Origin of the sequence: Proteiniphilum sp., from assembly GCF_034331125.1 — a bacterium.
Classification (GTDB): domain Bacteria; phylum Bacteroidota; class Bacteroidia; order Bacteroidales; family Dysgonomonadaceae; genus Proteiniphilum; species Proteiniphilum saccharofermentans.
Map to the genome: position 1 here is coordinate 1 of NZ_JAXQGC010000034.1, position 43683 is coordinate 43683.

29 protein-coding genes and 1 CRISPR repeat array are annotated in these 43683 nt (G+C 42.3%); of the genes, 9 read left to right on the plus strand and 20 right to left on the minus strand.

Features of this window, described 5'->3' with window-relative positions:
• Positions 1-114: 114 nt before the first annotated feature.
• The 6 genes from U2P89_RS07165 to U2P89_RS07190 all read right to left on the minus strand — a co-directional run bounded on the left by U2P89_RS07165 (position 115) and on the right by U2P89_RS07190 (position 10657).
• Complete coding sequence (locus U2P89_RS07165; RefSeq protein WP_322191055.1) at positions 115-1230, minus strand: DUF4998 domain-containing protein; 1116 nt, start codon at positions 1228-1230, stop codon at positions 115-117.
• A gap of 28 nt (positions 1231-1258) precedes the next feature.
• Positions 1259-2437: a DUF5000 domain-containing lipoprotein gene (locus U2P89_RS07170; protein ID WP_092119090.1), complete on the minus strand. Its 1179-nt coding sequence runs from the start codon at positions 2435-2437 to the stop codon at positions 1259-1261.
• 20 nt (positions 2438-2457) lie between these two features.
• Complete coding sequence (locus U2P89_RS07175; protein WP_092119214.1) at positions 2458-4377, minus strand: RagB/SusD family nutrient uptake outer membrane protein; 1920 nt, start codon at positions 4375-4377, stop codon at positions 2458-2460.
• Between the two features lie 12 nt (positions 4378-4389).
• Entirely contained in the window at positions 4390-7593 is a 3204-nt protein-coding gene (locus U2P89_RS07180; protein ID WP_416188624.1) for a SusC/RagA family TonB-linked outer membrane protein, read from the minus strand.
• 61 nt (positions 7594-7654) lie between these two features.
• On the minus strand, positions 7655-8875 hold the full coding sequence (locus U2P89_RS07185) for an MFS transporter (protein WP_322191057.1): 1221 nt from the start codon (positions 8873-8875) through the stop codon (positions 7655-7657).
• Between the two features lie 549 nt (positions 8876-9424).
• The gene (locus U2P89_RS07190; RefSeq protein ID WP_019539865.1) at positions 9425-10657 is read right to left on the minus strand and encodes an FAD-dependent oxidoreductase; all 1233 of its coding nucleotides are present in this window, start codon (positions 10655-10657) and stop codon (positions 9425-9427) included.
• A 171-nt stretch (positions 10658-10828) separates the two neighbouring features.
• On the opposite strand from U2P89_RS07190, the gene U2P89_RS07195 reads away from it, so the two are divergent.
• From U2P89_RS07195 to hemN, 3 genes are all read left to right on the plus strand, one after another.
• Positions 10829-12913 carry a TonB-dependent receptor gene (locus U2P89_RS07195; RefSeq protein WP_322191058.1) on the plus strand — a complete coding sequence of 695 codons (2085 nt, stop codon included), beginning with the start codon at positions 10829-10831 and terminating at the stop codon, positions 12911-12913.
• Positions 12914-12922: 9 nt separating this feature from the next.
• Entirely contained in the window at positions 12923-14131 is a 1209-nt protein-coding gene (locus U2P89_RS07200) for an MFS transporter (RefSeq protein WP_019539867.1), read from the plus strand.
• 74 nt (positions 14132-14205) lie between these two features.
• Positions 14206-15573 (plus strand): oxygen-independent coproporphyrinogen III oxidase, encoded by a 1368-nt coding sequence (hemN, locus tag U2P89_RS07205; protein ID WP_322191059.1) that lies wholly within the window; start codon positions 14206-14208, stop codon positions 15571-15573.
• An 88-nt stretch (positions 15574-15661) separates the two neighbouring features.
• On the opposite strand, the gene U2P89_RS07210 is transcribed toward hemN, so the two are convergent.
• The 8 genes from U2P89_RS07210 to U2P89_RS07245 form a co-directional block, all read right to left on the minus strand.
• Complete coding sequence (locus tag U2P89_RS07210) at positions 15662-15901, minus strand: hypothetical protein (RefSeq protein WP_322191060.1); 240 nt, start codon at positions 15899-15901, stop codon at positions 15662-15664.
• A 99-nt stretch (positions 15902-16000) separates the two neighbouring features.
• Positions 16001-16477 carry a hypothetical protein gene (locus U2P89_RS07215; protein ID WP_322191061.1) on the minus strand — a complete coding sequence of 159 codons (477 nt, stop codon included), beginning with the start codon at positions 16475-16477 and terminating at the stop codon, positions 16001-16003.
• A complete protein-coding gene (locus U2P89_RS07220; protein WP_076929746.1) occupies positions 16464-18353 on the minus strand; it encodes an FAD-dependent oxidoreductase in 1890 nt (629 codons plus the stop codon). Before U2P89_RS07220 ends, U2P89_RS07215 begins: the two co-directional genes overlap by 14 nt.
• 13 nt (positions 18354-18366) lie before the next feature.
• Entirely contained in the window at positions 18367-20838 is a 2472-nt protein-coding gene (locus tag U2P89_RS07225; RefSeq protein ID WP_322191062.1) for a hypothetical protein, read from the minus strand.
• Between the two features lie 124 nt (positions 20839-20962).
• A complete protein-coding gene (locus tag U2P89_RS07230; RefSeq protein WP_322191063.1) occupies positions 20963-22756 on the minus strand; it encodes a RagB/SusD family nutrient uptake outer membrane protein in 1794 nt (597 codons plus the stop codon).
• Positions 22757-22768: 12 nt separating this feature from the next.
• Complete coding sequence (locus U2P89_RS07235) at positions 22769-26059, minus strand: TonB-dependent receptor (protein ID WP_322191064.1); 3291 nt, start codon at positions 26057-26059, stop codon at positions 22769-22771.
• A gap of 246 nt (positions 26060-26305) precedes the next feature.
• On the minus strand, positions 26306-27289 hold the full coding sequence (locus U2P89_RS07240; RefSeq protein ID WP_322191065.1) for a FecR family protein: 984 nt from the start codon (positions 27287-27289) through the stop codon (positions 26306-26308).
• A 162-nt stretch (positions 27290-27451) separates the two neighbouring features.
• Positions 27452-28054, minus strand: a complete 603-nt coding sequence (locus U2P89_RS07245; protein ID WP_322191066.1) for an RNA polymerase sigma-70 factor — start codon at positions 28052-28054, stop codon at positions 27452-27454.
• 347 nt (positions 28055-28401) lie between these two features.
• Here U2P89_RS07245 and U2P89_RS07250 point away from each other — a divergent pair, with 347 nt between their 5' ends.
• Entirely contained in the window at positions 28402-28737 is a 336-nt protein-coding gene (locus U2P89_RS07250; RefSeq protein WP_083710953.1) for a hypothetical protein, read from the plus strand.
• Positions 28738-28858: 121 nt separating this feature from the next.
• Here U2P89_RS07250 and U2P89_RS07255 read toward each other — a convergent pair whose 3' ends face one another.
• The 5 genes from U2P89_RS07255 to U2P89_RS07275 all read right to left on the minus strand — a co-directional run bounded on the left by U2P89_RS07255 (position 28859) and on the right by U2P89_RS07275 (position 38148).
• Entirely contained in the window at positions 28859-29824 is a 966-nt protein-coding gene (locus tag U2P89_RS07255; RefSeq protein ID WP_322191067.1) for a nucleoside hydrolase, read from the minus strand.
• A 405-nt stretch (positions 29825-30229) separates the two neighbouring features.
• Positions 30230-31342 (minus strand): glycoside hydrolase family 88/105 protein, encoded by a 1113-nt coding sequence (locus tag U2P89_RS07260; RefSeq protein WP_322191068.1) that lies wholly within the window; start codon positions 31340-31342, stop codon positions 30230-30232.
• Between the two features lie 99 nt (positions 31343-31441).
• Positions 31442-33454, minus strand: coding sequence for a RagB/SusD family nutrient uptake outer membrane protein (locus U2P89_RS07265; protein WP_322191069.1), 2013 nt, complete (start codon positions 33452-33454; stop codon positions 31442-31444).
• Positions 33455-33472: 18 nt separating this feature from the next.
• The gene (locus U2P89_RS07270; RefSeq protein WP_092119220.1) at positions 33473-36721 is read right to left on the minus strand and encodes a SusC/RagA family TonB-linked outer membrane protein; all 3249 of its coding nucleotides are present in this window, start codon (positions 36719-36721) and stop codon (positions 33473-33475) included.
• Positions 36722-37152: 431 nt separating this feature from the next.
• A complete protein-coding gene (locus U2P89_RS07275; RefSeq protein ID WP_092119132.1) occupies positions 37153-38148 on the minus strand; it encodes a FecR family protein in 996 nt (331 codons plus the stop codon).
• Positions 38149-38369: 221 nt separating this feature from the next.
• Between U2P89_RS07275 and U2P89_RS07280 the strand changes: the two genes are divergently transcribed.
• Complete coding sequence (locus U2P89_RS07280; RefSeq protein WP_322191070.1) at positions 38370-39164, plus strand: SDR family oxidoreductase; 795 nt, start codon at positions 38370-38372, stop codon at positions 39162-39164.
• 2 nt (positions 39165-39166) lie between these two features.
• On the opposite strand, the gene U2P89_RS07285 is transcribed toward U2P89_RS07280, so the two are convergent.
• Positions 39167-39721, minus strand: coding sequence for an RNA polymerase sigma-70 factor (locus tag U2P89_RS07285; RefSeq protein WP_322191071.1), 555 nt, complete (start codon positions 39719-39721; stop codon positions 39167-39169).
• A gap of 435 nt (positions 39722-40156) precedes the next feature.
• On the opposite strand from U2P89_RS07285, the gene U2P89_RS07290 reads away from it, so the two are divergent.
• The 4 genes from U2P89_RS07290 to U2P89_RS07305 all read left to right on the plus strand — a co-directional run bounded on the left by U2P89_RS07290 (position 40157) and on the right by U2P89_RS07305 (position 41625).
• Complete coding sequence (locus U2P89_RS07290; protein WP_322191072.1) at positions 40157-40462, plus strand: type II toxin-antitoxin system HigB family toxin; 306 nt, start codon at positions 40157-40159, stop codon at positions 40460-40462.
• 3 nt (positions 40463-40465) lie between these two features.
• On the plus strand, positions 40466-40861 hold the full coding sequence (locus tag U2P89_RS07295) for a helix-turn-helix domain-containing protein (protein ID WP_322191073.1): 396 nt from the start codon (positions 40466-40468) through the stop codon (positions 40859-40861).
• Between the two features lie 134 nt (positions 40862-40995).
• Complete coding sequence (locus tag U2P89_RS07300) at positions 40996-41190, plus strand: type II toxin-antitoxin system HicA family toxin (protein ID WP_322191074.1); 195 nt, start codon at positions 40996-40998, stop codon at positions 41188-41190.
• Between the two features lie 24 nt (positions 41191-41214).
• Positions 41215-41625 carry a hypothetical protein gene (locus U2P89_RS07305; RefSeq protein WP_076929704.1) on the plus strand — a complete coding sequence of 137 codons (411 nt, stop codon included), beginning with the start codon at positions 41215-41217 and terminating at the stop codon, positions 41623-41625.
• 13 nt (positions 41626-41638) lie between these two features.
• Positions 41639-43683: a CRISPR direct-repeat array (repeat unit 47 nt; unit sequence GTTGTGATTGGCTCTCAAAAGTTTGTACCTTTGGTATCTGGAACAAC).

Genomic DNA, 43683 nt, shown 5'->3' on the forward strand with positions numbered 1-43683 from the left:
CGGCACATACAGGAACTTACATCCTGCAAGCTTAATACCATGCCCGACATACAAAGATAGGCAGCTAAAAACCGCTGCCTATATGCTTGTATTTACTTAGTTATACTCATTTTCCTAATTACCATAAACATATACTTCTGCAATGCTGGTAAATGGGTCTCTATTACTATCCGGAAGATAAATTTTCAAATAGCGCCCTTCAAATTCAGATGTTGCATCGATCGTAACCTTATCTCCGCTTGTAAAGACATCTTCACCTATTTTTATCCAGCTGTCTGCGTCCGGGTCACTCTCATTGCTCACAAACAATTGGACTGTTTTGGTATCTGTATTACCGCTACGTCTGTATATATCGAAAAAAGCAATTTTTTTTGGCGATTCCATATCTATTATTGCCCAATGCGGCAAGGGGGTTGTAGGATCCCATTTCGAATGCCAATACGTGCCTAAATCATTATCGATTAATGTCTTCATTCCTCCTCCATCACTTGCCGTTTCATCCGACACCTGTAATACCTCCCAGTTACTCCTGTCATACAAATAAGTTGCCGGAAAAGGTTCCGGATATTCTATCCATTCCGTATAGAAAGTATCCACAGCTTCAGCTTCGGGAATAAAAAGAGATCTGTATTCAAACAGCGTACCGGCTTTCACATCAATATCTATACTATAATCCGTAGCCGGCATTGAAGCAATCGCTGTAGTTCCATCCGTTTTCACATATCGGACTTCATTGGCAACCAATCCATCCGGTGCGGAAAACCATTCTATGGTTCCGAACTTATCTGTTAGATTTATTTCATTAATCCGTCTATCGATCAATGTAGAGGAATATATTTCACCGTAAGACGAACCGAAATCGGTGACGACCAATGAACGGTGTCCAAAATTATCAACGGAATAAATATTGAATGTATACGACCTTTCGGGTATATCGGTCAACATTACCTCGATGCTGTCCATTTCGGTTTTAAACGAGACCGGGATACTTATAGAATCAATCCCATCATTCCATAAAACATTGATTGTTTTAACATTTATACCATTGTACATCCATCCGCGGAAAAGAATCCGCTCCTTACCGGCCACAAAAGCTACCGAATCGGGTTTGGGAGCATAAATAATTTCCCCGTCTTTGATGTATTCCTTATGGATATCCATGAAGTCTTCACAGGAATAGACCATCAATGCCGATATGAAAATCAAAAAGAACTTATATATATTTTTCATTTTATTTTATCTTATTAAAGTATAATCTTTATTCTGTCACTTCTCCATAGATGTCTACATCGGCCGGATGTGTAAAGGTTGTACCACCAAATGTGCTGGAAACAACAATACGAATATATCGCAGAGGTTCCTGGTCAAGTTCAAACGTAAATTCGTGTCCGGCTTCCGCCGCAGCCATATCCTCATCCGTTACTGTTCCGGATGGAGATCCCGACGGTTTGATAATCTCACAATCCATAATCTTGGTCCATTCGCTCCAATCCCCGCTTTGTGAGGGCCTGTCAACTTTTCCGTAAATTGTGAATTTCTGGGGATTTCCCCAATTATAATAGGTCTCACTAAACCGTCTCTGATGCATAACTACACGACTGATCTTTGCTGTACTGCCCAGATCTATTGTAAACGGGGCAGGAATAGAAGAATTAGGCGAGTGTCCAAAAGTATCGTGATCATCATCGATCAGATAACTATCCATTCCTTCCCAATTGGTAAAATTCTGATCATTTCCCAATTTCATAATAGTCATTTTCGTTTTATCGAGTTTTTCTTCATACATAGGAAGGATGGTACCTCCTTCGGGATAAATAGTATCCGAAGCATTTCCATAATTGTCGCGGATAATGGTGGCGAAAACCCAAGGTTCAGGATCATACCCCCTTAAACTCTGACGTGCAGTATCGGCAGCAGATGTAATTATCCTCATTGTCTGCAATTGTCCCAATGAATCCTGTGCCAGGAATTCAAAATTCATCGGCGCCTTGTATTCATTGGTCCAATTGAATTGCGCTCCACCAAAATCGCTGATAATTCGAACGGTAGGTATTACCTTGCTTAATGGTGATTCCAGCGGATTAAATGAAACAATTACAGGATCCGACAGTTCTTGGGCACGATTATATGTGAATAATTGTACTTCGTGAACAAGCGTGTCATTATATCCCAGTATTTCCAGCTTATTCTCGTAAAACGATGATGAAGCCTCATACGTTTTTCCGGTAGTAAGTGCATAAACCCCTTTCACGCCCAATATATCTTCTACATTTGGTATCCGGTAATATATGATGGCTCCACCGGCGACGGGTTCAACCGTTACATCCGTTACTTTCTGCGGTTTTCCCAAACTGGTCGTTATCGGTTCCAATTTTTTTTCTTCACAGGAAAACACGATACTCAGCAAAACAATGAATAATATATATTTATTTCCCATAATATTCGCTTATTAAATGATCACCACCCTGGATTTTGTACCAGTTGCGGGTTTCTTGTTAAATCACTTTCCGGTATGGGAGCAAAATAGTCCCTATATGTAAATTTTTGTGTATAATAAGTTGTCACAGTATAATAATCTTGTAATTCCGAAGCATTGACATTCCACCCTTGAATCGGACGGTTTTGCTCTCTTAAAGCTGTCTTCCATCTGTGACTATCCCAATAATATACCCCTTCGCATGCAAATTCGATCTTTCTTTCCTGCTGGATAATCTCACGCATTCCTGTTTTTGTAGCAGGCTTGTTCGGCTGGTTCGAATAGTTGGCCCAACTCTCCACGACACCCTGTAAACCGGCACGTTCTCTGACCATATCAATATATTGATATACTTCGGCATCAGGAGCATCTTTCGATTCATTTAATGCCTCTGCACACCAAAGTAAAAGGTCTGCAAAACGCATGTCAGGAAAAGGATACGTTTCCGTTGTCACACTATTGGCATCCCTGAACATAGTATTTATCGAAACCAACTTTTTAGGCCAATATCCGGTAGCATTGTAATCACCCGGATTAAATACGGATGAGAACTCTCCGAACCTATTTCTGGGATAGAGCGCTTCCGAATCATCGTCGGGATAATTCTTATACGAATTGCCATACCATTTTCCTCTGTCGAAACCTAACGTGGCATAATATCTCGGTTCACGGTCAAAATTGAGTATGGCGGTTTGTTCTCCCTGCTGGATATAATATTTATGACTTTCATCACCTGTACGCAGAGAATATCTCTCTGAATAGGGATATGTTCTGTCTTCATGAATGGGAACACCGTTATTCGAATAAAATACCTCAACAGTAGAAAAAGGAACGCTCATTGTCCCGGATGCAGAAGAAGAAGTTCCCTGTTCCAAACGAGGCAGACAAGGACTCTGTAAGCCCCAGTTCACGGGATAAGAAGAATTCCCCCAAACTATTTCTCTGTTCCATCGTTCACTTACGGCGCTTCTTAACGTGTTTACCAGTAACGTCGTATCAGACATCCTCTTGGTAGCGACAAAATCGGTAGTTTGATAGAGACGGATACCTGCTTCCGTACAAACATCAATAGCTGTTTTACATGCCTCTGCAGCATTACTCCATCTACCACCATCATATACCTGATTAAAAAACGGTTCCCCATTATGATCCAAAAAGCTATTATAATCCGTATTTCCGTTAAAGAGAGGACTTGCCCAATATATCAATACTTTCGCTTTCAACATATGCGCCGCTGATTCCGTAAATCTTCCCAGTTCCGTCGTCCTGTTCTCAATTACCATAGGAAGGGCATCACTCTCTATTACTTCATCAAGTAACTCCAGCACATAGGCAAAACAATCATCAATTTTTTCCCTATAAACGCGTACCCCTTCCGTTGATTCGTTAATAGGGGTATTTTCCTTCAAAGGACAAATCGGCCCGTAATACGAAATCAAATAAAAATGAAGATAAGCTTTAATAAGCTTTACTTCCGCTTTCATTCTTTCTTTTTCATAGCGATTCAAATCTTCAACACGATCTACATTTTCAAGAAAAGTATTACACTCGCGGACACCTGCATACAGGGATCTGATCATGGTTCCCGTTCCTCCCCAATAATTTATCAATGCGGAAGTAGGACTGTCTTCACCTAATCCGAATCTCATTCCGCCACTGGTTCTGTGTTCTTTATTGAAGATCATCTCCATTGCACCGAAAATAGCCGGATTTTCATTCCACCCGGCAGATTTCGGCATCCCCCAATAACAGGTAGCCAGATATTGCTCCGTAGTATAACGATCGGAAAAGGCATGATCCAATGTGGCGACGTTGTCCGGAACAACGTCCAGAAAATCACAAGAGTAAAATATCGCCATTACGAAGACAGATACTATAATTTTTTTATAATTCGTTTTCATACGTTCTTTCATTTAAAATCCAATATTCAATCCGACATTAATAACCCGCTGTATAGGGTATCCTAACCCATTGCCTGCCATTTCCGGATCCCATAATCTAAAACGGCTCCATGAGAATAGGTTCGTTCCGCTTACATATACCCTTAAATTCGCCATCTTCATCTTTTTTCGTGTATTTTCGGGAACCGTATATCCCAATTCCACAGATTTCAAGCGCAAAAAGGAAGCATCCTGCATAAACCATGTGCTGGTTTGATTGTTATTTTCAACCTGATAATTTGCCAAACGGGGCCATAAAGCATAAGGATCACGGTTATTTTCAGACCAATAACTATCTGCAAACGCTTTTAAAATGGCATTTTGCCCAACACGTCCATCGTCCGCATCGGAATCCAGGAAAGGTGTTGTATTATACAAATCAATCCAAAATGATTGTCGTGCCGATCCCTGAAAAAAGAAAGAGGCGTCTATTCCTTTGTATCCGACTGTCAGACCAAACCCGTAATTAATTTCTGGAGTAGAGGGAAAGCCGATCGGAACTTTATCCAATTCGGATATTTTTCCATCATTATTTACATCACGATACTTTATATCTCCCGCTCCATAATTTCCAAATTGAACAGGTGAATTCTTCACTTCCTCTTCATCTATGAATAATCGCTCGGCAATATACCCCCAGTTTTGAGATAGCGAATGACCGACCCGTGATAACCATGGCGTCGCACTATAATCCGGTTCTTCCCATTTAAGAGCCTTACTTGTGGCATACGTAAACGTACCCCGACCGGTAAACCAAAGATTTTTATTTACTATTTTCTCATAATTCACCTCAACATCGACCCCTTGCCCCATAGCTTCCCCCAAATTTGCTTTTACAGCCGGGATAACTCCCATCGTATTGGGGATTACGCGCTCCAGTAAGATATTTTTACGCGTTTCTTTGAACAAATCAATATTCGCCGATAAACCCAATGCTGTAGAAACTTCCGCACCTATATTGGTTTTATAAGCCGTCTCCCACCCGATACGATCATTGGCATAGCGTTGTATATTGACCCCTCCGGGATTATAATTTAATTGCGTTCCCCAGTTTACATTTCTATTGGCATACAAATCAACCTGTGACAAATAGTAAAACCGGTCATAGTCGCTCCCGATGGCATCATTTCCTACTAAACCATAAGTAGCTTTTAACTTAAACTGGGGAAAAACATTCGTCAGCGGTTCAAAAAATGCCTCATTTGAAATCATCCATGCAGCTCCAACTGAAGGGAAAAATCCCCAACGGTTATTTTTGGAAAATCGTTCCGAACCATTATATCCAAAGTTAAATTCAGCAAAATAACGGGTATCGTAATTATAGGCCAAACGTCCTGCTAATCCGATATTTCTGCTTGGTAGTGAAAGTTGTAAATTTTCCGCAATCCCCGATTTTTCATCACGCATAGTATATACCAACAAAGCATTCAAACTGTGAAGATCTATAAATACATTATTATATTCAGTAACTGCCTCCAGATACATGGATGTATTGATATAGCGTTGTCCCGGCTGATAGTTTATCCATTCTGTACCTCCGGCCGGATTTAACCGCTGTAAGTCATACGTGTTTTTCAACAAATCGTAAGCAGCAATGCTGTAATAAAACGGATAGTATTGGCGCGTGACATTATACTCCGAAAAGCGATTCATATTGAACATTACCCGGGAAGTCAATCCCTGAAGAATAGATGCCAGATCCTGTTTCACTTCAAAAGAAACGATCATTGAATTTTTACTTTGATCCCGGTAGCCTTTGAGGGATTCGGCATATGGATTAATATATCCTGCATGTCCATAATTCCCGAACAATATATGTTTCGCGTAAGCAAACTTTTCATCCGGTTCATAATAAGGTTTAAACATAACAGGGTTAGCCTGCATAACTTTTTTATACATTCCACTCCCTCCGTCAATAGGACCGGTGTATTCATCGAAATTTGCGCTTAATCGAGCTATTAACTCGGTGGTTTCAGTCAGGTTGATATTTACATTGGAACGGAAATTATATTTCATCAATAAAATGTTGGAATTAAAATTATTCCGTTTGTCTATTTTTAAATTTCCGTTGTCACGCGTAATATTGGCAGCCACATAGTATCGGGCTACTTTACCTCCTCCGCTTACACTTAAATTTGCTCTCTGATTGCTGATGACATCATTAAACATCATATCATACCAATCAGTAGCAGGGAAAATATCGGGATAGAGCCCCCGCTCGGTCATCAGTATCTTTTCTTCCGAATACAAAGCCAATCCCAACGGATCCCGAGTTTTAATGGCTTCATTCTGCATACGCATGTAGGTAACCGGATCCGCTATTTCCACTTTTCGTGTAGCCGATGAAAATGAATTTTCTATACGGGCATCAAATTTCACTTTCCCCTCTTTCCCCTCTTTGGTTGTTACCAAGATCACTCCGTTGGCACCCCGGGCACCATAAAGAGCCGTCGCCGTCGCATCTTTCATAATAGAGAAACTGGCAATATCATCCGTATTCAATCGGGCTAAGTCATCAGGGCCCAATTCAATTCCATCAATCAATATAAGCGGGTCTTTTTTTGCATCGGCACCAAAAGTCGTAATACCCCGGATAAAGAAATTGGCATTATCCTGTCCGGGTTCACCTGTTGTCTGAAAAGAGATCAAACCGGCAACGCGTCCGGCAAACGCCGTGGTCAGGTTACTGCTTGGCACCTTCAGTTCACCCGGTTTAACGGTAGTTATGGAAGCCAGCACACTTTCTTTTTTCTGTCTGGCAAAGGCAACGACAGAGACCTCATCTAATTCATCCGCCTGAAATTCCATTACAACATCAAGCGTGGTTTCTCCTCTAAACAGTACTTCCGTTGTTTTCATTCCAACAAAGGAGACGGCCAACGTACTACCGACAGGACAATCGGGGAATACATAGATTCCGTCAACATCCGCAATGACCCCCCGGGTACTTCCCTTTATCTGAATAGTTGCACCAGGTAAAGGATCTCCCGCAGGATCCGTTATTTTTCCTCTCACCGTAACAGTTCTTTCTTGTTGTATTTTATGAATATCCGGTTCATTTGCCCGGAGATAATCATTCGATACAAACAAAAACGTCAGAAAAGCCATACACAGAAGGTTTCCTTTGTTTGTACGGACTCTTCTTTTAATAACACACTTTTTTAATAAATTAATCATAACATGGTAATTAAAGAATCAAATATTAAAACCTCAAATAAAATATATAGTATACAGGATATTATTCCTGTATAATCCTCATACTTTCTGAATTTTTCTTATTTTCTCTGAACAGCGCAACAAATCCGATCAGGATGACAACAGCCATAACAAAAGGCACAATCCAGACAGCAACCCAGTTGTATGCACCCTGGGCTGTAGTGTATTGATGTACTACGTTCCCGGCAACCAGTGTTCCCAGGTATTTCCCTACTCCATAAGTGGCAAAGGCAATCAGTCCCTGTGCCGAATTCCGTAGTGACGAAGGCGCTTTTTCATCCACAAACAATTGCCCCGAAACAAAGAAGAACGTGAAACAGAACCCGTGAAGTGGCAGTACGGCATAGATGAATCCGGTCTGTCCCGTATGAGCTCCCAGCGCAAAGAACCCGTACATCAGCACCCAGGCGACAATAGCGGACACTATACTTCCCTTGTAACGCAACTTAAGGAATAGAAGAGGAAACGCAAAAAGGAAGATCACTTCGGCAACCTGACCCATGCTCATGGCTGCGGCAGCGTTATTGATCCCTACATTGACTATGAAAAGGTTGGTAAAAGAATCGTAGAAAGCAAGTGGAATACAGGTCAGAGCCGAGAACACCAGCAATACCAGGAACGATTTATCTTTGGTAAGTTTAAAGGCATCGAACCCGAGTATTTGCCCGACAGTCACCTTTTCCGCACGCTTTTCAGGCGCCTTGTAGGGCAGAAGGAAAGCATACAAGCCGGCCAGGAAAGATATGCCGGCAGCGATAAGGAAAGGCGTTGACAATGGTTCCAGATTCATGGAACTGATAAGTATCCCGGAAATAATCCACCCGAAAGACCCGAACAGCCGGATGCGGGAGAATTCCTTCGACGGCTCCAGCAGGTTGTCAAAAGAGATGGAGTTGCACAGCGACATGGTCGGCATAAAGCAAATTGTATATAACAACAACACAGGAAAGAATAACGAAAAATTATTAATTTGTGTCAACCAGACTAATAATACTGCCCCCGTTATGTTTAAAAACGCCAGTACCCTGTTGGCGGAAAAGAACCGGTCGGCTATCATACCTACGATGACAGGAGATATAATGGCTGCGATGGCTGCCGTACTATACGCCAATCCGATCTGTACTCCCGTGAAATGAAGGGTTTGTCCCAGGTAAGTGCCCATGGTTACATACCATGATCCCTGAATAAAAAACTGAAAGAACATCATCAGGGAGAGTTGTGTTTTCTTATTATTGTTTCCCATTATCAAATCTTTTATCATAGAACTTTAAAAAACCTCTTAAACAAATTACATACAAAAAACAAGCATTATCCAAACAGCAATTTGGATAGCTTTAGGTACTAGTGAAATATTTTTTGTATAGAGTAGAAAAAGTTCGACAAATATTAAGAAAAGATTTGTCTCCAAAAGGAAAAGAAAAAAATAAGGAATAGACGTTTTGTCTTCCAGGTAAATATCTGGTTAAAAGTATATTAAGAGCTAAATAAGGATCAAATAAGGAGAATGCCCCCCCCCCCCCGTTAACATAAGTTAACAAACCAGGGGTGGTAAACTGGTTATCTATTATACTTGTTCTCATCGAATAAGATTTCATTATTACGGTATTATAAACTTTTATTTCATGTATGAGTGGAAAATTCTCACCTCACAAAGAAAATAAAAAAAAATTAAACAATAAAAATATATAGAAATAAGTTATGAAACTATTTCAACTATAAATAACACAAATAAAATATTATTAGCATCCATAAAAACACTCCGAAATATATTTAACTTTCTTTATCTGAAGAATTATAAGTAAACAGGCACCTGACCTGATAAACGGATATACTCGTCAAATGAACGATGAACACAGTCTTCCAAGGATAGGCCGTAAAAATAATTTCCCAGCATAAAAACCGAATCATTCGAGCGCACATTTTCAATCTGTCGCGCCATATTCCTATGCTGCATTCTCAGTGAAGGTAGTATATGTGAAGTGAACTTTGTTTCCACGATATCCTCCCGACTAATCCCGAGCACTTTGCATGCAAGATCGGACATACGCTCAGGATCCTGTTGATGTTGCCCGTAATGAAAAGAGAAACCACGCAGGGCGGGGTGATCGACACCATCCCGGGATACGGCCGAAAAGAAATCATCCGTAACAGGGATAATGCCGGCGACTCTTTGCACCGGTAAATGATCTTTCCTAACGACTACATTCAATGTTCCGGATTCAACCATGGGAATAGTATATAGTAGCTTCGCCATCTCCGGTTCTATTTCCCGTAACAAGCGCGAGACGACGTGTGGGGAGGTAGCAAATGCGATGCGTTTACCCAGGAAGCGATTCCCTTTACGGGTGGTAACGGAATAAGTCCTATTATCGTATCGCACTTCGGAGACTTCTTCATCCTTTAAATGATTGAAACCACTCGTCTGGACAATGTGTGCCAATAAAGACGAAAGTCCCCGCTCAAAGGTGAATTTCCGTGGGAATTGTTTCAATCGCTCTTTCCGCCCCTTCAGGAAAAGTTCGGCCGGATAATCATCCGCTTTCTGGCAGATAACTGCCCTGAACATGTTTGAAAATAAACGATCATAATTTTTCGAGCCGACTATCGGCCTGAAATATTCCCGTACTGTTTTTCCACTTTTAGATGTAAAAAAGAGACGTGGACCATGCATAACTAAGGAAGGTACCGATACCTTGCTCATCACATTATTTATTTTCCCGTCGGCATAAAGCATATACTTATATCCTTCCAAAGGCCGGATATATTGTTCAATATGCAGATCCATGACCATCGATAACAGACGGGTATAGGAATTATAGCAGGTATGCGCTCCCAACTCCGACCAGAAATACGGATCATGGGAAGATATATGGGTCTGTATCTGCCCTCCGAGACGCTGTTCTTTCTCGAGAAGGAGTATATCATCACCGCGTTCCTGCAGCTTATGGGCGAAAGAGATACCGCTTATGCCCCCGCCGATAACGATACAGTCATATAAATGAGTGGGATTTCCGTTTGTTTCCATGCGACAAAATAACATGAAAAATCTCGTATTTCCAAGCGTGTAAAATGAAAATCTTTTTTACAGAGGACCGATACGGTTTTTTCAAACAGGTCAATATCACTAGATATAGTGATTGTAGAATAAGATTTTCCGTCCTATCTTTGCCTGCGAAAATCATATAAAATATTCTTCGTGAACAGATCCGTTTTTTTTATTGTTTCGTTATGTCTGGTTTCATCTATGATCAGGGCTTCTGAGCCATTCATCGATAAAGATTCAATCCCTACCTATTCTATCGGGGAAATAGAAATTGTTGCATTCAAAGCCAATAAAGATCTGGCCATACAACCTGTTTCCGCAACTACCCTGACGAAAGAGGTGCTGAAAAATCACAACTTCATGACTATAAAAGAGATCTCGGCTTTTGTCCCGAATTTTTTCATGCCCGACTATGGATCCAGATTGACTTCTCCCATCTATATACGGGGGATCGGTTCACGGATCAATGCCCCATCCGTCGGGCTGTATGTGGATGGGATACCTTATTTCGACCGCTCCTCCTATGACTTTAATATCACTGACATTGAGAAAATCGAAGTGCTGAGAGGATCTCAAGGGACGATTTACGGCCGGAATACGATGGGAGGGATAATCAATGTATATACGAAATCTCCTTTTCAGCATAGGGAAACAACCGTGGGTGCAACAGCCGGGAATTACAATCATTACAAGGCGGAAGGATCCCAAGTGGGACAAATAAATCATGCGCTGGGTTATATCGTCTCAGCCAATTACACGCATCGGGGAGGGTATTTCAATAACCTTTATACCGGAAATAAAGCAGATGGATCGGATGCACTGGCAGGAAGGGTCCGTCTGGGATGGCAGATCAACCAACGATTGGTAGCCTATCTGACAACTGCGTATGAGTATTCCGACCAGGATGGATACCCGTACGGACTGTATGACACGGAAAGCAATAAAGCGGAAGCAGTCAATTATAACGAACGATCCTATTACCGGCGCCAAATGTCGAACAACGGATTACACCTTAAATATACAACAGCGGATTATCAGTTGGACTCCCAATCATCCTTCCAATACTTTGACGGCAAGCAGGGAATTGACCAGGATTTTACGCCGGCCGACCACTATTATGTCACTTTCTCGCATCAGCAGCAAATGGTTTCGCAGGAGATCAATGCCAGGTCATTGAAAGAAACGCCTTACCAATGGCAGACAGGCCTGTTTGGTTTTTATCAGCATTACGGCCAGAATAATAATATCGAATACCGCCAGTCGGGAAACGGTATGGTCACAGATACCAAAAACCCATCCTCGGGAATTGCCGTGTACCATCAATCCACTTTCAACGACCTACTGACAGACGGGCTGTCCGTCACACTCGGTTTACGGTATGACTGGGAAAAAATAAAAATGGAAAACCGGACAAAAACTGTCGGTTCTGCCGGCCAGATCCTCGATCCCATATATAAGAAGGATACCTATTCGAGGCTGACCCCGAAATTCTCAATACAATACCTGACGGACAAGAACCATTTGACTTATTTTTCCGTGAGTCAGGGTTATAAAGCCGGAGGATTTAACACCACGGTCGACCGCGAAGAAGACTGGACATTTAAGCCCGAATACAGCTGGACATACGAGATCGGATGGAAGGGAAGCGCTTTTGAAAACCGGTTACACACAGAGATAGGTTTATTCTATATTGACTGGCGTGATCAGCAGGTGACCCAAAAGAAAGCGACTGAACAAGGCTTCAAGCTAAGGAATGCCGGAAAATCCGTCAGCAAAGGGATCGAGATCACATCACACATCCGTCCGGTTGACCATTTACGCTTCCTGCTAAGTTACGGCTACACCCACGCCAGGTTCCGGGAATATCTGTATGACGAAAGCAAAGACATTGATTACGGGGGAAACTTCCTGCCGCTGGTTCCCCGTAATACCTTTAGCGCAGCGGGAGATTACACGTTAAATATAAAGGGAAGGCATCTCGAAAGCATTGGGTTTAATATGGAATATACCGGTATCGGTAAACTTTTCTGGAGTGAAAATAATGTCGCGGAACAACCCTATTACCATACGTTGAACGGGAAAATATCCTTCCGGCACAAGAGGATGACGCTGTCCCTCTGGGCAAAGAATATAACAAACGATTCATATATCGCGTACTACTTTGAGTCGATGGGGAATGAATTTGCCCAACAGGGTAAACCTTTCACAATAGGAACGGATATACAATTGACCTTTTAACCGTATCATATGAATTCTCAAAAAGGAGGCAAGCTGTTTACTTTTTTCTGTCTGTATATCGCACAGTCGATACCGATGAGTTTTTTCTCGACGGTATTGCCTGTGATTATGCGCCAGCAACATTTTTCCCTGGAGTTAATTGGCATGTTGCAATTACTGAAACTCCCATGGATCCTTAAGTTTTTATGGTCGCCGGCCATCGATCGTTCGAGCAGCCGGTTAAGCCATTACAAGCGTTGGATTTTTTCTTCGGAAATGATCTATGCCGCCATTATTCTCGTTATCTCTTTCCTTGATTTTCAAACCACACCGCTTTTAATTATCGGACTGATCTTGTGTTCGTTCATTGCTTCCGCCACACAGGATATTGCCACCGATGCTCTGGCAGTTATTTCATTCAGCAGGAAAAACAAAAGCCTGGTCAACAGCATGCAATCGATGGGCAGTTTCGCTGGCGCCATGGTCGGCGGAGGCTTGTTACTCCTAATATATAACCGGTTAGGATGGGAAACGCTTCTCCCCTTCCTGGCTCTTTTTACTGTGATATCAATTTTCCCATTGATTTTCTTTAAGGAGAGACATATGGAAGCACCTATTCCTGAAAAGAAAATGGAAAAAATCCACCCGAATGATTTGCTGGGATTTTTTAAACAAAAGGGTATCCGGAGGCAAATTCCTTTCCTGTTCCTGTATTATATGGGCCTGATAGGCATTTTGACAATGCTTAAACCGATGCTGGTAGATTACGGATATAGTATGAGAGAAATCGGTATCATGTCCGGGATAATCGGTACATCCATGGGATGTGCGGCTTCATTTGCCGCAGGATTTATAGTACGCCGGATCGGCCGTAACACCTCCCGTATTTTATTTGCCTGCCTGACACTGGTTACTGCGGTCTATTTTTATTGCCTGGTAACTTTCCTTCCCGTCAATATAGCTACGTTACACCTGGGAATTACACTGTTGTGGGCAAGTTACGGGATGTCCACTATCATTGTTTATACCACCTCGATGGATTGTGTGCGCACAGGGTATGAAGGAACCGACTTCACGATCCAGACGGTTATCACTCACCTGAGCAGTATGCTCATCGCGGTGCTTTCAGGAAAATTAGCCGGGAGTCTCGGATATGCCAATCTTTTTCTGATCGAGATTGGGATTGCGGTTCTCTCACTGATCTATATTATTATTGCTTTCCATATGAAACGAACATGAACTACGAAGTAATCGACACGATTACAATGTCTTGGTTCTTGGTTCTTGGCTCTTGTGTCTAAATTTTTAATCAAATGAAGCAAAGCATCTTAGATAAATACAGCGTGCCGGTCCCCAGGTATACGAGTTATCCCCCGGCCAATTTCTTTTCGCCGTCCTATACTGCGGAACAACACCGGCGCGCGGTCATTGAATCAAACAGCAGGGAACCGTCTCATATTTCGGTGTATATTCATCTGCCTTTTTGTTTCCAGATGTGTTATTATTGCGGTTGTAATGCTTTCCTGCTGACAGATAAATCAACAGCCGCCAAATACGTGGAGGCGGTGAAAAAAGAAATGCAATTGATCTTTCCGATGCTTTCCAAAAACCGGAAAGTATCGCAAATCCATTATGGGGGAGGTACTCCGACAACGTATTCCGTCACCGTGCTGAAAGAGATCAATGATCTGGTTTTTAGTGAATTTGACTGCATAAAAGATCCCGAAATCGCCATCGAATGCCATCCCGGATATATGTCGGAAGAATATTGGGCGACGTTACCGGAGATCGGATTCAACCGGATAAGTATCGGCGTCCAGGATTTCAACCGGGAGGTATTGAAAGCTTCCCACCGCAAACCGTCCCGGCTGGAAATAGGTGAAATAATTGCCGGGCTTCACAAGCAGAAAGTGTCGGTAAACCTGGATTTTATCTACGGTTTGCCGTTACAGACGGAAGCGTCGTTTGCCGAAACCATGCGGGAAGCCATCCATTTACAACCCGAGCGGATCGTTACTTTCTCCTATGCACATGTACCCTGGGTGAATCCGTTGCAACAGAAACTTGAAAAAACCGGATTGCCGACCGTTACGGAAAAAGAAAAGCTTTTCAATTCGGCTTCCGGTCTGCTGCATGAAGCGGGGTACCGGTCGATCGGGTTAGATCACTTCGTATTGCCGGAAGATGAACTTTATAAAGCGTTCCGGGAGAAAACGCTTCACCGCAATTTCCAAGGATATTGCACCCGAAGGACTACCGGACAGGTGTATGCGTTCGGGGTGACAGGGATCAGCCAACTGGCCGCTTCATACAGCCAGAACACAAAAGACATTCAAACGTATATCTCACAGATTGAAAAAAAGGAGTTGGCCGTTCTGAAAGGATATGCATTGAACCCGGAAGAGCAAATCACCCGGGCGGTTATTTCTTCGCTCATGTGTAATAACTACGTCAGTTGGCAAGAGATCGCAGCATCTTTTCAGACTACTCCGGAAAAAGTGAAAGCCACCCTGCATTATGATGAGAAAAAAATACACGAACTGGAGGAAGACGGACTGATCGACCGGGATGAGGAAGAGATCCGGGTACGTCCCGAAGCCACTCCTTTTGTCCGCAATGTAGCTGCATCGCTGGACAAACTGATGCTGCATACTGACAAGCAATTCTCAAAACCTATGTAGGTTGAGTAAGCGATTATTAATTAAATTTTACCTCGTATCTCTGGAAAGTGTATGCAACTAAAGTGAAAAGCTTGTAAAGGTATAGCTACTAACGTAACCAGCTTGTGTTTTCTATAAAATTTTTGGTAAGCCTCGACGTGTACGGATCAGGATGCGAAACAAGTTTTTCCAGTCGTTCCTCTATTGGCTTATTTTCTTTTATCGATTTATCGGTAGCCATCTGCTTTTCAACGATCCTAAAAATATGATTAAGGGCTCCCTGACTGATGTCACCGGTATAAAACAAGTCGAGCAAAAGAACGATGGCATCCGGAGATACATCGTCCACTGATTGTGCATCTTGTATATAATTTCATATTTTATTGCAGGGCGTGCATTTTTGATCAATCCTACAAAACCGGGTTGTTTTTTCGGGTCGCTTAAATATTCAGAAGTAATTAATGAAAGGGACTTTCTGTTCCACCGTCAGGTCTTCATAGCGGAGATCCTTTAAAATGGAGGCTGTATCGGCCATAATTTCGTCCAGCCTGGTATAATCCTGAAGGCCAAAAGGAGTATGGTCTGATTTGGTCAGAGGGTCATTTTCATCCAATTGTATTCCTAAATAATGGCCGGTTCCATCCCAGAAAATCCACAACCGTACCATCCTGCAGATACCTGTAGTGCATATATCTTTAAAAAAATAACGTCCGAACCAGACAGTTAATCCATTCTGATCCTGTAATTCTATGACTTTATTATCCGATAAACTATCTTTTGAATTTTCGAGAAGGTGAGTAACAGTAACACCTTCCATTTTAAAAAAATCTTTTTCGGGAACCTGTAATACCGGACTACCGGGCGGATACTTTGACCCGCCCAATAGTACAAGACAAAAAAGAATGAATAATTTAATCCTTATCATAAGGAGGAATATCTATAGTAGTTATTTTTGGCCCCAATGATCCGCCTAGATTATAATTTTGCATATCCTCCACATCATATTTTCCCACACCTTTTTCCATCAGCTTTTTCAACTCATTGAGATGGTTATTATACACACCGCGTGGATTTGTATTGTTCTTTGCAGCTACCGACGCTGCCATGCCTACCACTTCTCCCATTATACCAGTAGTACGCATTACCCTTATAGTTCCTAATGCAACATGCGTCACACTGATATTCCTTCCTGCCATGAAAAGGTTGTCGATATTCCGGGAATAAAGGCAGCGATAAGGTATCGGATAAGGATGAATGGGTTTATGCACAGCAATAGACAAGAACTCATTTTCCGGGAAATGCTCCGTGTTTTTGGGATCCGGATAGTGCAGGTCAATTGTCCATGTAGTGGGTGCAGATGCATCGGGATAAATCACAAAATCGGTCAGATCCTGTTCTCTCAGGATATGATCTCCAAGTAACCGGCGAGATTCTCTTTTACCTGCGACATAGGCGACCCAGTCTAATTTTCGATTGTTATATTTCTCTTTCTCAGCACTGAAATTCTTCAACCACGACCAGTTGGAATAGACCACCAAAAGACCATAATCTCGGATCCGTTCAAATTCATTGATCTGGTCATAATTCATGCCGGTTTCCCATGTCCATTCACCCATAGTCACTTGTTTTACATTTTCGTCGTTAAATTCCACACCGTATTGGAATACCGGAAAATCGACAGGTTGCTTTTCTTCTGCCGAATACCATTGCACAGATGATCCCATGGTCATCTTATCCGGTGTTTCAGGAGCAGTCGGTTCCCCAAACTCATCTCTGGACTCTCGCCCCATCGCGTAATCGGCTCCGGCAAGAAACCCGATTGTCCCGTCGCCGGTACAATCTGCAAACAGGGGAGCGGTAAAGGACAGTTCTTCAGAGGTTTCAATATGCCGTGCGTACACTTCGGTAATAGAAGATCCTTCTGTTTTGACGGCAAATGCCCGATAATTGGTAAAGAGCGAAATATTCTCTTCTGCCAGCACCATCTGCATTTTTTTCTCATCCTCGTAATAATCTGCCGGCTGGGCATTCCCCCCACGTGAAGGGCCGATTTCCTTGACCACATCACCCAATGCCGGATAAGGTTCTACTTTAATTCTTCCCCCAAGATGCACACGCACCTCCGAACTGTTGTTTCCTCCAAGTACGGGCCGATCCTGGATTAACGCGACTTTTAATCCTAATCTTGCAGCAGATATGGCTGCTGTGGTTCCGGCCACTCCGCCACCTACTACCACCAGATCAAATTCACCCGCTTGTTGCGGTTCTTCGGGTATATCCAGCATCTGTTTTCTGAAATGACCCAAAGTTGTCAGTTCGTTTGGAGGAGATATGTTATCCTGCGTAAAATAAATTGCATCCACCCGACCGTTAAATCCGGTCAAATCCTGCAGGGTAATCACATTTTCCTTTTTCCTAATATCTACTTTTCCTGCTTTTTGCCAATACCATTCATTCCCAGTACAACCCAGTACCGATCCTACTTTCTCCCCATTTAACCTGAGTTGGAATTTTCCCGGCCCCTCACCCTCATACCATGGTGAAGTCCAGTTAAATGTACGGACATATACATCATATTTCCCGGTTGAGGGAAATTCGACAGATATTTCCGCATCGGCTACCGGCATGCCCATTCCATGCGCCATCAGGTAAGGTGATCCCATCAGATCCATAAACTGTTGATCGACCACCCAACCGCCTTTCTTACTGAAATTCTCAGCTTCCACCAAAAGAGAAGGTGATTGTGCGATTATCACATTCGCCACCATCGCGAACAATAAAATTACACCGTATTTTCTCATAATAAATGCTATTTTATTTATATTCCAACCATGTGGTTACGTTTGTATCGGTATCGGAAATAAACCGTATCCAGCGTGCCTGAAAGGAAGGGGAGAACTGATGACGTTGTTGTTGTCCCGGTTCTACGGTATAAACCGCATATTCCATCCAGTCACCATTTCCCGTCGGATCTACCTCGACTGAGATCTTTACCGCCTTTTCCGACGAATGAGACAAGGTTAATTCCCGTTGATCATAAAAACCGATCAGGTAAGGATCAGAAGCAACCTGTGCTTTTACATCTGAGTCTACCCACGGGCCTCCTTTTCCTCTTGGTCTTCCTAATTTCCAAAGGTCATCGATGACGCCTGCCCATACGGCTGCTTTGCCGTCTTGCGAAACAATAATATGCGGGTTCCCCTTTCCTTCCTCCGGAGTAATACCGGTCAGGATAAGCATTCCCCGGTAGGAAGCATAGTCATTGATACGGTAATGATGGGTAGCTACCGGTCGGATCTTGGCATATCCGTCCGCATTTTCCGCCGGCAACTCATAAAAGGTTCCGTGACAACTGAACAAATCCCGCTCAGTGGCTACTTCACGACATATACGTAACAGTCCCCGATCGGTCAAAGAGCTGTAAGCATCCTCTCCCAAGGGTAATCTCCACCGCCGGTTTTTGTCATCGACAATTAAAACAGAACCTTTTTCTATTTCTACTACCTGTTGGGGTATAGCAAACTGATCACGGATGAAACCGGCTGTTTCAACATCGTCTTTTCGTTCCAGTTTCAGTTCTTCACCCATTTCATAATATCCGGTTTCCGATATTTTCCCTTCGGTTGTTGTATTTGCAAGTAAACCGAGCGCACGGCGGTTTTCACCTAAGCCATATAACAATCCACCCAGATTTGATTCCGACCGTACATCTGCCAACCCTTTGAAAATTGCGTCCGGAGTAGTACTCCTTGTATCATTGCCTCTATAGGTGAAGGTCAAGGTAAGGGTAGCCGGTTTATCCGGCCTGGCGCGTACCCATTCCCCAGCTTCCGATGAAGAAAAGTCAATATTGACCGATTCTCCGGCAGCCAGTTCTATACTTTTGAGTGTACTCCACTCATTATTTCCCTTTTTATCCACTTCATAGGTGACGGTTACCGGAGTAATCCCTTCATTGCTTACCCAACTGCTGCGATGCGGCCAACCGGTAAACAGGAACGGCTCCGAGCATTCATCCGCGTTTACCTTTTCCCCGGCCCACACGGCTCCCCCAGCCGTAGTGGGGCCCAACTCGTCCGGTGTGGAGACGGAGGTAAACCAGAGGTTTGAATTGGATTGCCCGGGCCCTTCAATATTTCCTTTTGCTTTACGCTTGTTCAGGAATTCTCTTTGGGCAGAATCATCACAACCGAACACCAATTGGTTTTCCCATCTTGTAAAATCACCGATCACTTTCAGGTAAGCGGAGCGGGGACGAATGCCAGCACTGTTTGTAACCGTAAACGTACCGGGAAAATACCAAAACATACCGTGCATCGTCATCAGGTAATCCGGCTGCTCTACTGTGCCTATATCGCGAATACGGGGCCATTCGGTATTCCATCCATGTGCGCCGTCATAACTATGACTCGCTTTGGGCAAACGGTAAAAACGCCATCCTTGCGTCGCATCCCGTACACCGAGCAGAAGGGACTTATGGTCCCACCCCGTCGCCCAGATCGGGTCAGTTTCAGGATCCGAATTACCATATATTCCTCCGGGGCCGGTTACTTCAACAAACTGGTTCCGGCGTACTAATTTCCATTCTTTACCATCCCATTCTGAAAGGGAGCCGGCCTCCACATCAAATTTATGCAATGCTTCCTGTGTGGCTTCCCCATTATTGGAATAGACCATAACTCCCTGACCCGAATACAGGCCCTTACCATGTGCACCGGGCAACAACGCCGCTTCCTGCGCCATTTCTCCGGGCTTGCGATCCACATTCCCGTCACGGAACAACTCTTTTACTTGCAGCGTATTCACATCCACCTCGTAAAATCCTTCTTCCATGGTGCCATAGTAGATCTTATTGTCGGGATCCGTCAAATGACGCGCATTACCCGTATGCCTTCCGGGCATAACGGTATACGGGATCGTGCGTACATTCCCTTCCGTATCAATGGCATAGGGGCCGATAAAAAGCTGATCACTTTCTTTGTGGATCATCCGGTTGGCGGGAGTCCCGCCGATACTCTCATCGCGGACTATTTGCTGCAAACCGGACGTGATCTGGTATAATTTGTCGGATGAACCGTAAGGCAAATGAGGGCCATAGGTAATCACCCACAGGCTCCCCGCCCAGGGGACCACTGCCCCTGTACCACATTCGCCTTCGTCATTATAATAAGCTAATCGAGGATAAACACCTGAAATAGAACCAGATAATCCTGTATTATTTTTTTGTGTCGTACATGCTAAGATCAATGTCGTTCCAATTAAAAAAAACGATTTTCTCAAATTCATAAAGTTTTTAATTTAGAGAATATTAGATCCCTCAAATTTAATAATATAAATAAAGGGATCTATATCTATTGATTAATTTTTACAAAATCTTAATATTTTGCATATTATACTATGGTACATACTTCTACCATTTTGGATTTTGATCGAGATTTTCATTAATCAGGCGGTCAGCAGCAGGTACAGGCCACAGATAATCGCGTCCGGCATCAAACGTACGCTCACTCGCCACAACGATGTAACCTTCATCCACCATATAGCTGAGATCTGCAATGCCGTTTTCATCAATTTCCGGTATACCTCCGATAGGATAGTTTCCGTCTTCCCAGTTCTGGATCAACTGACGGTATTCTGCAGATACAGAAGCCTCGTCACCATTCCATGAAGTAGAGCCGGACCATGCACGGCGCAGGAAATAACTGGGTGTGTTATACACCTTCTCAGCCAGTTTCCAGCGGATCAAATCGGCATAGCGATGGCCTTCCCAGGCGAGTTCAATAAAGCGTTCAGTACGGAGGATCGTACGCATAGCGCCCTGCGAACCAAGCGTAACTTGAGGGTATGTAAGTCCTGTGCCGGCATACGCTCTTTCGCGCAGTTTGTTGATGGTGGCATCCAATACCTCCTGCGTACACCTGTCGAGTTCGATCATCGCTTCGGCATACATCAACAGCACATCACCATACCGCAAATAAGGATAGGTTGTAGGCGCGCCGTTACGTCCATTTTCAAGGAATGATTCGTCGATAAACTTTTTGAAACAAAAACCGTTATAAGCCGCATGTTCAGCACGTGCTTTCGAATCGGTGTTGCTCACCTGAGCGCCGTCCGATGCCCGGAGCACAGTAGTACGGGTTGGATCGGGAGAATACTCATAGCCAAGCCATACATAATCTTCGGGATTATACGTCCCGTCGAGCACACTCCTATTATGAGCCGTAGCAAAAGGCACAATGGTCATAGCCAGGCGTGGATCACGATTTTCGAAGAAGTCCTTTGGATTATAGAGAGGCGATTCGTCAATAGGCTTACCGTCGATACAGGGATAAGCACAAACCAGTTCGTAGGAAGGAGCGGCTACACCACCCCATCCTCCGGAAAGACGGGTAATACAATTCAGGACATCTGAACCGGCCCAATAATATTTTTTCAGCGTTACATCACCACGGAAGAAAAATATCCATTCATCCGACCAGGAAGCAGTGAACAGATCCCGGTAATTGTCATGGAGCTTATAGACATTCAGGTCCATACAAGCTTTGGCAGCCGTGGCAGCCGTTTCATAATCACTGTTCCTAAGGGCGATACGTGCTTTGAAGGCGAGAGCAGCACCTTTTGTAGCTCTTTGTATACCCGAATAACTGACCGGTAAACGTTCTGCAGCTTTATCCAGACATTCATAACTATAAGCCAACACATCAGTTTTAGGAGAACGGGATATAGTGTAGGCTTCGTCAAGCGTCATACCTGTCTTATCAAGGATGGCATCGCCCCAATGGAACGCCAACATACCGTAAGCATACCCCATATAGAAATAAGCTTCACCTTCATATTGGGTGATATCCGCTTCCGATACTCCCATAGCGCGTGCATTATCCATATTATTCAGCAGGCGCAACGCCCGTGCAATACCTTTATAAAAATTCTGCCAGCGAGTGGCTACAGTACCATCTTCTGAGGTCATTGTTCCATTCTGTACATTTGTAGTGGTATTACGCCATACCATATCGTCGCTCCATGTCCAGGAGTCGATAGGAAAAAAATCGGTGCGGTAAAAGTCGTTTAACGACATTTCTATCTCCTGCTGCGATGAGTACCAACTTCCACTCGATCCTTCAGACAACGGATTAAGATCAAGATCAATACACCCTGAAAAGATAAATAGTGGTATTATAGTGAAAATTAATAATATCTTCTTCATATAATTAAGTATTTAAAATTTAATATTAACGCCTAAAACGAAAGAGGTGGATATAAAGTCTGACGATGAGCCGACCTCAGGATCCCATCCTTTAGGGAAGTTGCTGATGGCAGGCAAATCGTTTATACTAAGATATAAGCGCATATCATTGACTCTTAGTCTATTCACCAGATCTGTAGGCAGCGTGTAACCAAGTGTAATATTCTTCGCACGGAAATAGGCGCCATTGAAAAGCCAATAATCTGAACCTGCATAAGTGTTTGCTGTATTGGTATAGGTCAGACGTGGATACTTGGCATTCCGATTCTGCTCTTCGGTATTGTGCTGACTCCAATAGTTGCCCAATAGAAGTTCAGGAACGGCGCCCCATTGTTCCTTCAAAGGTTGAATCCATGCCGAATTAAATAGTACCCGTTGGTGTCCTATCCCTTGAAATGACAACCCGAAATCAAAATTTTTCCAACCCAAAGAGATATTCCCCCCATAAAGATATTCCGGCTGTGAATTACCCAGAAGTACTTTGTCGTCGGAATTAATGACACCATTTCCATCCACATCGACATACTTAATGTTACCTGCCTTGTCATTTGCAGTAAGTGTAGGATACTTGTTGCCTTCCTCATCGTAGAGGTCGGCATCTGTCAGAAACAGACCCTCACTTTTGTACATATACCATTCATAGTAATAGGATCCCTCTTCATATATTCGGTTACCATCAATAGTACGCTTATCGCCCAAATAACCCATTTTTGAACGATAATCCGACAGGTTTGCCGAAACGCTATACCACAAATCACCCACCTTATCGGACCAGCCTAAATCCAGTTCCCAGCCTTTGGTGTACATATCACCGGCATTTTGTGAAGGAGCCGAAAATCCTGCATAGGAGGGAAAACCAAGTGTAAGCAACATATCAGAAGTTTTCTTGTAATAATAATCTCCCGTAAAGCGCAGACGGTTCTTTAATATTGTCAAATCTAAACCCACCCCATATGTTGTAGTAGTTTCCCAAGTGATATCTTGGAATGCATAATATACCTGAGCGGCATTCTGCAAAGCAGTCACTGATTGTGACGATTTATCATACATATAGCTGTTGCCAAAAGTAATAGCAGCCTGATAAGGAAATTCCGAACCGATACGCTCATTACCGAGTTGACCGATAGAGCCGCGTATTTTCAGGTAATCCACCAGATTATTATTAAACCATGATTCTTCAGATATCACCCACCCGGCAGAAGTCGAGTAGAATGTACCCCAACGGTTTTCTTTTGCAAAACGTGACGAACCATCGGTACGGACATTACCCTGAAGCATATACTTATTCTTATAGGAATACATCAGGCGCCCAAATGCCGACTCATAAGCGTTGTGTCCGGCCTTACCTGAATTATATTGATAATCTTCCGGACCAATATTAAGATAAGGATATGTATCAAGCAGGTAATTCGTACGTGAAGCTCCCGTTTCCTCCCATTTGTAAGAATACCCCTCGTAACCAGCCATGGCGTTGAACGAGTGATTACCCCAGGTATTCTGATAGTTACCGTAAAACTGGTACGTTTGACTGTTATTATCGTTACGTGTCTCTTCAAGATTCGTGGTTTTGTGCACCTGCATATAGGTCATTGAACCGTTTTCGTAGTAAACAGGCACAGCGCGTGAGAATTTCTTACCTTTGATGAACTGAAAACGGGGTGCAACAACAGCGGTCAACGTGAGTCCTTTCATCGGGGTAAGATCGATTTGAGCCTTTCCCCCGAACTTATAATAGTTCGTCCTGTTCGTTCCACCTTCCCGAAGACCGGCAACAGGATTGGCTCCATCTTTCGCATCTGCATAACGACCATCTTCCCAGAAAGGGGTATAATAGGGCGATGCCAAATAGGCCCAGTACATGGCATTCACTTGGGACGGGGCGATCGAATTTGATTTCGAGAAATCAACATCGATATTGGCATGAAGCCAATCTGTTATATTATAATCGTTGTTAACACGGCCGGTAAAACGCTCATAGGATTTGTTTTCATAATAGCCGTCACCTTTTTGATAGTTGAAGGTTGATTTCGTTCGCAGCTTTTCCGTACCCCCCGAAACACTCAACATATGCTGTTCATGTGAAGTCGAACTTTTCAGCATCAGGTTGACCCAGTCCGTATTGGGATAGTGATATGGATCTGTCGCATTTTTATCGAGCCACGTAGAGATAGTCTCCTGTGAATACTGAGAATAAGGATCTGAGGCGCCGTCATTCCACTTTACTTCATTCTGTATATTCATCCAGTCAATCACATCACCGTTTTTAGGACGAGTCGTGGGTCTGTCAATTCCGTATTCATAATTATAATCGAATGAGAATTGACGATCCTTGGCACGCTTGGTAGTGATAAGAATAACACCCGCAGCCGCACGCGACCCGTAGATAGCAGCCGAAGCAGCATCTTTCAACACAGTCATGGTCTCTACATCTGCTGCCACCACGTCATTGAGAGACGACGGAACACCATCCACAATTACCAAAGGATCATTGTTTGAGAGCGTAGTTATACCACGGACACGTACAGTAGCCGAAGCGCCCGGTGCTCCTGAGTCACGGGTTACCTGAACCCCTGCAATCTGCCCCTGCATAGCGGTGGAGATCTGTTGTGTCGAACGGTTAGTCAAATTGGCTCCTTGTATACTTGATATTGAACCGGTGAGATCACCCCGGCGAGCTGTACCGTAACCAACGACCACGACTTCTTCTAAAGTTTTAGTATCTTCCTGTAAAAGCACATCAATAGACGTTCTATCTGCAGTATTAATACTTTGAGCCAGATAACCAATGTAAGAGATATGGAGTGTTGCATTATCACCCACCTGTAGTGAGAAATTTCCATTTATATCGGTTACCGTACCATTGGTAGTGCCTTCTTCTACAACATTAGCGCCGATAATAGGTTCTCCTGAATCATCCGTTATAACTCCGGAAACGGTTTTGCTTTGCCGCTGCCTTGCCTGGGCCATGTTAGCCGGAGGTGCTGCACTTACAGAGATGGTATTATTTGTCCGTTGAAAATAGAGGTTCGTCCGGGCAGTTATTCTCTCCAGAATATCCTCGATTGTAACATTTTGGACACTCATCGTAATTCTGGGCGCTTTGTCTATAATATTCTGGTCGTAAAAGAACTTGTAATCGGTTAATGCACTAATTTGCTGAAACACCTCACTAAGAGGTTGATTCTGTACATTAAGCGAAAGGTTATTGTTTTTCGTGTTTTGTCCGGAAGCAGGAGCAGTTACAACAAAAAACAAAATCATCATGATAAAAAAGTTAAGAAAAAATGATGCTTGTCTTTTTAATTGATTGGTGATTTTCATATATTTGTCGTGTTTAATAATTTTTTAAACAGGTAGCTTTCTTATTTCCCGATTTTGCGAGCCGGTGAAATAGGATATTACCCTTCCTTAAGAGCACTTCTGCATGGGGTGCTCTTACTTTTCCACAAGTTTGTTATTCAGATATTCATTTTATTCATAGGCATATTTTTTTAGGATTAGAACTTTTGTTTATTTATAGAATAGTATTTCATTGTCATTTTTCAAGTATTTGATACCACTTGTATATTCAATCGATCGTAATACAGATTCGAGACTACGATTATCATGTTCTCCCGAGATCAGGTTATTAAATTCCGCTCCTTCTTTAAATACGATACTACAACCATATATCCGTTCCAGTTCCCTTGCAATGTCACGGATAGGTGTGCGGTCAAAACAGAGCCAGCCCTGTATCCATGCAGAGGAATGTGCTTCGTTTCTGACAATCTCTTTCATGATCTCCCCCGTACGGGTATTCAGGGTTATTTTCTCTTTCGGTTTCAAGACAAGAGTCGCTTCGGACATGGATACCTGTACACGCCCCTCATTCACAGCTACCGACACAATTTCATCCTCATTATACGCTTTTACATTAAAAGAGGTGCCCAATACCTGGATATCAAAGCGTCCTGTTTCGATAATGAAAGGAGTATTATCTTTATTCACATCAAAGTAGGCCTCTCCGGAAAGACGTATACGGCGTTCATTCTTACCGAAATTATCAGGATAAGCAATAATGGTACGGGAATTCAATACTACCCGGGTACTATCGGAAAACATCAACCATCTTTTTTCACCATAGGAAGTAACTGTTTCGCTATATAATATTGAAGATGTTTCGGTAGTTTTAATGTTATGGAATATATATATGGCTAAAAATAATACCGACGCCATCGCAGCAACAGATACAGCGATCTGACGGAGATGTCTTTTTTTCCTCTTTTCCAAACGCTTCAACAATTGTCTTGCTTCTTGTTTGTATTGTTCACGGTTTACAGCAGGTGTATTCTCCTGCGAGCCGCTCTCTTTTTCTAATTCCCATATTATATCATTTAACAGGATATCATTTTCCCGATCTTTTATATCCCGGAAAAACTGCTCTACCTCTTCTTTCGTGTAAAGATTCTCCAGAAAACGCCTGATTGTTTTTTCTTTTTCGTTGTTACTCTTCATAAATATGTCATGCAACCGGAAAATATCCATCCAATTTTTGTAATAACAAGACGGTCGGCATTTGCTTTATTTTGGATAAAAGCTATTGGGGAATTCCATCATTGTCCCTGTACATAAGTAATACACAAATAAGTCAAAAAACTGGGGTAAGGTTAACTTTTTTTACATGTTTATACATATCAGGATAAGTAACAAACCGGCGAGATAATCAGGGTATTCTTTCAGACATTGCCTGATTGATTTTAAAGCGATTGAAATATGCTCTTGTACCGTAAATACCGAAATACCCAGTATTTCAGCAATTTCTTTATGCGTCATCTGTTCATTCCGGCTCATTTCAAATATCTGACGCTGACGAGGAGTCAATTTTTTCAATGCTTTATCCAAGATAATCTCCAACTCATTGGTCTGCACATGTTGATTAGTGACATCAGAGTAATCAATAGCATTAGCAAGGATATAGGATTTAAGTTTTTGGTAATTTTCTATCTCTCTCAAAATATTGAGAATGCGATTTTTCACAATGGTATAAAGGTACGACGAAAATGTTTTCTCAGGATCAAGAAATTGACGGCTCTGCCAAATAAGGGTAAACGCATCCTGATAGATGTCTTCCGCAAATTCACGTGATTTAACGAATTTCATGGAAAAATACAACAACCGGTCTTTATATCTTGCATACAATTCACAAAATGCTTCCTGGTCGTTGTGGATGAGACGAACCACTAAATCCTTGTCATTTACAATGGCATTACTTTCTGTCATTTTTTCTCTGCAGGCATTTTAAAAGTACAAAAGATATTAAATCGAGGAATATTTCTCGTGTGTATCTGCAAAGGTAAAATAAAACGTTATAAATAAAACAAAAGGAGAATATTTTGTTTAAAGAAATCAAAAACCTCACTTTCTACTATCGCATCACATTACGAAACCTATTAAAAGACAATTCGTTTAAAATAAGAGCAGTCTCTCTATGAAAGCGCATATAACTTGTTCTCGATGGTATAAACGTAAAGGAGATACGAAAATGATCCGCATAAAAAATGAGATTTGTTTCTTTCGTAAAAACATCATACCTTTATCCTCATTAACCCATTAGCAGACAGTAATTGATGGAAAAGAAAAAAGATAAACAACGCAGCAAAAAGAACATCCATAATGTGTCTGAACCGCAAGCCGCTTATAATATCGATGTCAACGCACTCAAATTAGCAGGCATTAATGCTTTGATGGGCATCGACAATCCGGCAATACTCAAAAAAGCAGTGGAATCGCTGTTAGAAACCGCCGGACAACCTTGGGAAAAACCAGTAGTTATCGAAGAGGAAGAGACAATCGGCAAAGAGGAGATTTTGGCAGGTATCCGCAAAGGATTATTGGAGATTAAAGAGCGCCGCCGCACAGGGAGAAAACCTAAAACAGCAGAGGAGTTGCTTAATGAATTATAAAATTAATGCACTATACCCTTTTGAACGCGAGCTGAAACGCCTAAGTAAAAAGTATCATTCCATCAAAAAAGACTATGCAGCTTTATTGGATGAACTTTATCGCAATCCTACCCTGGTTGTTTTATTGTACATCACCTCCCAACATCAAGGCTGTTATTAAGGTAGATATTTCAGGTATGGAGGCATTCTCATTAAATATAAGATAACCGTGATTACTCTTTTTCCCGGGGATCCAACGGTTACTTCCGTCCGGATCGACAGAGCAGTATCCCCTGTTTTGTATCTGAAAATATTTGTGGCTTTGCTTCGATAATAAGAAAACAGCGACCTGATCCCAACTTGCCCGCCCGGCAAAATTATTATACAACTCGTAAGCCCTATACACAGGATGTTTACCCGGCAGTTTTCTTAATGTCGCATCACCGGTGATAATAGGGTTTCCTACCTCCCATCCGCAAAAAACAACCTCTTTATTCCAGTTATTCAGACAATAAACAGTGGAAGCGGGATCCGGTCTGTAGAAATTAGCTTCCTTTCCCTGCGGGAATTTTCCTCCCATACAATACCATTTCCTGACTTTGGCTTCTACCAGTTCTTTTCCATGAAGAGGAGAATATCCGTCCGGCAGAGACTGCAACAGTTTTTGCAGACTACTGAGATGACCTACCGTCAGAATGATTACGGAATGATCAGGACTTTCCGCCAATAATTTCCGATAAGTAGCCGTTGCAGACGGCGCCTCTTTCCATGAAGATAAAGGATGAGGATATTCTTCCGCTATCTGCCTGGTATAACGGGAATGATTGGTAAGCACCGGTTGTCCTTCAAGAAATCCTACAGGCAGGCGTTCCATACCATAATATGTATTTAAGGCACTGACACATTCAGGAGCATAAGGGTCATCACTGGTAACAATAACACCAAGAAGATCTATCTCCTTTTGTTTATGAAGGTTATAAAGCATGGCCAAGGCTCCAACATCATCGACGTCGGAATCCATATCCGTATCAAAAATAACCCTCTGCTGCGAGAAACCTGCCACAGAGATCAACCCAATTGCCAATATTAAAAGATTATATCTTATCATACTATAAATAACGATATTTTCAATCAACACATTCTGCGCTGACAAGTTGAAGAGCACACTCCTATTACACGCATTTCCGCCCTGTTAGGGACTTCACTGTAATCGGGAGTAGAAAGATTCATAATCGGTGTGATTTTCATGCATATTGCGGACAAATTTAAATAAAAATATCAATTTATAAACGGATTGAAAAAAAGAAACAACAGAATTTATCTTACATTTGTCAATAAAGTAACCTTTTGCATCTTGAATGAAAGTTCCTGTTGTTGGTATTTCCTATAATAATTAACCCGCCGTAACAAAACTGTTCAGACGGGTCAAAAATGAAAGAATGAAAAACACGTTATAATTAAATACCGTTATACACTTGATATTAAATTAAACCATAAGCCTGATAACGGGTAACTAATTTTCTGTTTTTTCCAATAAGGCTGCGGCACACCAAAGATAAGGAGCCTGTCCGTGAAAATCGCCTGCAAGCCGCGGACGGTCGTAATAATACTGTTTATCGTTCTTTTTACCCGTGCCGATACAAACTTCTGTGACATTATTCCGTTCGTCGATATACGGCACCATGGCTAACCATGCTTTTCGTGCTGCCGGGGCATATTCTGTGGCATCCAGCCATCCTTGCCGGATACCCACAATAAATGCGTAGGTGAACATCGCTGTTCCGGATGTTTCCGTCCAGAAATCCGGTTCGTCGATAAGTTGATTCCACATGCCATTTGGCCTTTGATAATTTTTCAAGCTTTCCATCATGGTCAGATAACCTTCCATAATACGCGGACGATACTTATGGTCTTTGGGCAGATCACGAAGTAAGTCGGCCATGCCTACAGCCATCCAACCATCTCCACGTGCCCAGTAGTAAGGGACATCCGGTGCATGATAGAAAAGACCGTTCGGTCGCTGCAACTCATCAAGGTAAAGGACCATTTCCATGGCTGCGCGGTCAAGGTATTTAGGATCACCGGTTACTTTATATGCTTCGTTTTGCACAACGGTAATCATATACATATCGTCGATCCACATGCGTGTCTGCCAGGAATAGCCTTTTTCAGCCCAGACTTTTTCCTCCGGTTTCGCATTCTCCGGCACTTCCCATTGGCTATCAGCATACGCTAATCCCATATCCAGATACCGTTTGTCGTTTGTTATCTGATAAAGTTTCAGGGCAAGGCTCCCGAACATATTGTAGTCCACATGATTCATGGGAGGCAACAGAGCCTTTTCCCGGGTGAAAAAGGGTTCGAATCTGTCCTGCAAAAGTTTGATAAGTTTTTTATCCTTTATTTTCAATGCATAATCGAGTGCCCCGTTCCATGTACAGACTTCGGCATAGTGGATGTACCTGCCGGCATAAAGGTCGTGCCTGTCATCCACAAAATGATAGGCCAGACGTTTGCCCACCTCTTCGGGAGTATATCCTTCCGGGAAGTCTTTTAACAAACTCGTTTGAGCAAATATTAGATGAAAAGGCAAAAAACACAGTAATAAAAATACTTTTTTGTGCATAACTAAATTTTTTATTGATTAAACAATATTGAACAAATTTAGAACTATTAACCGGCAAAATTCAGGTTTTGTCGGTTAATAATAATTCGAAACAGGAATTTATTCCGTTTTGTCTTCATCTGCTACGGCATCCTGCCAATTATCCCATTTGAAAACATCGGGATTATAACCGTCATAACCGTAATTTTGGCTTAATTCTCCTTTGCTATTAGCCGTAATAGATGCATTATAGATCGGCCAATACATATTCTTTTTGTCTACGATAAAATTGAGACTGGATTTAGTCGCCACAATCTGTATAGTTTCTCCTTTGTTGTACATACCACACTTTGTGACACGTTGATACCAGTAACTTCCGCCTTCGGGATCCGTACCGCTTTGTTTGTCAAAGGTATCCAGATTGTAAATATTACCCCATTCGTCGGGTCTGCCGCTACGGGCAAGACACAGCGATACGCGCTTCAATTCCACATTACGCCATTCTTCAAAGTACAATTCACGGGCACGCTCATTCATGATATCACCAATAGTAACGGTACCCTCATACAATTGGCTGCATTGCGCGCGTTGTCTGATTACATTCAGGTCGTCCTTAATAGTAGCGTCATTGGGATTAATGTAGAACTTCGCTTCGGCACGAAGGAGATAGGCTTCGGCCAGACGGTAGAGATACCAGTCGGCGATACCACCGTTAGTTGCCCCTCTGTGACCATCCGAACCACTTATGTTAGCTTCGTTCACAGGATCATCCAGATAGAATATATAATGAGGCACATCAAACCAGCGACGAATCGTGTCGCTACATAGTAATTTTCCGTTGTCATCGAAAAGTGTAACTGGATTTCCGAATTCGGAAGATGCTATGTTGTTCACACGGTAATCTTCCATACGCACCCAGTTGCCGACCTCGGAATTATGACGCAGGTCGCCTTCATCCAGCACGCCATTAACATACCACAGCGTATGATTTTGGAAATAACTCGGACGATAAGTAGCAATACCACGACCAAATGCACGCATGTAATCATACTTCGAATTGTAATCTGCATGGTTACGTCTCAGGTTTAACAAGGCTTGCTTACCATCTTTTGTTTGTACAGCATTATTAAAAAGGAAAGGATACATAATACGCATGGTAAGCATTTTAACGAATGATTCAGCTTCCGCACCCCGGTTAGGCATACCCATAATGACCTCCCTGTTAGCGGGGATGAGTTTGTTTTCAGCGCGGTGCAAGTCCCATATGACATTACGTGTAATAGGCCAGGTCTGGGGTTCTCCTCCATCGTTGAACGTGCCGAACGGAGTTGTCATAAGCGAATAACCGGATTGATCGATCAGGATATCGGTTTGTTCTTTCGCTTTGGCATACTCTCCCAACGCCAGGTAGCATTTAGCCAGCAACATGCGACAGGCTCCTTTATTTACCATACCGATCAGACTCATATCTTTCTGATCAGGTACCCATTCTACGGCAAATTCCATATTTTCAACAAGCATTTGCAGGATAGCATCACGTTTCGTACTATGGTAATTTTGTTTGGGAACATCTGTCACCTTGGTAATAAGAGGGACATCGCCAAACTGGAATACCAAAGCCATATAACGGAAGGCACGATGGAAATAAGCCCTACCCTTGTAAGCATTCTTAATTTCCTCGCTCAATTCTTCAACTCCATCCACGTATTGGAGTATGGTGTTAGCATACAGAATACCGTTATAGGTTTCTCTCCAGAAATACCAGATACTGTTTACCTTGTCGAGATGATTCAGGTTATCCGTACTTAAACTGGTAGGCGTCATCAGTGCGGCAACATTATCGAGCATACCCGTCTTGTCGGTCGCAGCGGGAAGCCCCAGATCGGAGAAGATATACTCTGTTCCGATAGGAAGCATTTCGTTATGGTCGTGCGCATAATATAGTTTCATATGACGGTCACAAATAGCCATAGCTGCCATCAGACCCGATTCGGTAGTGAAAGTAGCTCCGGGTTCGTAGAAGGATAGCGGCTCCGGATCAAGAAAGCTCTCTGAACATCCGCTAAACAATATTATCCCTCCTATAAATAAGGAAAGGCATACAGGTTTCCATTTTTTAATTATCTGTTTCATAATTGTTTCTGTTAGAGATTAAAAAGTTAAATTTAGGCCCAAAGTCCAAACGCGTGAAGCATATCCAGCGGTTTCAGGGTCACCGTATTCCCAATCTTTAGCCCATACGGCAACATTTCGAACGGTACCGTAGATTTTGACAGTCTCTATATCCCATTGTTTCATTATTTTCTTGGGTACTGTATAGCCTACCGAAATATTCTCAAGACGGATAAACGAACGGTCGTATAATTTTCCCGGACTTGAGGCGCCGGTAGGGCCTTGGGCCTCGATACGCGCATACTTATTCGTAGGATTATCAATGGTCCAATATTCCCTTTCAATTAAGTTTGCCATACCATAAGACATACGTCCTCCGTCATCATCATTGTTGAGGTAGTAAGTAGACAAACTCTTGTGTCCCATATACGAATAGATGTTGAATGAGAAACTGAGGCTTTTCCACAATATAAACTCATTACGCAAAGACCAATGGAAAGGCGGTGTAGTTTGTCCGAGGAATTCCTTGTCATTGTCGTTGTATACAGGTGTTACAGTACCATCGGCATTTATAACATCGTCGTCCGTATGGTTGTTAGCCACTTTCGGATCACCCGGCTTCTGGCCGTATCTTGCAGCTTCTTCCCATTCGTCTTTTTGCCAAATTCCGGTAACGCGGTAATTCCAGATCGTATTGATGGGTTGTCCGATAAACCAACCATTTGTAAGATCATCACTTTCTTTTGTACCTATCACATTTCCATTCGTATCCAGCACATCTTCATATTCGTAATACAAATGTTTTATTTCGTTTTTATTATACGAAAGACCGAGAGAGGTATTCCATTCCAGCAGATCGTTCCGGATATTGGTGGTATGCAGTGAAAGTTCAATCCCCCGGTTATCCACCTGTCCCAAATTAGTAGTAATACTGGAGAATCCGGTGAATTCGGGCAGACGCTGGTTCATGATCATATCATGGGTACTCTTATTGTAATATTCGATACTTCCCGATATGCGGTCGTTGAGGAAACCAAAATCAAGCGCGAGGTTCCATGATGCGGTTTTTTCCCATTGCAGCGTAGGATTCGCCATCCGGTTAGCCATTAGATAACGATATAGTTCCAGTGCACCGCTCGCATTGATATACCCCTGCATTTTACCAGCTCCTTCATAAAGATTAGCCAGTGCCAGGTAAGGACTGGACAGTGACCGGTTCCCATTTTTACCATAAGACAAGCGGACCTTTCCATTATTCATCACATCATTCCATTGGAAGAATTTTTCGTTGGTAAAGGTCCAGGCTCCCGCTATGGATGGGAAAGTAGCGTAGGGATTGGAAGATCCGAAAGCAGAATATCCATCCCGACGAATAGAACCTGTAACCATATAGCGGTTATCGTAAGCATAAAACAAACGAGCCAGCAAAGCATCTGCCGTTTGATATGTGTCTTCGCTCGAGTAAGAACTGTCTTCTTTCGTACTGTTCTTGGTATTATGGAATCCCAAAGCATCAGTAGGCTGCATATTACGGGCTTCGATGCGATCCTGCCAGTATTGGAGTTCTTCAGCTTCCTGTACCAGCGTAACCATTACGTGATGTTTTTTATTAAAAGTATAGTCCCAATTGATGGTGTTGTTAAGCGACCAATCAAAACGTTTGGCCTGCTCACGATTCACTCCGCGGGCTGCGGGGTCGGAACCGGGCAGATCGGCCGACATAAAATAACGGTCATAGAAAAACTGGTAGCGAGGTGAAGCATTGAACGTATAGGTAATATTATACGGCAAGGTTAATTTTGCATTTACTATAGTGTTCAATACAGTGTAGCCTTTTTCCAATTCCAGATATTGCTTCTGGAAGTCGTAGTTGTAACCTCTCTGACTGTATTCAGAACTCAGGGGATATTGCAAGGGATTACCATCCTCATCGGCGTAATCAGCGTAAGGACTGTTACGCATATTCTGGTCTTGATCCACACCAATGCTGCCATCCGACCGATCCTGGAAATTTACGTTAGCGCCTACTTCGAACCAACTGTTTACCTTGGTATTCATTTTCATATTGGCACGGGTAGCCTGATAATCATCACTTACTACTGTACCTTGATTTTGTAAATAACCAAATGACAGATAATAGTTTACCTTATCTGTAGCGCCACTTATACTGACATTATAGTCCTGATTGAGACCCGTCCGGTAAGTGTGATTTTTCCAATTGACGGTTTTACCGGCCAGAAGATTAGCAAGCGTATTACCTTGAAATCCTAATCGTCTGGCCCAAATACTCAGATCCGATTCTCCGGATTCATTGGTGGTATATCCCCGCCATGCATCAAGAGAAACATTGGACAACTGACCCGGGTTCGTATAATAGCCCGGTTGAGCAGTATAAACTCCGGTTTGATAAGCTTCATAAAGACCGGTTCCCGAATTTACTCCGTAAGTATTTTTCTCTAACCAGTCCTGGCGATGTTGCAGATAAGCTTCCGGACCGCGACGATTAAGGTAAGTAGTTAATTGCGTTACACCTATATTGGTAGTAGCATTTACAACCGGTTTACCCTGACCACCTTTTTTGGTCATAATGATAATAACACCGCTTGCCGCTTTTGAGCCATAAATAGCTGCTGCAGAAGCATCCTTCAAGATGTCGATCTGAGCGATATCATCAGGGTTAATTTCCGAAAGCTCTCCGTAGAACGGCATTCCGTCGAGGATAAGCAAGGGACTATTGTGATCCTCAGAAGTATACACCGAATTCTGTCCGCGGAGCATCAACGTTCCTCCCCCTTTGGCAGAAGCATTATAGCCCACCTGCAAACCCGGAGTCCCCCGCAGGATATCCTGTACCGTTTTAGGATTTTCGATAGCAATATTGTCGGGACGGATCTGAACAATGGAACCGGTAAGATCTCTTCTTCGCATCGTACCGTAACCCACAACCACTAATTCCTCCAGCGCTTTCGTATCTTCGTGCAGAATAATGTCAACGGCAGTTTTTCCGGCCGTATTGATATCCTGTGCCAGATAACCAATATAAGAAATATGAAGTACGGCGTTGTTTTCCACGCTCAACGTAAAATTCCCGTCGATATCCGTTACTGTACCGTTTGTAGTACCCTTCTCCACAATATTGGCTCCGATAACAGCTTCACCCTGTTCATCGGTTACTGTTCCGGTAATGTTCTTTTTGACGCGTTGTGCTACAACCGGTGCTTTAGAGATAACAATATGATTTTCATGTACCGTATATATGCAGCCTGTACCTTGCAACAAGGCTGCCATAATATCGGATAAAGAACCTTCTTTACGGGGTATCGATACTGTTTTGTCTACATCAATAATTTCACGGTTATAGTCGACCGACATTTCCGTTTGCCTTTCTATTTCAGTAAAAGCAGTTCTGAGAGTCAAGCGGGTATTGGATAAGGAAACCGATTGTGACCAGGAGACTTGTGTCTGAAAAAAAGAAAAGATTATAAACAGAAATAAGAACCGACACAAACAATTTATTCTTACTCTGCTTGTATTATCATTTATTTTCATAATTTTGTAAATTGATAGTTAGTACTTTATGCAATTATCCCTGCCTTTATTCCATGGATATTAATTGTATGGTATTTAACGATTTCAACCCGGGAAGCTTTTCACGACATAGGCTTCCCGGCTCTTTTTTTCATGGGCAACTCTCCTTCTCTTATTTCAATTCAATCGTTTTATTGTATATGAATGGTATCATCTTCTATGGTCCATTTTAATCCGGGATTCAATGTTTCCAAAATGGTCAGCACCTGCCGGACATTTTCATAAGGTGTATACTTAACGGAAAACCGTCCCCCTCCGTATTTTCTTACATCATAATAAACAGTAACATTGAAACGGCGCTCCAAAGTACGGATAATCTCTTCGAAAGAAGCTTCCTCAAATACAAGATAGCCTTCTCTCCACTTTGAAACAAGTACGGCGTCAACCTGTAATCTGGACATTTTTCCCTGACGATGATCGTAAACCAATTGCTCATTGGGACTGATCACTTCTGAAACTTTCACCTTTCCGTCGATATCCACCCGCACCGATCCTTCCTCCAGGGTGACTGCCGCAGTACCTGAGTCTACATATGATCTTACATTGAATGTCGTTCCCAGTGCTTCTACCTGCATATATTGGGTTTTCACGATAAAAGGCCGCCCGGGATCTTTCTCAACCCGGAAAGTTGCCTCGCCGCTCAGGAATAAACGTCGGATCGATCCCGAAAGGTCATCGGAATACAGTAACATGGAACCTGCATTCAGCCACACCTCAGAACCATCAGGTAAAAGAATTTGCTTCATTTCCCCATCAGGTACAACATGCTCTGCTATTTCCATTTTTGGGGCGGATGAGCCAGACTGATCATGCATGACCCAATAGGTAAGCAACCCGCCTATAAGAGGCAAAAGCAAAATAGAAGCAATGCGAAGCAAGCGGTGGGATAATGATAGATAGACAGTTTTTTTATTTTTTCCGATTCGCCGGTTCATCTCTTCCAAAGCCTGTAAGGTATGCTTATCGGCTTCTGCCCCCTCACGTTCCCACAATTCATTCAATACCTCGTCCTTTGATACGCTGTCTTCTTTACGGGTAAGCCATTGCTGGAATTTAAGAACAGATTCTTTTGGAAAATCATTCTCAAAAAAACGGGTTATCAATATGTGGATATGGTGTTTATCCATTATATATACTATTTTATTTTTACACCGGTTATTTCAATCGTGTCGATTTTGTACTCTCTATTAAGGTAGACAGGAAAACCTGGAATAACGCACAAACAAATGTATATTTTTTTTGTTACATTGTTTAAAGTTGTCAGATATGAAGATATCTTATTTGATGGCATTCTACCTTCTTTCGATTGGAATAGAACATTGTTTGTACACAAAAAAGATAATAAGTCATGGATTTAAAGTTATCAAATAAAACCGCTCTGGTTACCGGCTCTACTGCCGGGATTGGGTACGCTATCGCTAAAGGGCTGGCATCCGAAGGTGCTACAGTCATTATCAACGGAAGAAAAGCCGATGATATGGCTGACAGAATAGAAGACCTCAAAAAGGAAACGGGAAATGTAGATATTACCGGTATCGCAGCCGATTTTTCTAAAAAAGAGGAAATAGATAATCTCATCAAAGAGATCCCGGATGTGGATATTCTGGTAAATAACGTCGGAATCTTCAACCAAGTGGATTTTGAGAATATTTCAGACGAAGAATGGTTTGAAATGTTTGAAGTAAACGTAATGAGCGGAGTACGACTTTCGCGGCATTACTTCCCCAAAATGTTGAAAAAGAACGAAGGAAGAATTATTTTTATTTCCAGTGAGTCGGCTTTAAATATCCCGACCGAAATGGTACATTACGGTTTCAGTAAGACTGCACAGCTTGCCATTTCCCGGGGATTGGCCAGATTAAGTAAAGGTTCCAATGTCACGGTAAACTGCGTGTTGCCGGGTCCTACAATGAGTCGTGCTAATGCACAGGATTTGGAAATACAGGCAAAAGAAAACAACACAACAGTTGAAGCGGTCATAGAAGAATTTTTTGAGAAAAGAAGACCCTCCTCGCTGATCCAACGCTTTGCCAATGTCGAAGAAGTGGCCAATATGGTGGTTTATATAGCCAGTCCATTATCGTCAGCCACCAACGGTGCTGCCCTGAGAGTAGATGGAGGTGTTGCCAATTATATAATATAGTTTCAGATAAAAAACAGGAATGAAACATGCTGAAGAGCTTTTCTCAAATCGCTCAATGCATTGGAAATATGGTTTTCCACCGTTCGTTTATTGATATTGAGACGGGAGGCAATTTCATCACTTGAAAAGCCGTCTTTTCGGCTCATCTTAAATACTCGCTGACGTTGTTCCGGCATTTGGGAGATCACCAGGTCGATTAATAAAGAAAGGTCTTTGGCAAACATATCCTGCTCCGGCTCATATATCTCCGGCTGATCCAACTGGCTGAGAGTATATTTCTCCTTTACAAGACTATGTTCGTAGTAATTATAGATCATATGCCTTGCCATAGTAAATAAATAAGCTTTAAACGATTTGACTTCTTTCATCATTTCACGGTTCATCCACACTTTATAGAATATCTCCTGCGTCATATCATACGCTTCTTCTTCATCTTTTATAAAACCACATAAAAAATGATAAATCTTAGGGTGATATGCAAGGAATAATAATTCGTACGACCGATGATCTCCCTCAGAAAGATTTGTCAGGCATTCTATTTCAAGTTGTTTATCCATGTAAAAATACTCACATGCAAAAAGAGAGTTCCCCTAGGGGATAGATCTCATAGATTATTATCAGGATATCAAAACAGGACTATTTCGTTAAATGAGTGCAAAGCCAAACTTCAGTGAACGTTTTCGATAAGCAAAAGCAGAAACAAAGCTTGCGTTGTTTTTGCCGAGTGCAGAATTGAAAATCGAGGAGCGAAGGTGACTCAAAACGCCTAATGCAATTGAACATATTTTTGCAAAGATGCAAAAATATTATGAAAATAAGAAAACGCTTACACCGATTTTGTATTTCAATTCCTTAAAATCACAACTTATGACATCATGGCCAATCATCAGTTTACACATAGGGATAAAAACACAAGAAAATTCCTTATTCTGGTATTTCATTTTTCGATTTGGTATCTTATGTTTATCTTTGACTAATAAAATGGACAGAGTATGAGAATCTTCAGATACCGTACGCTGGCACAATATTACCACAAGCACCCCGATGCCAAAACAGCATTGGAAGATTGGTTCTCAAAAACGGAAGAGTCTGAATGGAACAATTTTTCCGATATGAAAGCCACATTCAACAGCGTGGACGCTGTCGAGAACCACCGATATGTTTTCAACATAAAAGGAAACTCCTATCGCCTGATAGCCATTGTGCTATTTGTGCCGAAACACGTTTATATACGGTTTATAGGAACTCATGCCGAGTATGATAAAATCACGGATGTTCAATCCTTTAAAAAGCAATAAGCAATGAAAGCAATTACTAACGATAGGGAATATCAAGCCATCACTAAAAGAATAGACCAGCTATTGGACATAGTTACCGATGATAACTATAACTCTATACCCGAAGCTGTGGAACTTGATTTCCTTTCGACATTGATTGAGGAATACGACCGCAAGCACTATCCGATAGCGCTACCACAATTGTCTGAAGCAATCAGGCTCCGGATGTATGAAATGAACATCAATCAGGCGGAACTGGCGAAGTTGCTGGGGGTAAGTCCCTCACGTATTACCGAATATCTGTCAGGCAAAGAGCCCAGCCTTAAGATTGCCCGAATAATATGCGAAAAACTGAATATCAGCGCCAATGTCGTTTTGGGCGTATCCAGACCTGCTTATTCGAAGTCGGGCGTTTATTAATCGATTAGTAATTTTTCTCGTTAAGAATATATAAATCGGAGATTTTTGATAAAAATAACCCGGTTTTATACGATGACAATAATAGTATTTTTACTACTTTTGAAGTATCGAGCAATAAGTAATTGCAACGATATATGAAAAAATACAAAGTAAAAGACGTGATAGATTTATTATTGGAAGATGGCTGGTATGTCGCAAGGAAAAAGGGAAGTCACAGGCAATTTAAGCATAACGTAAAAAAGGGGACAGTGACTGTAAACGGAAAACCTAACGAGGTATTGGATCAATTTCTTTTAAATAGTATTTGGAAACAGGCAGGGTGGAGATAGTCTCCTGCATAAAATAACGACAAAATGGAAAAACTCATCGCCAGAATTGGATATGCTGAACATAATTATAGTGCCTTGGTTGAACTGCCGGACGAAGTGGTAGTGGTCACTCATAAAACATTTGAGGGTCTTAAAGAGGCTATTATTGAATCCCTCGAATTCTCTAAAGAGGGTCACTTGGAAGGTAATGAGCCTGCACCTGACTGGGTAAAAAATGGGTATGAGATTGAGTTTAGAATGGAGATTTCGGCTCTCTTGCAATATTTTGATGGCATTCTTACCCGCTCGGCACTCTCCCGGATAACTGGCATCAATGAACGCCAGTTGGGACATTATGCTACCGGATATCGCAAACCCAGACAAAAGCAACGTGAGAAAATCATAGAAGGGTTCCATAAATTAGGTAAGGAATTTTCATCCGTTGTGTTATTTTAATGATGTAAAGATAGTTGTGATTGGTCCTCAAAAGTATGTACCTTTGGTATCTGGAACAACGTCCTGCTTTGATTCCATCCCGTCCTCAGAGTTGTGATTGGCTCTCAAAAGTTTGTACCTTTGGTATCTGGAACAACCCACCTTAATTTATAAAGAATATGGAAAAGTTGTGATTGGCTCTCAAAAGTTTGTACCTTTGGTATCTGGAACAACGACTTGGATTTTAGTTGCGACAAGAAATGGTTGTGATTGGCTCTCAAAAGTTTGTACCTTTGGTATCTGGAACAACCATTATCAACTCTCTCCTCTTCGGAATCTCGTTGTGATTGGCTCTCAAAAGTTTGTACCTTTGGTATCTGGAACAACAAGTGTATGACGTCCCGTATGAACAAGTCAGTTGTGATTGGCTCTCAAAAGTTTGTACCTTTGGTATCTGGAACAACTAAAGCTTTTGAATTAGTTGATAAGAGTTGGTTGTGATTGGCTCTCAAAAGTTTGTACCTTTGGTATCTGGAACAACAGAGTGGTACGTAAGACAGGCGCGGGAAGGTTGTGATTGGCTCTCAAAAGTTTGTACCTTTGGTATCTGGAACAACGAGAGGTTTAAGAGAGAATTAAGTGAAATTGTTGTGATTGGCTCTCAAAAGTTTGTACCTTTGGTATCTGGAACAACCAGATACTCGGATGGTTAATAACGCAGTCAGTTGTGATTGGCTCTCAAAAGTTTGTACCTTTGGTATCTGGAACAACGGTCATCTCGACGACAGCGCACAAAGACTGGTTGTGATTGGCTCTCAAAAGTTTGTACCTTTGGTATCTGGAACAACACAGAAGTGTGGACGAACAATTATCCGCAAGTTGTGATTGGCTCTCAAAAGTTTGTACCTTTGGTATCTGGAACAACACTTACTGCTTTTTCTACGTCTTGTTCTGTGTTGTGATTGGCTCTCAAAAGTTTGTACCTTTGGTATCTGGAACAACCAAGTGCCACATAACATAACATGCGGTATAGTTGTGATTGGCTCTCAAAAGTTTGTACCTTTGGTATCTGGAACAACCAGAAGCGAATAAATCCAAAGCCATCACCGGTTGTGATTGGCTCTCAAAAGTTTGTACCTTTGGTATCTGGAACAACAATAGCTATCTTTAGTTTAGATAGTTTACAGTTGTGATTGGCTCTCAAAAGTTTGTACCTTTGGTATCTGGAACAACTCACGGCAAGATCTACGAGGCCTCGGCGTCGTTGTGATTGGCTCTCAAAAGTTTGTACCTTTGGTATCTGGAACAACAAAGAGGAGAAGAAGAAGGTAACCGATAAAGTTGTGATTGGCTCTCAAAAGTTTGTACCTTTGGTATCTGGAACAACAGACAATCAGGGAGAATGCCGACGCATTGAGTTGTGATTGGCTCTCAAAAGTTTGTACCTTTGGTATCTGGAACAACTATTCATATGCTATAAAGTTTGCCAAAGAAGTTGTGATTGGCTCTCAAAAGTTTGTACCTTTGGTATCTGGAACAACTGCTTAGCATCCATCTCTGTATCCTTAATTGTTGTGATTGGCTCTCAAAAGTTTGTACCTTTGGTATCTGGAACAACAAATGTATCAAAATTTCTGGCATCAAAACTGTTGTGATTGGCTCTCAAAAGTTTGTACCTTTGGTATCTGGAACAACTCCTGTTGCATAAGCGTTCCCGTCTATCTGTTGTGATTGGCTCTCAAAAGTTTGTACCTTTGGTATCTGGAACAACTGATGTTCGTGTACAGGCCGGAAGTTTACGGTTGTGATTGGCTCTCAAAAGTTTGTACCTTTGGTATCTGGAACAACTCACCGGCCTGCCGGTAGATGAATACGAAAGTTGTGATTGGCTCTCAAAAGTTTGTACCTTTGGTATCTGGAACAACAATAACTGATAATAGGTTATGGAAGATATAGTTGTGATTGGCTCTCAAAAGTTTGTACCTTTGGTATCTGGAACAACTCACGGCAAGATCTACGAGGCCTCGGCGTCGTTGTGATTGGCTCTCAAAAGTTTGTACCTTTGGTATCTGGAACAAC

Bases quoted from the DNA above. Each gene is read 5' to 3' on its own strand.
- U2P89_RS07165 (WP_322191055.1), bottom strand. From the start codon at position 1,230: ATGAAAAATATATATAAGTTCTTTTTGATTTTCATATCGGCATTGATG.
- U2P89_RS07300 (WP_322191074.1), top strand. From the start codon at position 40,996: ATGAAAAAATACAAAGTAAAAGACGTGATAGATTTATTATTGGAAGAT.
- U2P89_RS07255 (WP_322191067.1), bottom strand. From the start codon at position 29,824: ATGATAAGATATAATCTTTTAATATTGGCAATTGGGTTGATCTCTGTG.
- U2P89_RS07295 (WP_322191073.1), top strand. From the start codon at position 40,466: ATGAAAGCAATTACTAACGATAGGGAATATCAAGCCATCACTAAAAGA.
- U2P89_RS07260 (WP_322191068.1), bottom strand. From the start codon at position 31,342: ATGCACAAAAAAGTATTTTTATTACTGTGTTTTTTGCCTTTTCATCTA.
- U2P89_RS07170 (WP_092119090.1), bottom strand. From the start codon at position 2,437: ATGGGAAATAAATATATATTATTCATTGTTTTGCTGAGTATCGTGTTT.
- U2P89_RS07185 (WP_322191057.1), bottom strand. From the start codon at position 8,875: ATGGGAAACAATAATAAGAAAACACAACTCTCCCTGATGATGTTCTTT.
- U2P89_RS07225 (WP_322191062.1), bottom strand. From the start codon at position 20,838: ATGAATTTGAGAAAATCGTTTTTTTTAATTGGAACGACATTGATCTTA.
- U2P89_RS07180 (WP_416188624.1), bottom strand. From the start codon at position 7,593: ATGATTAATTTATTAAAAAAGTGTGTTATTAAAAGAAGAGTCCGTACA.
- U2P89_RS07235 (WP_322191064.1), bottom strand. From the start codon at position 26,059: ATGATGATTTTGTTTTTTGTTGTAACTGCTCCTGCTTCCGGACAAAAC.
- U2P89_RS07305 (WP_076929704.1), top strand. From the start codon at position 41,215: ATGGAAAAACTCATCGCCAGAATTGGATATGCTGAACATAATTATAGT.
- U2P89_RS07265 (WP_322191069.1), bottom strand. From the start codon at position 33,454: ATGAAACAGATAATTAAAAAATGGAAACCTGTATGCCTTTCCTTATTT.
- U2P89_RS07175 (WP_092119214.1), bottom strand. From the start codon at position 4,377: ATGAAAACGAATTATAAAAAAATTATAGTATCTGTCTTCGTAATGGCG.
- U2P89_RS07285 (WP_322191071.1), bottom strand. From the start codon at position 39,721: ATGGATAAACAACTTGAAATAGAATGCCTGACAAATCTTTCTGAGGGA.
- U2P89_RS07230 (WP_322191063.1), bottom strand. From the start codon at position 22,756: ATGAAGAAGATATTATTAATTTTCACTATAATACCACTATTTATCTTT.
- U2P89_RS07290 (WP_322191072.1), top strand. From the start codon at position 40,157: ATGAGAATCTTCAGATACCGTACGCTGGCACAATATTACCACAAGCAC.
- U2P89_RS07190 (WP_019539865.1), bottom strand. From the start codon at position 10,657: ATGGAAACAAACGGAAATCCCACTCATTTATATGACTGTATCGTTATC.
- U2P89_RS07250 (WP_083710953.1), top strand. From the start codon at position 28,402: ATGGAAAAGAAAAAAGATAAACAACGCAGCAAAAAGAACATCCATAAT.
- U2P89_RS07245 (WP_322191066.1), bottom strand. From the start codon at position 28,054: ATGACAGAAAGTAATGCCATTGTAAATGACAAGGATTTAGTGGTTCGT.
- U2P89_RS07280 (WP_322191070.1), top strand. From the start codon at position 38,370: ATGGATTTAAAGTTATCAAATAAAACCGCTCTGGTTACCGGCTCTACT.
- U2P89_RS07270 (WP_092119220.1), bottom strand. From the start codon at position 36,721: ATGGCAGCCTTGTTGCAAGGTACAGGCTGCATATATACGGTACATGAA.
- U2P89_RS07200 (WP_019539867.1), top strand. From the start codon at position 12,923: ATGAATTCTCAAAAAGGAGGCAAGCTGTTTACTTTTTTCTGTCTGTAT.
- U2P89_RS07275 (WP_092119132.1), bottom strand. From the start codon at position 38,148: ATGGATAAACACCATATCCACATATTGATAACCCGTTTTTTTGAGAAT.
- hemN (WP_322191059.1), top strand. From the start codon at position 14,206: ATGAAGCAAAGCATCTTAGATAAATACAGCGTGCCGGTCCCCAGGTAT.
- U2P89_RS07220 (WP_076929746.1), bottom strand. From the start codon at position 18,353: ATGAGAAAATACGGTGTAATTTTATTGTTCGCGATGGTGGCGAATGTG.
- U2P89_RS07240 (WP_322191065.1), bottom strand. From the start codon at position 27,289: ATGAAGAGTAACAACGAAAAAGAAAAAACAATCAGGCGTTTTCTGGAG.
- U2P89_RS07215 (WP_322191061.1), bottom strand. From the start codon at position 16,477: ATGATAAGGATTAAATTATTCATTCTTTTTTGTCTTGTACTATTGGGC.